The sequence below is a fragment of the Collinsella sp. SGI.178 genome (assembly GCF_050313495.1).
In the GTDB taxonomy this organism is placed as follows: Bacteria; Actinomycetota; Coriobacteriia; order Coriobacteriales; family Coriobacteriaceae; genus Collinsella.
This window is the reverse complement of the sequence record NZ_JBNPLM010000004.1, coordinates 57,672-115,342: the sequence shown is the minus strand read 5'-3', so window position 1 is coordinate 115,342 and position 57,671 is coordinate 57,672. Positions and strand designations below refer to the sequence as shown.

Annotated in this window: 49 protein-coding genes and 1 tRNA gene (2 of these 50 cut by a window edge); 38 read left to right on the top strand and 12 right to left on the bottom strand. The window is 59.7% G+C overall.

What is annotated here, in order from left to right:
• Nucleotides 1-1,064 carry part of the coding region annotated (locus ACQRAQ_RS02500) for a putative ABC transporter permease (RefSeq protein WP_427793759.1) on the bottom strand (this coding region is incomplete at its 3' end). The annotated region extends 150 nt beyond the left edge of the window, so 1,064 of the 1,214 annotated nt are shown.
• A 296-nt stretch (nucleotides 1,065-1,360) separates the two neighbouring features.
• On the opposite strand from ACQRAQ_RS02500, the gene purF reads away from it, so the two are divergent.
• From purF to ACQRAQ_RS02435, 13 genes are all read left to right on the top strand, one after another.
• Nucleotides 1,361-3,031 carry an amidophosphoribosyltransferase gene (gene purF, locus ACQRAQ_RS02495; RefSeq protein WP_427793757.1) on the top strand — a complete coding sequence of 557 codons (1,671 nt, stop codon included), beginning with the start codon at nucleotides 1,361-1,363 and terminating at the stop codon, nucleotides 3,029-3,031.
• 156 nt (nucleotides 3,032-3,187) lie between these two features.
• The gene (gene purM / locus ACQRAQ_RS02490) at nucleotides 3,188-4,291 is read left to right on the top strand and encodes a phosphoribosylformylglycinamidine cyclo-ligase (RefSeq protein ID WP_427793755.1); all 1,104 of its coding nucleotides are present in this window, start codon (nucleotides 3,188-3,190) and stop codon (nucleotides 4,289-4,291) included.
• Nucleotides 4,281-4,988, top strand: coding sequence for a phosphoribosylglycinamide formyltransferase (purN, locus tag ACQRAQ_RS02485; protein WP_427793753.1), 708 nt, complete (start codon nucleotides 4,281-4,283; stop codon nucleotides 4,986-4,988). The genes purM and purN overlap by 11 nt, the downstream gene beginning before the upstream one ends.
• 233 nt (nucleotides 4,989-5,221) lie before the next feature.
• On the top strand, nucleotides 5,222-5,566 hold the full coding sequence (locus ACQRAQ_RS02480; RefSeq protein ID WP_427793751.1) for a type II toxin-antitoxin system RelB/DinJ family antitoxin: 345 nt from the start codon (nucleotides 5,222-5,224) through the stop codon (nucleotides 5,564-5,566).
• A complete protein-coding gene (locus tag ACQRAQ_RS02475; protein WP_427793750.1) occupies nucleotides 5,563-6,030 on the top strand; it encodes a PIN domain-containing protein in 468 nt (155 codons plus the stop codon). Before ACQRAQ_RS02480 ends, ACQRAQ_RS02475 begins: the two co-directional genes overlap by 4 nt.
• Before the next feature lie 65 nt (nucleotides 6,031-6,095).
• Nucleotides 6,096-6,563, top strand: coding sequence for a PTS sugar transporter subunit IIA (locus ACQRAQ_RS02470; protein ID WP_427793748.1), 468 nt, complete (start codon nucleotides 6,096-6,098; stop codon nucleotides 6,561-6,563).
• Between the two features lie 119 nt (nucleotides 6,564-6,682).
• Nucleotides 6,683-7,906, top strand: a complete 1,224-nt coding sequence (locus ACQRAQ_RS02465; RefSeq protein ID WP_427793747.1) for a peptidylprolyl isomerase — start codon at nucleotides 6,683-6,685, stop codon at nucleotides 7,904-7,906.
• Nucleotides 7,907-7,960: 54 nt separating this feature from the next.
• A complete protein-coding gene (locus ACQRAQ_RS02460; RefSeq protein WP_117862823.1) occupies nucleotides 7,961-8,404 on the top strand; it encodes a GatB/YqeY domain-containing protein in 444 nt (147 codons plus the stop codon).
• Between the two features lie 347 nt (nucleotides 8,405-8,751).
• Complete coding sequence (locus ACQRAQ_RS02455; protein WP_055251548.1) at nucleotides 8,752-9,483, top strand: amino acid ABC transporter ATP-binding protein; 732 nt, start codon at nucleotides 8,752-8,754, stop codon at nucleotides 9,481-9,483.
• An 8-nt stretch (nucleotides 9,484-9,491) separates the two neighbouring features.
• Nucleotides 9,492-10,367 (top strand): transporter substrate-binding domain-containing protein, encoded by an 876-nt coding sequence (locus ACQRAQ_RS02450; protein WP_427793746.1) that lies wholly within the window; start codon nucleotides 9,492-9,494, stop codon nucleotides 10,365-10,367.
• A gap of 25 nt (nucleotides 10,368-10,392) precedes the next feature.
• Nucleotides 10,393-11,139, top strand: coding sequence for an amino acid ABC transporter permease (locus ACQRAQ_RS02445; protein WP_427793744.1), 747 nt, complete (start codon nucleotides 10,393-10,395; stop codon nucleotides 11,137-11,139).
• Nucleotides 11,140-11,142: 3 nt separating this feature from the next.
• The gene (locus ACQRAQ_RS02440) at nucleotides 11,143-11,781 is read left to right on the top strand and encodes an amino acid ABC transporter permease (RefSeq protein ID WP_427793742.1); all 639 of its coding nucleotides are present in this window, start codon (nucleotides 11,143-11,145) and stop codon (nucleotides 11,779-11,781) included.
• Nucleotides 11,782-11,954: 173 nt separating this feature from the next.
• Complete coding sequence (locus ACQRAQ_RS02435; protein ID WP_427717988.1) at nucleotides 11,955-12,578, top strand: AAA family ATPase; 624 nt, start codon at nucleotides 11,955-11,957, stop codon at nucleotides 12,576-12,578.
• A gap of 127 nt (nucleotides 12,579-12,705) precedes the next feature.
• Here ACQRAQ_RS02435 and gltA read toward each other — a convergent pair whose 3' ends face one another.
• The 6 genes from gltA to glmU form a co-directional block, all read right to left on the bottom strand.
• Nucleotides 12,706-14,115, bottom strand: coding sequence for an NADPH-dependent glutamate synthase (gene gltA / locus ACQRAQ_RS02430; protein WP_427728860.1), 1,410 nt, complete (start codon nucleotides 14,113-14,115; stop codon nucleotides 12,706-12,708).
• Nucleotides 14,106-14,945: a sulfide/dihydroorotate dehydrogenase-like FAD/NAD-binding protein gene (locus ACQRAQ_RS02425; protein WP_006235793.1), complete on the bottom strand. Its 840-nt coding sequence runs from the start codon at nucleotides 14,943-14,945 to the stop codon at nucleotides 14,106-14,108. Before ACQRAQ_RS02425 ends, gltA begins: the two co-directional genes overlap by 10 nt.
• 359 nt (nucleotides 14,946-15,304) lie before the next feature.
• Nucleotides 15,305-15,934, bottom strand: coding sequence for an aminoacyl-tRNA hydrolase (gene pth / locus ACQRAQ_RS02420; RefSeq protein WP_427793740.1), 630 nt, complete (start codon nucleotides 15,932-15,934; stop codon nucleotides 15,305-15,307).
• A gap of 348 nt (nucleotides 15,935-16,282) precedes the next feature.
• On the bottom strand, nucleotides 16,283-17,119 hold the full coding sequence (locus ACQRAQ_RS02415) for a hypothetical protein (protein WP_427793738.1): 837 nt from the start codon (nucleotides 17,117-17,119) through the stop codon (nucleotides 16,283-16,285).
• Between the two features lie 747 nt (nucleotides 17,120-17,866).
• Entirely contained in the window at nucleotides 17,867-18,853 is a 987-nt protein-coding gene (locus ACQRAQ_RS02410) for a ribose-phosphate diphosphokinase (RefSeq protein WP_154516678.1), read from the bottom strand.
• A gap of 193 nt (nucleotides 18,854-19,046) precedes the next feature.
• A complete protein-coding gene (gene glmU, locus ACQRAQ_RS02405; protein ID WP_427793736.1) occupies nucleotides 19,047-20,459 on the bottom strand; it encodes a bifunctional UDP-N-acetylglucosamine diphosphorylase/glucosamine-1-phosphate N-acetyltransferase GlmU in 1,413 nt (470 codons plus the stop codon).
• 96 nt (nucleotides 20,460-20,555) lie between these two features.
• On the opposite strand from glmU, the gene ACQRAQ_RS02400 reads away from it, so the two are divergent.
• The 7 genes from ACQRAQ_RS02400 (at nucleotide 20,556) to ACQRAQ_RS02370 (ending at nucleotide 29,258) form a co-directional block, all read left to right on the top strand.
• Nucleotides 20,556-21,545 (top strand): energy-coupling factor transporter transmembrane component T, encoded by a 990-nt coding sequence (locus ACQRAQ_RS02400; RefSeq protein WP_427793734.1) that lies wholly within the window; start codon nucleotides 20,556-20,558, stop codon nucleotides 21,543-21,545.
• 23 nt (nucleotides 21,546-21,568) lie between these two features.
• Nucleotides 21,569-23,188 (top strand): ABC transporter ATP-binding protein, encoded by a 1,620-nt coding sequence (locus ACQRAQ_RS02395; RefSeq protein ID WP_427793732.1) that lies wholly within the window; start codon nucleotides 21,569-21,571, stop codon nucleotides 23,186-23,188.
• A gap of 361 nt (nucleotides 23,189-23,549) precedes the next feature.
• A complete protein-coding gene (locus ACQRAQ_RS02390; RefSeq protein ID WP_138113637.1) occupies nucleotides 23,550-25,190 on the top strand; it encodes an amidohydrolase in 1,641 nt (546 codons plus the stop codon).
• Nucleotide 25,191: 1 nt separating this feature from the next.
• Nucleotides 25,192-26,604 carry an MATE family efflux transporter gene (locus ACQRAQ_RS02385; protein ID WP_427793729.1) on the top strand — a complete coding sequence of 471 codons (1,413 nt, stop codon included), beginning with the start codon at nucleotides 25,192-25,194 and terminating at the stop codon, nucleotides 26,602-26,604.
• A gap of 242 nt (nucleotides 26,605-26,846) precedes the next feature.
• Nucleotides 26,847-27,794, top strand: coding sequence for a LuxR C-terminal-related transcriptional regulator (locus tag ACQRAQ_RS02380; protein WP_427793727.1), 948 nt, complete (start codon nucleotides 26,847-26,849; stop codon nucleotides 27,792-27,794).
• A gap of 76 nt (nucleotides 27,795-27,870) precedes the next feature.
• Complete coding sequence (locus ACQRAQ_RS02375) at nucleotides 27,871-28,368, top strand: hypothetical protein (RefSeq protein ID WP_427793725.1); 498 nt, start codon at nucleotides 27,871-27,873, stop codon at nucleotides 28,366-28,368.
• Between the two features lie 188 nt (nucleotides 28,369-28,556).
• Entirely contained in the window at nucleotides 28,557-29,258 is a 702-nt protein-coding gene (locus ACQRAQ_RS02370; protein WP_427793723.1) for a DUF6580 family putative transport protein, read from the top strand.
• Nucleotides 29,259-29,792: 534 nt separating this feature from the next.
• On the opposite strand, the gene ACQRAQ_RS02365 is transcribed toward ACQRAQ_RS02370, so the two are convergent.
• Nucleotides 29,793-30,611, bottom strand: a complete 819-nt coding sequence (locus ACQRAQ_RS02365) for an exodeoxyribonuclease III (protein ID WP_154516667.1) — start codon at nucleotides 30,609-30,611, stop codon at nucleotides 29,793-29,795.
• Nucleotides 30,612-30,747: 136 nt separating this feature from the next.
• On the opposite strand from ACQRAQ_RS02365, the gene ACQRAQ_RS02360 reads away from it, so the two are divergent.
• The 6 genes from ACQRAQ_RS02360 (at nucleotide 30,748) to ACQRAQ_RS02335 (ending at nucleotide 37,224) form a co-directional block, all read left to right on the top strand.
• Nucleotides 30,748-31,497, top strand: coding sequence for an NAD-dependent protein deacylase (locus ACQRAQ_RS02360; protein ID WP_427793721.1), 750 nt, complete (start codon nucleotides 30,748-30,750; stop codon nucleotides 31,495-31,497).
• A 94-nt stretch (nucleotides 31,498-31,591) separates the two neighbouring features.
• Nucleotides 31,592-33,319: a dihydropteroate synthase gene (gene folP, locus ACQRAQ_RS02355; RefSeq protein WP_427793719.1), complete on the top strand. Its 1,728-nt coding sequence runs from the start codon at nucleotides 31,592-31,594 to the stop codon at nucleotides 33,317-33,319.
• Nucleotides 33,320-34,021, top strand: coding sequence for a hypothetical protein (locus tag ACQRAQ_RS02350; RefSeq protein WP_427793717.1), 702 nt, complete (start codon nucleotides 33,320-33,322; stop codon nucleotides 34,019-34,021).
• A 263-nt stretch (nucleotides 34,022-34,284) separates the two neighbouring features.
• Nucleotides 34,285-35,481, top strand: a complete 1,197-nt coding sequence (locus ACQRAQ_RS02345) for an ATP-binding protein (protein ID WP_427793715.1) — start codon at nucleotides 34,285-34,287, stop codon at nucleotides 35,479-35,481.
• Between the two features lie 159 nt (nucleotides 35,482-35,640).
• Complete coding sequence (locus ACQRAQ_RS02340) at nucleotides 35,641-36,747, top strand: serpin family protein (RefSeq protein ID WP_427793713.1); 1,107 nt, start codon at nucleotides 35,641-35,643, stop codon at nucleotides 36,745-36,747.
• 246 nt (nucleotides 36,748-36,993) lie between these two features.
• Nucleotides 36,994-37,224 carry a hypothetical protein gene (locus ACQRAQ_RS02335; protein ID WP_427718019.1) on the top strand — a complete coding sequence of 77 codons (231 nt, stop codon included), beginning with the start codon at nucleotides 36,994-36,996 and terminating at the stop codon, nucleotides 37,222-37,224.
• Nucleotides 37,225-37,295: 71 nt separating this feature from the next.
• Here the strand turns inward: ACQRAQ_RS02335 and ACQRAQ_RS02330 are convergent, their stop codons facing one another.
• Nucleotides 37,296-38,069: a type III pantothenate kinase gene (locus ACQRAQ_RS02330; protein ID WP_427718022.1), complete on the bottom strand. Its 774-nt coding sequence runs from the start codon at nucleotides 38,067-38,069 to the stop codon at nucleotides 37,296-37,298.
• Nucleotides 38,070-38,266: 197 nt separating this feature from the next.
• Here ACQRAQ_RS02330 and ACQRAQ_RS02325 point away from each other — a divergent pair.
• From ACQRAQ_RS02325 to ACQRAQ_RS02310, 4 genes are all read left to right on the top strand, one after another.
• A tRNA-Met gene (locus ACQRAQ_RS02325) sits at nucleotides 38,267-38,343 on the top strand.
• Nucleotides 38,344-38,548: 205 nt separating this feature from the next.
• Nucleotides 38,549-41,335 (top strand): class I SAM-dependent DNA methyltransferase, encoded by a 2,787-nt coding sequence (locus ACQRAQ_RS02320; protein WP_427718025.1) that lies wholly within the window; start codon nucleotides 38,549-38,551, stop codon nucleotides 41,333-41,335.
• Between the two features lies 1 nt (nucleotide 41,336).
• A complete protein-coding gene (locus ACQRAQ_RS02315; protein WP_427793711.1) occupies nucleotides 41,337-42,203 on the top strand; it encodes a hypothetical protein in 867 nt (288 codons plus the stop codon).
• 92 nt (nucleotides 42,204-42,295) lie between these two features.
• Complete coding sequence (locus tag ACQRAQ_RS02310) at nucleotides 42,296-43,228, top strand: DUF4268 domain-containing protein (RefSeq protein ID WP_427718029.1); 933 nt, start codon at nucleotides 42,296-42,298, stop codon at nucleotides 43,226-43,228.
• Between the two features lie 240 nt (nucleotides 43,229-43,468).
• Here ACQRAQ_RS02310 and ACQRAQ_RS02305 read toward each other — a convergent pair whose 3' ends face one another.
• Nucleotides 43,469-45,136, bottom strand: a complete 1,668-nt coding sequence (locus ACQRAQ_RS02305; protein ID WP_427718032.1) for an RNA-binding domain-containing protein — start codon at nucleotides 45,134-45,136, stop codon at nucleotides 43,469-43,471.
• 829 nt (nucleotides 45,137-45,965) lie between these two features.
• Here ACQRAQ_RS02305 and bilR point away from each other — a divergent pair.
• From bilR to ACQRAQ_RS02270, 7 genes are all read left to right on the top strand, one after another.
• A complete protein-coding gene (gene bilR, locus ACQRAQ_RS02300) occupies nucleotides 45,966-47,996 on the top strand; it encodes a bilirubin reductase, long form (protein WP_427793709.1) in 2,031 nt (676 codons plus the stop codon).
• Nucleotides 47,997-48,449: 453 nt separating this feature from the next.
• Complete coding sequence (locus ACQRAQ_RS02295; RefSeq protein ID WP_427747654.1) at nucleotides 48,450-48,845, top strand: helix-turn-helix domain-containing protein; 396 nt, start codon at nucleotides 48,450-48,452, stop codon at nucleotides 48,843-48,845.
• Between the two features lie 286 nt (nucleotides 48,846-49,131).
• Nucleotides 49,132-52,014: a proton-conducting transporter membrane subunit gene (locus tag ACQRAQ_RS02290; protein WP_427747607.1), complete on the top strand. Its 2,883-nt coding sequence runs from the start codon at nucleotides 49,132-49,134 to the stop codon at nucleotides 52,012-52,014.
• Nucleotides 52,015-52,026: 12 nt separating this feature from the next.
• Nucleotides 52,027-52,620 (top strand): NADH-quinone oxidoreductase subunit B family protein, encoded by a 594-nt coding sequence (locus ACQRAQ_RS02285; RefSeq protein ID WP_154516632.1) that lies wholly within the window; start codon nucleotides 52,027-52,029, stop codon nucleotides 52,618-52,620.
• Nucleotides 52,620-53,330: an NADH-quinone oxidoreductase subunit C gene (locus ACQRAQ_RS02280; protein ID WP_427793707.1), complete on the top strand. Its 711-nt coding sequence runs from the start codon at nucleotides 52,620-52,622 to the stop codon at nucleotides 53,328-53,330. The genes ACQRAQ_RS02285 and ACQRAQ_RS02280 overlap by 1 nt, the downstream gene beginning before the upstream one ends.
• 5 nt (nucleotides 53,331-53,335) lie before the next feature.
• Nucleotides 53,336-54,424 (top strand): nickel-dependent hydrogenase large subunit, encoded by a 1,089-nt coding sequence (locus ACQRAQ_RS02275; RefSeq protein ID WP_427793705.1) that lies wholly within the window; start codon nucleotides 53,336-53,338, stop codon nucleotides 54,422-54,424.
• A gap of 7 nt (nucleotides 54,425-54,431) precedes the next feature.
• Nucleotides 54,432-54,773 (top strand): 4Fe-4S dicluster domain-containing protein, encoded by a 342-nt coding sequence (locus tag ACQRAQ_RS02270; protein ID WP_427793703.1) that lies wholly within the window; start codon nucleotides 54,432-54,434, stop codon nucleotides 54,771-54,773.
• Between the two features lie 799 nt (nucleotides 54,774-55,572).
• Here the strand turns inward: ACQRAQ_RS02270 and ACQRAQ_RS02265 are convergent.
• Nucleotides 55,573-56,202 carry a response regulator gene (locus ACQRAQ_RS02265; protein ID WP_427793701.1) on the bottom strand — a complete coding sequence of 210 codons (630 nt, stop codon included), beginning with the start codon at nucleotides 56,200-56,202 and terminating at the stop codon, nucleotides 55,573-55,575.
• Nucleotides 56,199-57,344 (bottom strand): sensor histidine kinase, encoded by a 1,146-nt coding sequence (locus ACQRAQ_RS02260; protein WP_427793700.1) that lies wholly within the window; start codon nucleotides 57,342-57,344, stop codon nucleotides 56,199-56,201. The genes ACQRAQ_RS02265 and ACQRAQ_RS02260 overlap by 4 nt, the downstream gene beginning before the upstream one ends.
• 166 nt (nucleotides 57,345-57,510) lie before the next feature.
• On the opposite strand from ACQRAQ_RS02260, the gene ACQRAQ_RS02255 reads away from it, so the two are divergent.
• Nucleotides 57,511-57,671, top strand: partial view of an ATP-binding cassette domain-containing protein gene (locus tag ACQRAQ_RS02255; RefSeq protein ID WP_427793698.1) — the 5' end (the start) only. 778 nt of this gene lie beyond the right edge of the window; the window shows 161 of its 939 coding nt (coding positions 1-161); its start codon is at nucleotides 57,511-57,513; its stop codon lies off the right edge, out of view.

Below are 57,671 nucleotides of genomic sequence, written 5' to 3'. Positions count from 1 at the left end.
TCGATCAACATGATGATGGTAAAGATGACGGTAGCAGAGTAGCGGCGTTTCCATGGAATCATATTGATGAGCTTAAGCAGGCGCGGCAGCAAGACCTTGATCCAGATGAGGCCACCCAGGCCCCACATGCAGGCAAACGGCGTGCATGTGCGTCCCCCGGTCAATACCGCGATGGGATCGGGCATGCCGAATAGCCTAATGTGTGAATAGCTCCACGACACCACGCCAAATGAGGTCTGCATAAACCAGCCTACAAACACCTCGAAAGCGCCGCCGATCAGGGCACTTACCAGGAAAATGATCAGAGGATTCTTTTTATAGAAGCGGTTGAGCGCCATGGTCATGAGCACCGCGCCAAATCCGTAGATGGGGCTAAAGGGGCCAAATAGCATACCGGCACGGTCCTGATAGACGCCGGGATCGACGACGACCATATGCCAGACTTCCTCGAGAATGAGACCTAACACGCTGCAGACGAAGAATACCCAGAACAGGTTGAAGTAGTTGAGCTTGATGTAGCCCTCGCCGGTTTCGTCGCGGCCGAGCATCCCCTCGGCGGCGGCATCGCGGTCGAGCATCTCTTGCAGACGGCGCTGCAGTTCGCGCTCCTGGCGTAGCGTGGGGTCGACGGTGGCCGACAGCGCAATGAGGATGACAAGCTGGACGGCGGGGCGTAGCAGGAAGGGTCCGATACCCTGGAGCATCACGTCAACTAAAAGCTCCACGACGGTAAATGCGATGAGGACGTAAGACAGGCGGGCGGCATTGCGCCGCTGGTCCTTGATGAGGTCCAGGCCAAAGACGATCAAGATGATCGCGCTTGCCGCCGAGAGCATAATGCCGGCGACGATAAGGCCAACCGCGACCAGGGTGTTATCACCGAGCTTAGCGGCGACGTTGCCGTTAATGAGTGCGGTGATGACCTGCCACATAAAGACGGCGACTGACGGGAGCGTGCCCACGCCAGATAGGGTGCACAGGACTGCGTAGACCTTGATGATAAGGGGGATCTTCTTGGCCTCCGTGGTGCTGGGGACACTGGGGTCGAGTTGATTTTGATCCATACGCTGCCTTTCTCGTCTTGTAGTAGCCTACAAGGATACGCCGACGACCAGCTAAAAGACAGGACGAACGTCCCAATTGCAACAATGTAGCCCCTAGCGCGGGCGAGACACGGCGCACGGGAAGTCTTCGAGGCCGTTGCCCCTGAGAGTGGACTACCCAATAAAATGTTTGGTCGCAAAACGGATAATAAGCTCGGTGGGCTTTTAAAAACCGCTGTTCATGCGCGGGAGTGCTTGTCTTGCCGTGCGTATAATAAGGCAGGTAACGCCAAATAACGAGGCTCTGAGGGGATGCCATGTCTCAAGAAACCATCCGCGCGGCCGAGCGTGCCACGGGACAGGTGACGACCATGTCGACGTACGATCCGGACTCCGACCAGCTGCATGAGGAATGCGGCATCTTTGGTGTGTGGGCACCCGATCGCGACGTGGCTCGACTGACGTACTTTGGTCTGCGTGCGCTGCAGCATCGCGGCCAGGAATCGGCGGGAATCGCCGTGGGCGATGGCGGCACGGTTATGGTTCGCAAAGACCTGGGACTGCTCGATCGCGTGTTCTCCAACGCCGACCTGTCGACGCTCTCCGGCCAGTTGGCTGTGGGCCACGTGCGCTATGGCACCGCCGGCGCCAAGAGCTGGGAAGCCTCGCAGCCGCATCTTTCCACCATCAACAGCGTCATCATCGCCCTTGCGCACAACGGCACCCTGGTTAACACTGACGAGCTGCGCCGCCAGCTGATCGAGCTCGGCGTGCCGTTCCTCTCCAATTCGGATTCCGAGGTCGCGACCAAGCTCATCGGCTACTTTACGCAGCGCACAGGCCATTTGCGCGAGGGCATTCGCAAGACGATGGAACTCGTGCGCGGTGGCTATGCCATGACGCTCATCAACGAGCAGGCGCTCTATGCTTTCCGCGACCCGCACGGCATTCGTCCGCTGGTGCTGGGCAAGCTTGTGGACGAGGGCTTGGACCAGGCCGACGCCGCATCCGTTTCGCGGCTGCCGTCGCAAGACGACGCCGCGACGGTCGACGCTGCCACTCATGTCACTCGCGCTGGTGGCTGGGTCGTTGCGTCCGAGACCTGCGCGCTCGACATTGTGGGTGCCGAGTACGTCCGCGACGTCCGTCCCGGCGAGATCTTGCGCATCAGCGCCGAGGGCCTGGTATCCGAGCAGGGTGTGCCCGCTGCCGAAGAGCCCGCCAACTGTATCTTTGAGCAGGTCTACTTTGCCCGTCCCGATTCCATCATGAATGGCAAGAGCGTTTACGCCTGCCGCTATGACATGGGTCGCCAGCTGGCACACGAGGAGCCCGTCGAGGCCGACCTGGTCATTGGCGTGCCCGACTCCGGTCTGCCGCCTGCGGAGGGCTATTCGCACGAGAGCGGCATTCCCTTTGGCGAGGGCCTCATCAAGAACCGCTATGTGGGCCGTACGTTTATCGAACCTACGCAGGAGCTGCGCGCCATGGGCGTGCGTATGAAGCTCAACCCGCTGCGCGATAACATCGAGGGCAAGCGCCTGGTCGTCATCGATGACTCCATCGTGCGCGGCACCACCATGGTGCAGCTCGTCAAGATGCTGCGTAACGCCGGCGCCAAGGAGATTCACATCCGCATCAACTCGCCCGAGGTCATCTGGCCGTGCTTCTACGGCATCGATACCGACGTGCAGTCGCAGCTCATCAGCGCTAACAAGACGGTCGATGAGATCTGCGAGTACATTGGCGCCGATTCGCTGGCCTTCCTTTCGGTCGAGGGCCTGCTGAAGGTCATGCCCAAGGGCGGCTACTGCGATGCGTGCTTTACCGGCCGTTATCCCGTGGCTATTCCCGAGAGCTTTGGCCGCGACAAGTTTATGGAGGGCTTTAAGCCCCGCAACCTGGATAAGCCGCTGCACTTTGGCGACGACGCCGTGGTCGAGAAATACGATGACCGCAGCTGGGAAGAGAAGCACGGCGAGGCCTAGAACCTGCCATTTAGGGACAGGTTCATTTTGGTAGGTTTTACCTGCTGTTTTGTTGATATGACGGCGCGCACCGCTGCGGTGTGCGCCGATATGAACGCAACTATGAGCACTGTTTGGCGTCTGTGTGTCAAACGGTAGTGGGAGAGGAAGGCTCAGATGAGCGACAGCAAGCATGTGACGTATGAGGATGCCGGCGTCGATACCGCCGAGGGCGGCCGCGCCGTCGACGCTATTAAGCAAATGGTTAAGGATACCAACCGTCCCGAGGTTATCGGCGGCATCGGTGGCTTTGGCGGCCTGTTCTCGGCCGCCGCGCTTAAGGATATGGAAGACCCGATCCTGATCAGCGGTACCGACGGCGTGGGCACCAAGCTCGTCCTCGCCCAGATCATGGACCGCCACGAGACGGTGGGCCAGGACCTGGTCGCCATGTGCGTCAACGACATTTTGGCTTCGGGCGCCGAGCCGCTCTTCTTTTTGGACTATGTTGCCATCGGCCACATCGAGGCCGAGCACATGGCAAAGATCATCAAGGGCGTGGCCGATGGCTGCAAGCTCGCGGGCTGCGCGCTCGTGGGCGGCGAGATGGCCGAGCACCCGGGCGTCATGGCTCCCGCCGACTACGACCTCGCCGGCTTTACCGTGGGTGTCGTCGACCGTCCCAAGATGCTCGACCCCGCCAACGTCCGCCCCGGCGACGTGATTCTGGGCCTTCCCTCCACCGGCGTGCACTCCAACGGCTACTCGCTCGTGCGTAAGGTCATCGGCGTTGACGGCATCAAGCCGGGTACGCCCGAGGCCGCCGCTAAGGCCGAGGAGCTGAGCCGTCCGCTCGAGGAGCTCGGCGGCGCATCACTGGCAGACGCTCTGCTGGCCCCCACGCGCATCTACGTCAAGCCGATTCTTGAGCTGCTCCGCGGCGGCGCTCCGGTGCACGCCATCGCCCATATCACCGGCGGTGGCATCACCGAGAACCTTAACCGTGCGCTGGCCGACGACGTCGACGCCGTGGTCACCCGCAATGGCGCCGAGATGGGCTGGGACATTCCGCCCGTCATCACCTATGTTTCGCGCCAGGCCGAGCTTACGCCCAACGAGGCATGCAAGACCTTCAACATGGGCGTCGGCCTGTGCCTGATTGTCGCTCCCGAAGATGAGGCCGCGGTAACCGATGCCCTGGTCGCGCTGGGCGAGAAGCCGTTCCGCGTGGGCGAATGCGTCGAGGGCTCCGGTAAGGTCGTGTACTCCGATGAGCGCTAACGAGCAGATGGCTACCGCCGAGGGCTTGGACTTTGTGCCCTACACCCGTCCGACCGGCACCGATACCACCGAGCCGCTCAAGATCGGCGTGCTCATCAGCGGTTCGGGCACCAACCTACAGGCGCTCATCGACCTGATCGCCGCCGGCAAGCTCAATGCTTCGATTGAGCTTGTGGTGTCGAGCCGTCCTTCGGCCAAGGGCCTGCAGCGTGCAGAGCGTGCGGGTATCCAGACGCTGACGCTCTCCAAGGATGTCTACGCCGACCCTATCGCCGCCGACGAGATTATTGCGCACGAGCTTCTCGAGCGCGGCTGCGAGTATGTGGTCATGGCTGGTTACATGCGCATGGTGCATACGCCGCTGCTGGCGGCGTTCCCCAACCGCGTTGTCAATCTGCATCCGGCGCTGCTGCCGAGCTTTACCGGTGCGCATGCGATCGACGATGCCTTTACGCGCGGCGTCAAGGTGACCGGTGTGACTGTGCATTTTGCCAACGAGATCTACGACAACGGTCCCATCATCGCCCAGCGCGCGCTGGCTGTTGAGGAAGGCTGGGATGTCGACACACTCGAGGAGCACATTCACGCGATCGAGCACGTGCTGTATCCCGAAGTCGTGCAGATGCTCGCTGACGGCCGCGTCCACGTGCTGGAGAGCGGTAAGGTGGCAATTGATCCGGCGCGCCATCGTGCGTAAAAGGATTCGCCTGGTTTTCCTTGCAATGTAAACTATCAAAAAGCTGATTGGGGCATATGGAATCACATGTGCCCCAATCAGCTTAATACCTCTTTGATTTTGGGCTTTGGATAACGTGACGGGCACCATTCCCATTCCAAGAAATCCGATAGGGCCTCGTCCGTGTGTGGGCGGGGCCCTTTTGCGTGGCCTTTTATGTTTGCTATACTGCTAGCAAGTAGAGAGGAGCCGCTATGGGTGCAGCAACGGTGCAGCTCAACACACGAATTGATCCCATGCTCAAGGCTGGTGGCGATGCGGTCCTGACACGCAATGGATTAGGGCCGAGCGATGCCGTTCGTGCGCTTTGGGCCTATCTTGTCGAGCATCAAGCGTTGCCGGGATTTATGGTGGCGGATAAGCGTGAGGCACCCCGCGCGGAGAGCCTGGCTGAGCAGGGGTGTGGCCTAGCTTTTTCATCGCTGGGGCTAAATGCTTCGGATTTTGCGCCAGTTGGATCATCTGCGGAAGATTGGGATGCCGTACGAGATGATATGTATGACACGATAATTGCCGATATAGAGGCGAATTGTCGATGATCGAGGCAAAGCATCTCTTGGTAGATACGAACGTTTGGCTCGATTATTACCTGCAAGAGGGGGCGTTCGACGAAGCGAAGAGATTAGTTGAACTGGCCGAAGCGGGAAAGATTGACCTTCTGTACGCGCCCACGACGGTAAAGGATGTGTTCTATATCCTGCCTCGGCGTCTGGCCCGGCGGAATGCGAATGGGATTAACGTTTCGTTTGCCTCGGCGTCATGGGCCTGCATCGAGCACATGATGCAGGTGGCAACTGCCTCTCCGCTTTCGTTGGCAGAGTGCGAGATGGCGCGCATGCTTGGCAAGCGCATGCCGGATCTCGAAGACAACCTCATCATCGCTTCGGGCGAGACGGCAGATGTTGACTACGTGGTCACGAGCGACCGGCGCATGCTGGAGGCGATGCCCGAGGTGTGCTTGACGCCTGCCCGCGCACTCGAGATGATTGGGATCCTCGGCTAACCTTGCCTGTCTGGTTTCGCTATCATATGGGGCATTGTGAACCTCATGCAACTTTGGAGGACGGTATGGCGGATAACGCCGAGATGCTATTCGCGCCTGAGCTGGTGTTTTTTGATTGGGAGTGCGCGACGCCGGATGAGGTGTTTGCGCGACTCGAGGGCGAGCTTGCTCCGCGCGGCTACATTGCGTCCGGTTGGCTCGATGCCGTCCGTACGCGTGAGGACATCTATCCCACGGGCCTCGCCATGCCGGCGGCCAATATTGCCATTCCGCATACCGATCCGGGGTTTGTGGCTAAGCCCTATATCGCGGTGATGAAGCCCTCCGCGCCCGTGACATTCAATGCTATGGCGGGCATGGGTGCCCCCGTGCCGGCGCAGATCATCATCAATCTGGGTATTGCCGAGCCGGGCGGCCAGGTCGAGGCCCTGCAAGCGCTTATGAATATCTTTATGGATGCCGACGCCGCAGCCGACGTGCTCGGCCAGACTTCGTCCCAGGGCATGGTCGACGCCATCCGCCGCCACTTCTAAGACTGGCACCTTTGCACCAAAATGGTGCAGATTGACCTGTCTCCCATGCACCAGGTGTGCCGCGGGGCTGCGTTGTGACACAATGACGTTTGTTCGATTCGTGATGCGAAAGGCCCACTATGGCAAACAAGAAAAAGAACCCAGAGGCCGCACCGACGCCCGAGCAACGGTCCCGCGCTGCCTCCAGCTCTCGCAAGAAGCAGCGCAAGACCTATGTGTCCAAGACCGTCAAGATCGTCCTGGTGGTTATCGGCGTGCTGGCGATGCTGCTTTCCGTCTCGGCCATGGCGTGCTCCGGTTTGATGTCGCAGACCGAGAACAATAACTCGGGTTACAAACTGACCGGCGGTGTGGCTGCTACCGTCAACGGAACCAATCTCACCGAGGACACCGTAACCAAGCAGATCATGAGCATGCGCACGTCTTACGGCTACACCAAGGATGAGGATTGGGCGCAGTATCTGGTTGACAACGACCTGACGCCCAAGAAGTACCGCAAACAGCTCATCGATTCCTATACGCAGCAGATTCTGCTCCAGCAGGCGCAGAAGGAGAACGGCGTGACGGTTTCGGACGAGGAAGTAGAGAAGGCTTGGAAGGACGCCTGCAAGAGCGCGGGCGGCGCCAAGACCTTTAAGGAGACCCTTAAGACCTACGGCTATACCGAGGACACCTACAAGGACTCGCTCAAGGAGAGCCTGGCGCAGCAGAAGCTTAAGGATGCCGTTGCTCCCACCAGCAAGCCCAAGGACAGCGAGATTGTCGATTACATTAACGAGAACCTGTCTAACTACAACGATGCCCGCCGCTCGTCGAACATCCTGATCAAGGTTGATTCCGACGCTTCCGACGAGGACAAGGCCGCCGCCAAGGCCAAGGCGCAGGAGTGCCTGGATAAGATCAACTCCGGCGAGCTGAGCTTTGAGGATGCCGTGAAGCAGTATTCCGACGACACCGGTTCCAAGGAGAAGAAGGGTGACGTGGGCTGGGATAAGCTCACTACCTTTGTCGACAGCTACCAGACGGCGCTCGAGGGCCTTAACAAGGGCGATGTGAGCGATGTGGTCGAGTCGACGTATGGCTACCACATCATCAAGTGCACCGACTACTTCCATGTCGATGGCCAGGTCGATGACATCAATCAGGTGCCCAAGGCTATTAAGAAGTACGTTTCCAATGTGGTGAAGACCCAGGCATCGGGCACGGCATACAACGAGTGGCTGGAGAAGTACACGAAGGATGCCGACATTACCGTCAACCCCATGCCCAAGGACGTGCCCTATAACGTGAGCCTGAAGGGCGTCACCAAGAGCTCGACCGACGATTCGTCGACGACTGAGTAATCAAGGGGCGGTGCTCGTGCGAGTGCCGCCCACACTATTGAGGAGGATTTGCAGATGACCAACGAAGAGCTGCAGCAGGAAATGATTGCCGCCATGAAGGCCAAGGACAAGGTGCGCCTGTCTATCATTCGCCAGGTAAAGGCCGAGGTTAAGAACATCGAGGTCAACGAGCGCCGCGACGTGACCGAGGAAGACGTCAACAGCATGATCAAGCGTCTGATTAAGCAGACAAGCGAGACGTTGGAGATGTCCATCAAGGCCGGTACCGATCAAGATCGTACCGACAACCTGACCGAGCAGGTCAAGATTCTGGAGAGCCTACTGCCCGCGCAGGTTTCGGGCGAGGAGCTCGAGGCGCTGATTGAGCAGGTCATCGCCGAGCTGGGCGCCACGTCCAAGAAGCAGATGGGCCAGGTTATGGGGGCGCTCGGCAAGGCCACCGGCGGCAACTTCGATAAGCCTGCAGCTGCCAAGATTGTCGGCGCAAAGCTTGCGTAATTGCTCGACGCTGCAAACCCGTACACGCGGCAATCTGACGTTCAATTTCAAGGGCGCGACCATAAGGTCTGCGCCCTTTCATTTCACGTCACCTTGCTCGCGTGTACGGGTTTTCGCTGACGTTTGCTCAAAAATTAGCTGCCCCATTACGGCACTCATTGGGGACAGACTTAAATGAGTGCCCAATGAGCGGGTACTCATTTAAGCCTGTCCCCAATGAGTGCAATGAGCGCTCAATGAGTGGGTTAAAGGTTGCGGGTTCTTTACGGGAATGCAGTGTGGGCTGCGGAAACGTGGTTCTTTCCGTAAAATAGAGCAATTCGTGTAAGCACAGGGAAGGGATATTCATGGCAGACATGATCGAGATCAAGCATCTCAACAAGTACTTTGGCGACCTGCATGTGCTCAAAGATATCAACCTCACCGTCAAGCGCGGCGAGAAGCTCGTAATGATCGGGCCTTCCGGCTCGGGTAAGTCGACGCTCATCCGTTGCGTCGATTATCTGGAGGAGCCCACGTCGGGCGAGGTCATCATCGACGGTACGCCGCTCACCAAGAAGAATCATCTGGAGATGGCTCGCAAGTACAGCTCCATGGTGTTTCAGCAGTTCAACCTATATCCCAACATGACGGTGCTGGGCAACCTGACGCTCGCGCCCATCAAGCTGCAAAAGAAGAGTAAGGAGGAGGCGACCGAGATTGCCATCGCCGCGCTCAAGCGCGTCGGCATGGCGCATAAGGCCGGCGAGTATCCGCAGAACCTCTCGGGCGGTCAGCAGCAGCGCATAGCCATTGCCCGTGCCCTGTGCACCAAGCAGCCCATCATCTTGTTTGACGAGCCGACCTCGGCGCTCGACCCCGAGATGGTCCAGGAAGTCCTGGACGTTATGATTGAGCTCGCGCAGGAGGATATCACCATGATCTGCGTGACGCACGAGATGGGCTTTGCGCGCCAGGTGGCCGACCGCGTCATCTTTATGGAGGATGGCCGTATCCTGGAGGAGGGCACACCCGAGCACTTCTTCGATAACCCCGAGAACCCGCGCTGCCGCGAGTTTCTGTCCAAGATTCTGCACTAGGCGCGGTGATGGACATGACGGATATGACGAGGGCGGCCGTGTCGCGCCGCCACTTTTTGCAGCTGGCGGGCGCCGGTATGCTCGCGCTGACGGGGACAGCGCTTGCCGGTTGCGGCAACTCCACCGTCGGCGAGGGCTCCGACAAGGGGTCTAAGCTTGCGGCCATTAAGTCGCGTGGCCATCTGAACGCCGGTGTTAAGAAGGACGTTCCTGGCTACGGCTATTACGACACCGCCAAGGGCCGCTTTGAGGGCATGGAGGTCGATTTGTGCTACCAGATCGCCGCTGCCGTCTTTGGCGTGAGCTACAAGGATGCCCGCGCCCAGGAGCTTGTCGAGTTTACCGACGTAACGCCCAAGACGCGCGGCCCGCTGATCGATAACGGCCAGCTCGACGTGGTCGCGGCGACCTACACCATCACCGACGAGCGCAAGAAGAGCTGGGATTTCTCGACGCCGTACCGCACCGACTACGTGGGACTCATGGTCAAGAAGCGTTCGGGCTTTACCTCGATTGAGGACCTGGACGGCAAGGTCATTGGCGTGAGCCAGGGTGCCACCACGCAGGGCCTGATCGAGCAGATGATCAAGGACAACGGCTTTAGCTGCGAGCCCGAGTTTAGGGCCTTTAGCGGCTACCCCATCATTAAGAGTTCGCTCGATGCCGGCAATATCGACGTCTTTGCCATGGACCGCTCCACGCTGGCCGGTTACATGAACGAGACCGTTGAGCTGCTGCAACCCGAGGTCAAGTTTGGCGAGCAGGGCTACGGCGTGGCGACCAAGAAGGGCTGCGATCTTTCGGCCGTGGTCGATCAGGTGATATGCGATCGCCTGGCCGACGGCTGGCTCGACCAAGAGGTCAAGACCTGGGGTCTTGTATAGGCGCATCGTCCAAGGAAGGAATCAAATGCTCGAAGGATTGTTTGACGCCGACCGCTGGTCGACGACATTCCAAAACATGGGGCCCTTCTGGGAGGGCTTTGGCGTGACGATGCAGGTGGTCGTTGCCGGTCTGCTGCTGTCGCTGGTGTTGGGCACGCTGCTGGGCGTGTTCTCTACCACTCGTTCTCGCGTTCTGCGCGCCATAAGCCGCGTGTACGTGGAGTTTTACCAGAACACCCCGCTGCCCGTGCAGGTGCTCTTTATGTACATGGCCGGTCCGCAGTTTTTGCAGGCCATAACCGGTGCCGACCAGCCGGTGCGTATCGCGCCGTTTGTGCTGGGCTTCTTGGGCGTGGGCCTGTATCACGCTGCCTACATTTCGGAGGTCATCCGCACCGGTATCGAGGCCGTTCCACGTGGCCAGATGGAGGCGGCCCAGAGCCAGGGCTTCACTCGTGCGCAGGCATACTGCTACATCGTGCTGCCCCAGACGTTCAAGATCATTCTGCCGCCGCTGTGTAACCAGGCACTCAACCTGGTCAAAAACACGTCGGTGCTGGCGCTTGTGGCCGGCGGCGACCTTATGTACCGTTCCGACAACTTTGTGAGTCTGTACGGTTACCTGCAGGGATACATCGTCTGCTGCCTTATGTATTTCATCATCTGCTTTCCGCTCGCCATGCTGGTGCAGTGGCTCGAGCGCCGCTCCAAGGAGCGCCCGCTCGGCATGAGCCTGGCCGAGCTGGGGCTCGACAACGTAGAGGAGGCCTAGCGCATGGAAATCTTCAACGCGACCAACCTGCTCTACATTTGGGGCGGCTTTGTTAAGACGATCGAGATCTCGGCGCTGTCGATCTTTTTCTCGCTCATCTTTGGCACGGTGCTGGCGCTCGTTAAAAGCTACGCGCCCCGTCCATTCCGTATTTTGGTGAGCGCCTATATCGAGCTGTTCCGTTGCACGCCAAACTTGCTGTGGATCCTGTTTATCTACTTTACGGTGCAGGGTTTGGACATTGTGATTTCGACCATCGCCTTTACGCTGTTTACCAGCGCTGTTATGGCCGAGATTGTGCGTGGCGGCCTCAACTCGATTCCGCGCGGCCAGTTTGAGGCGGCGCAGAGCCAGGGCTTTGGCTTTTTTGCCACCATGCGCTACATCATTCTGCCGCAGACGTTTAAGACGATCATTCCGGCGCTGTTTAGCCAGTGCACGACTGTCATCAAGGACAGCTCGTATCTTTCGGGCATTAACGTGTCCGAGCTCATGTACACGGCAAACGTCGTGATGGCCCACGCGATCGACCTGTCGCAGGTGCTTATGCTCTACGGCCTGGTGTTTGCGATGTACTTTGTGCTCAACTTTGGTATCTCGCTGCTGGTGAGGGCATATCAACGTCGCATTGTGGCCGCATAGTCCTGCTTCCCCAAGCACGGCACCTTGCCCCTCAATCGTCGCTTGCGTACATTTAGTACGCGGCGCTCCTCTTTCGGGGCAATCTGCCGCACTTGGGAAACCAGGACGAAGGTGGGGGCAAAATGAATGTGACAAAGGGACTGTCCCTTTGTCACATAGAGAAAGGAATCGCGATGAGCGATCTGGAGAACAAGAAGAATCCTGTGGTCATTACCATCGCGCGCGACTTTGGCGCCGAGGGCCACGAGATTGGCCGCATGCTTGCCAACGAGTTGGGAATTCCGCTGTACGACAACGAGCTGCTGGTGCGTGCGTCGATGCGCGCGGGTGAGTCGCTCGATAAGATGGCCGCCTATGACGAGCGTCTGGCCGTGGAGAACATGGCGTTTCTGCCCGACCGCTACGATGCGCGTTCGTACTCGGACAAGTTGTTCCAAAAGATGAGCCAGGTGATTTTGGACCTGGGCGAGACCGAGAGCTGCATTATCGAGGGTCGCCTGTCCGATTACCTGCTGCGTAACAACCCTAATCACATTGCCGTGTTGGTGACCGCACCCTTTGAGGACCGCGTCGAGATCGTGCGCAAGAAGCGTGGGCTCAACAAAAAGAAGGGCGCCAAGCTGGTCAAGCAGCAGCAGAAGGCACGCGAGGCGTTCTATAAGCGCTACAGCGCCGGAAAGTGGAAAATGACGAGCGGCAAGGATATCGTCGTCAACCGCGCCAAGCTGGGCCGCGAGGGCTGCAAAGACGTCATAGCCGCTGCCTACCGCTACAAGGTGGCGCAGCTCGAAGGCTAGCCGACCAAAAGCCATCACAAAGGTGCCCGTTCCCTTTATGGTGATCGGGCGGCCGGCATAGAAAAAGTCCCCGCCGGGCGTGTGCCCGACGGGGACTTTGCCGTTTGGTGGTTAGCGCTGCAGGTGATTACTCACCCAGCAGGCTCTTGGTGATGGAAGCGGCGGCCTTCTTGCCGGCGCCCATCGCCAGAATGACCGTAGCGGCACCGGTAACGATGTCGCCGCCGGCCCAGATGCGGGGATCGGTGGTCTGGCCGGTCTCCTCGTCGGCGACGATGTAGCCCCACTTGTTGAGCTCCATCTTGCCGCCGATCTTGGCAGCGAAGGGGTTGGCGTTGGTACCGATAGCCGAGATCGCGACATCGCAGGGGATCTCCTCGATGGCGCCCTCGATGGGCACCGGGCGACGACGGCCGGACTCGTCGGGCTCGCCGAGCTCCATCTTCTGGACCTTGACGGCGCACACGGAGCCGTCCTCGCCAGCGACAAACTCGAGCGGGGAGACGAGCGGCAGAACCTCGACGCCCTCGGCCTTGGCATGGTGCAGCTCAGCGCGACGGCAGGGCATCTCGTCCTCGGTACGACGGTAGGCGATGATGGCGTGCTCGGCGCCCAGGCGCTTGGCGGTACGGACAGCGTCCATAGCCACGTTGCCGCCGCCAAAGACGACGACGTTCTTGCCGTGCTTGGTGGGGGTGTCGTACTCGGGGAACTTGTTGGCCTTCATCAGGTTCACGCGGGTGAGGTACTCGTTAGCGAAGAAGACGTTGGGCAGGTTCTCGCCGGGGACGTTGAGGAACTTGGGCAGGCCAGCGCCGGTCGCCACGTAGATGGCGTCGAAGCCCTGCTCGAACAGCTCATCGGCCGTGGCCATGTTGCCCACGACGGAGTTGTACTCAAACTTGACGCCCATGTCCTCAAGGCCGTCAATCTCGCGCTTGACGACCGCCTTGGGCAGACGGAACTCGGGGATGCCGTAGACCAGCACGCCGCCGCCGGTAAAGAAGGCCTCAAAGACGGTGACGTCAAAGCCGTTACGGGCGAGCTCGCCGGCGCAGGTGATGCCGGACGGGCCGGAGCCGACGACGGCGACCTTCTTGCCGTTCTTGGGAGCCATCTTGGGCGTGGAAGCGAGCTCGGGGCGGTCACCCAGGAAGCGCTCGAGCTGGCCGATGGCCACGGGCTCGGACTTCTTACCACGGATGCACTTGCCCTCGCACTGGTTCTCCTGCGGGCAGACGCGACCGCAGATGGCGGGAAGCATGGAGTCCTCGCGGATGGTATCGAGGGCGCCGCCAAAGTCCTTCTCGCGGATCTGCTCGATAAAGCGGGGGATGTTGATGTTGACGGGGCAGCCCTCAACACAGAACGGCTTCTTGCAGTTGAGGCAGCGCTCGGCCTCAGCCAGCGCCATCTCCTCGGTGAAGCCCTTGTCGACGGGGCGGAAGTCGCAGGCGCGCTCGGCGGCCGGCTCCTCGTTATCGGGGGTGCGGGGCGACTTCATATCGGCAACGAAACGACCGTTAACTAGTGGCATGCGCAGCTCTTTTCCTCATAGGCCTTGAGGGACTCGCCCTCTTCGGAACGGTAAGCGGCCTGGCGGGCACGAAGGTCATCCCAGTCGACCAGGGTGGCATCGAAGTCGGGGCCGTCGACGCAAGCAAACTTGGTCACGCCGCCCACCTCGACGCGGCAGCAGCCGCACATACCGGTGCCGTCAACCATGATGGGGTTGAGCGACGCGGTGATGGGGGTGTCGTACTTCTGGGCGGTGAGGGTCGAGAACTTCATCATCGGAACGGGGCCGACGCAGAAGACCTGGCTCACGGCCTTGTCCTGCAGCAGGCGCTCCAGCGGAGCGGTGACAACGCCCTGCTCGCCGTAGGAACCGTCGTCGGTGGTGATGTGGATGTGGTCCTCGTCGAGGAGCTCGCGGAACTGGTCCTCCATGAGCAGGAGGTCCTTGGTGCGAGCGCCCATGATGGCGTGCACCTCGTGGCCGGTCTCGACCAGGTGCTTGGCGACCGGGAAGGCAATTGCCAGGCCGACGCCGCCGCCAATGACGGCGCAGGGGCCCTCGGCCATCTCGGTGGGAACGCCCAGCGGGCCCACGACGTCGCGCAGCGACTCGCCGGCCTCGTAGGTGGAAAGCATCTCGGTGGTCTTGCCGATCACCATGAAGATGAACTCGACCCAGCCCTCGTCACCGTTCCAGCCGGCCAGGGTAAACGGGACACGCTCGCCCGTCTCGTTGGCGCGAACCATGAGGAACTGTCCAGCGTGCGCATGCTTGGCGATTGCAGGCGCCTCGATGCGGAACTTGAACACCTTCTCCGAGAACTGCGTCTTCTCCAGGATCTTATACATAGAACCCCTCTCTTGTTAGGGCAACCGAACCGTGCCTCCACGGAAATGGACGGCAGCCCGAATAAAACCGTACGCGCACAGGCGTTGTGCAGACATACGGTGTAAATTATACCCTCATGGACATGTTGCTTACGTGTATCTTTGGCAGGCGGGAAAAGTGATCTAGCACAAAGAGGCAGGTTTATTTTGGCGGGCTTTACCAGATAAAACGACAAAAGGGGCCGGCCTTGCATATCGGTGAGGCCGGCCCCTTTTGAGGTGTTGGGTATGTATGGCGGCACAGGGTTTATTGCGATGCGGCCGCTGCGGCGTTTTCGCATATAAAACCTGCCAAAATAAACATCCCTTTTTGGTAGGTTTTAGTGCTTGCCGTTGGCAGAGGCGGAGCCGTTGACGTGGTCGCGGGCATAGATTACGCCGTGCACAATCGCCAGGCCGGCGGCGTCGGCGGCGCGGACGCAGGTGTCCTGGAAGTCCTCGGCCTCGCGGGCGCGCAGCTGCTTGAGCACGTAGTCGGCGACAGCCATCTTGCCGGGAGGGTTGCCGATGCCGGTGCGGATGCGGCTAAAGTCGCGGCTGCCCATCTTGTCGATGATGGAACGCAGGCCGTTGTGGCCGGCGTGGCCGCCGCCCACCTTGACGCGCACGTCGCCGGCGGGAATGTCGAGCTCATCGTGGATTACGAGCAGCTCTTCGGCCTTGATTTTGTACTCGCGGCAAAGCTTGGAGATGGGGCCGCCCGAGGTGTTCATGTACGACTGCGGCTTGACCAGCACAATCTGGCGCTTGCCGCCCTCTTCCTCTGGATCGTTGATGTTGATGAGCGCGACCTCGGCGCCGGCCTGGTTTTTCCAGTACGTGACGCCGGCCTGACGCGCCAGCTCGTCGATCGCCTTAAAGCCTGCGTTGTGGCGGGTCTCGGCATACTCATCGCCAGGGTTGCCAAGTCCGGCAACCATGCGAATCTTAAGCGGCTGTGCAGCTGCCATGTGCTTCCTTTCATCGATTTGTCGCCTGCTATGGTGAGCGACCCCGTTGCTGCTGTCAAATGGAGGGTGATTGAGGCTGCATGAGGGCGTTTGGACAGTCGTCGGAAGCCGGGATGGACAGTTAGTTCAGATTTGTATAAACCAAGAGATCTTTGACTGCCAAAATCGGGGCCACGGAACTGGCACGGCGCTTTGGGGAGCACAATTTGTGCTATTTCAGATCTTTTGAGTCTTCAAATGAGGTGATTGGCGCCGGGATGGCGGCAAACCACCTCGACATTAGCCGTCTGTTTATACAAATCTGAACTAACTGTCCAGCCATGCTCGGTAACACTGGGTAAAAGTCTTTTAGACCGGCGCGAGGCCGATTCCGGCCCGCAGGGTGTTGAGCCAGGCGGCCTGACGCTTGCGATATCCCTTGATGCGGTAGCGGAATCGAACTCCCGCAAGTCGATGCATCGTCTGGGCGAAGGCTTCGAGTGCAACAAGGTCCTTCATTTGGTCGCGATTGATAACCAGGACGTGGATACCCATGGCCTTAAGGCCATTGTTGCGATTGCCATCGTGGATGCGAGCGTTTTGAAGCTCATGTCCAATTCCGTTGTATTCGTTGTCGACTCCGGCGGCTGGACAATATAAGTCGCAGATGGCGTAAGGGATGCCCGAGGACATGTTGATCGCAAGGGTGTCGAAATCGACTCGATAGTTGAGCAGCAGGCCTCCCATGGGCAGGCTGCAACACCCGAATCCGCCAAAGCGCATGGGTGCGCCCAGGACGGCGAACATCAATGATTCCGCTGGGGATGCGGATCCGGCCCGGGCGAGTTTGATAGCTGTGCGAAACGAGGCGTAGGAACTACTTTTGGCAAACCGTGCGACCGCCTCGAGCTCTTCGATGGTTGTGGCGGGCTCGCATTTGTAGTGTGCCTGTTCGTAGCGGGTTTCGGATTGCTTTTCGGGTGTCGGTTGATCGCCCTGGCAATCGAGATCGTCCATCGTTTCGAAGCTGTTGGCCTCGGGCCACGTGTCGTCGTAGGCGATGGGGTAAGTTGCTTCGGGCGGAAGTGAGTAGGTTCCGAGCAGTTCCATGAGAAGCATCAAGGTTTTGGCAACCGATTCATTTTTGGAACAAAGCATGGCCGTCATGGCGGGAGACGTTGCGTAGATGTCGGCTTCGATGTGCATGATCGCGCCCTGGGGGAGAGGGGCGGTGATGGTGTGCTGGAGGAGCCGTCCGTCGGGCCGTCTGTTGCTGCCGCTCGCAACAAAGAGGTCTAGACGCTCGGAGTCGTCTTCGCTCCAGGCGTCAAGTATTGCAAGGGCCGCAAAGTCTATGGCGTCCTTGTTGGGAACGCAATCTACGAGGGCTTGTGTCTGTTGCTCGTCATCGATGGCGTCCCAGGGAAGGGCGGAGTACGCCCGTCGAGCGCGGCGAATTGCGCGAAGGGCGGAGAGGTGTGAAATTACGGTTGTCATAGCTATAAGGTACTAAGCCGTTGGCGAAATGATATGGCCGTGCCGTTGTTTTCGCTCAAAGGGGCGTCGCGCGCCGCGGGCGGTAACGACATCATACGGAATGCCTTGGAAAAGTGGAGAATGGAGTGATGGGTTGGCCTTGGAGGCATCTACTGAGATGGATGCTGGACAGTTAGTTCAGATTTGTACAAGGCGACCGGGGTGTATTGCCGTTGTTGAAGGACTCGGTGGGCAAAATGGGGCCAATGGCACGGTGAGGAGATCCATAGGTGGAGGAATCGAGCGGAATTATGCCGGCAAGAGAGCTTTCGACGCATTAAATGGCCCAAAAGAATGCCCAAATTAATACAAATCTGAACTAACTGTCCAAGGCGGGTTGTCGAGGGGCAGAAAAAAGGGTCGGAAGCGAGCTTCCGACCCTTTAAAAACACCAAAGATGATGCGATGCGCGCTGGATTACAGCGCGAAGTCGCCGCCGACGAGCGTGGAGACGGGCTCCTCGTGGTAAACGGCAGAGATGGCCTCGGCGAACTCCTCGGCGACCGAGATGGTCTTGATCTTGCCGCCAACCTCAACGGGGATGGCATCGGTGACGAGGCACTCGACGATGGGGGCGTCGTTCAGGCGCTCGATGGCCGGGCCCGAGAAGATGCCGTGGGTGGCGCACACGTAGATGTCGCCGGCACCCATGGCCTTGAGCTCCTTGACGTTGGCGCACAGGGTGCCAGCGGTGTCGATCATGTCGTCATTGATGATGCAGGTCTTGCCCTTGATGTCACCGATGATACCCATGACCTCGGCGGCGTTGTGGCGCGGACGGCCCTTGTGGGCGATGGCGAGGCTGCAGCCGAGCATGTCGGAGAGCTTCTTGGCAGCTTTGGCGCGACCCACGTCGGGGGAGACGACAACCAGGTTGTCGGTGTCGAAGTGCATGTCGTTGTAGTACTGGCCAAACAGCGGCAGTGCAGACAGGTGGTTAACCGGGATATCGAAGAAACCCTGAATCTGGCCCTGATGCAGGTCGAGGGTGATGATGCGGTTGACGCCAGCGCGCTCGAGCAGGTTGGCGACGAGGCGGGCGGTGATGGGCTCGCGCGGGCCGGCCTTGCGGTCCTGGCGGGCATAGCCGTAGTGGGTGATGACGGCGGTGATGGAGCGGGCGGATGCGCGCTTGGCAGCGTCGGTGGCGATGAGCAGCTCCATGAGCATATCGTTGACGTTGCCGCCGGCCACGGACTGAATCAGGAAGACGTCGGCGCCGCGGACGGTCTCGTCGTAGCGGGCGTAAATCTCACCGTTGGCGAACTGCTTTAGCGTAAGGCCCGAAAGCTCGACCCCAAGGTACTCAGCGATCTTCTGAGCGAGGGGACGGTTGGAGGAACCGGAATACACGCGGATGGACTTGCGCATATTCTCCGACTTCTCGGGATCATTAATCGGCATTACCCTTCTCCTTTATATATCGAATGCCATATAGATGCCTTGTTGCATTGTAACCGTGCGGCGGGGTTTATCGGGTCTTGATAACGTCTTTACCGTCAACGGACACGAACCGACCACTCATCCGGTCGCGCAGGTCAGCATAGAAAAAGGAGCCATTCCCATGGGAACAGCTCCTTAGATGCTTGGTAAAACGTTATACCTCGTCGTCCTCGTGCAGACGGCGGCGATAATCGGCGGCCCAGCCCTCAATATTTACCTGACAGGCGCGGCCCAGGCCGAGTGCGTCAGCCGGGACCGGCTCGGTGATGACGGAGCCGGCGGCCACGAGCGCGCCGTCGCCGATTTGGGCGGGCGCGACCATCATGGTATCGGAACCGATGAAGGCATCCTTGCCGATGACGGTCTTGTGCTTGTGCACGCCGTCGTAGTTGCAGGTGATGGAGCCCGCGCCCACGTTGACGCCGGAACCCATGGTGGTGTCGCCGATGTAGGACAGGTGCGGTACCTTGGAGCCCTCGCCGATCGTGGACTTCTTGATCTCCACGTGTGTGCCGGCCTTGGAGCCATCGAGCATGTGGGTGCCCGGGCGCAGGTAGGCGCGCGGGCCGCAGTCGACGCCGTTCTCGATGACAGCCTCGATGGCGATGGTCTCATCGATGGTGCAGCCGCTGCCAACGGTGGTGTCGGTGAGGCGGCTGTTGGGGCCGAGCTGGCACTCCTCGCCCACGGTGACGTGGCCGATCAGGTGCGTCTGCGGCCACACGACGGTGTCGCGGCCGATGACGGCGTCGGGGCCGATCCAGGCCTGCGTGGGGTCGATGAAGGTAACGCCCTCGGCCATCCAGTGCTCGTTGATGCGGTCGCGCGCGATAGCGGTGAGTTGCGCGAGCTGGATCCGGCTGTTGACGCCCAGGCCGTCGCGGTAGTCGTCGCAGTGGAAGATGGAGACTGCCTGGCCGTGGCCCTTGAGAATCTCGAGCATGTCGGGCAGGTAGTACTCGGACTGCGCGTTGTCGTTGCCGATCTCGCTGATGTGGGCGGCGAGCTGCGCGCCGTCGAAGGCGTAGCAGCCGGCGTTGCACTCGAGCAGCGTGGCGGCCTGCTCGGGCGTGCAGTCCTTCTGCTCGATGATGCGCTCGATCTGGCCGTCGGCGCCCAGCTTGATGCGGCCGTAGCCAAAGGGATCGGGCGGGGTCATGGTCATGACGGTGCAGGCGAGCTCGCCGCCGGCGACGGTCTGCGCGAACTTGGCGACGGTGTCGGCGGTGATGAGCGGCAGGTCGCCGTTGAGCACGACGACGGGGCCTTGCGTGATGCCGCATGCCTCGAGCGCGACCTTTACGGCGTGGCCGGTGCCCAGGCGCTCGGTCTGTTCGACGCACTCGACCTTGGTGGTGCTGTTGGCGTAGGCGCCGTCGATAAGGGCGCGCATCTCGTCGGCGTGGCTGCCGATGACGACCACGACGCGGCTGCAGCCGGCCTTGATGGTGGCGTCGACGATCCACTGGACCATGGGCTTGCCCAGGATCTTGTGCGAAACCTTGCAGTGGTTCGACTTCATGCGGGTGCCCTCGCCGGCGGCGAGGATAATTGCGGTTGCGTCCATGTGATCTCCTGTTACGTTATAGAGACGTGTGTTTGGAAACGATACACGGCGCAATATGATACCGCAGGCATATGATGAGCGCGTAACGATTGGCGCATGGCGGCCGATGTCGGTGCCGCCGGCGTGCCGTTTGCGCTGGTTGTGCATGGCGGCGGCACTGCGGCGTTGGCGTTTTGCGCGAGGGGATGGGAGGTGCCCATGGATATCATGCGAGAGGAATCGGGCAACGAACCCGTCGCGGCATTCTCGATGTCGCATCCGGCGGTGCCGGCGCTCTACATGGTGCTGACGCTGGGGCTCACCATGTTCTCGATGCAACCGGTGCTGCTTGCGCTGTCGCTTGCGGGCGGGCTGGCGTATGGGTTTGCGACGCGCGGCGTCGCACGCACGTTGGGGGCGCTTCGATGGCAGCTGCCGGTGATTTTGATTATCGCGGTGCTCAACCCGTTATTTAGCGCTTCGGGCTCGACGGAACTGTTCCGTATTGGCATGCGTGCGGTGTATCTGGAGAGTATGGTATACGGCCTGTGCATGGGCGGGCTGTTTGTGGCGAGCGTGCTGTGGTTTGAGGCCGCGGCGTCGATGCTTAGCTACGACAGGGTGCTTGCGCTTTTGGGTAACACCGCGCCGGTGATCGCGCTCATGATCTCGATGTGTATGCGGCTTATCCCGCAGTTTTTGCGTCGCGGTCGCACGGTGCTGGCGGTGCAGGATGCGATTGATGTGCCGGGCCGCGCGCAGGCCGACCCCGTGCGTTCGCGCCTACGGGCATCGAGCGTGTTGATGGGCTGGGGCATGGAAGATTCGCTGGAGCGTGCGGACGCCATGCGCTCCCGTGGGTGGGGCGCCGCGGCGCGTCGCACGACGTACGCGCGGTATCGGCTGGCGCGCGGCGACGTTGCCGCGCTGGTTGGGCTTGCGCTGTTTGGCGTGGCCACGGCGGCAGTGGCGTGGACCGCGACGATGCAGTATTCGTTTTACCCGCAGCTTTCGGTGCCAGCGCCGTGGCCTGGCTATGTTGTATACGCGACCTGGATGGCGCTGCCCTGCGTGGTGCATGCGATTGACGAGAAGAGGTTTGGCTGATGGCTCGGTTGGACGGGAGCATCATGGCGGACGCGGTGTGCGGCTCGGATATGCCGGCGATTGAAGTGCGGGGCCTGCGCTTTGCCTACCCCGGGGCCGAAGTGCCGGTGTTCGAGGGGCTCGATTGGCGTGTTCCCCAAGGGACGTTTGCGTTGCTTGTCGGTGGTACCGGGTCGGGCAAGTCGACATTGCTCTCGTTGCTCAAGCCCGAGATTTCGCCGGCGGGCGAATGCTCCGGCGAGCTGCGCATGCTGGGCGAAAGCGTTGCCGACATGGACGTTCGCGCGTCCGCGGAGCGCGTGGGCTATGTGTTTCAGGACCCCGAGAACCAGATTGTGTGCGAAACCGTGTGGCACGAGATGGCGTTTGGCCTGGAAAACTTAGGCATGTCGCGCGACGAGATGCGTCGTCGCGTGGCCGAGACCAGTTATTTCTTTGGGGTGGAGGATTGGCTCCACCGCGATACCGATACGCTTTCGGGCGGACGCAAGCAGCTGCTGTCGCTGGCAGCCGTGCTGGCGTTGCGCCCTCGCGTGCTGCTGCTCGACGAGCCCACGTCCCAACTGGATCCCGTTGCCGAGAAAAATTTTCTGCATGCGCTGTTTCGCGTGAATCGCGAGCTGGGCTGCACGGTTGTTGTGGCAACGCACCAGCCGCGCCCGATGCTTGAATACGCGACGTGCGCGTATCGGATTGAGGGCGGGCGCGTATGCGAGGTCGCTGACATCGCCTCCTTGGGGCATCGCGAAGAGCTGTTTTCTGGCGAGGTGCCAGGGTGGGGTGGCTCGCGGCGTGCAAAAAACGGAGTTTTCAGCAGCGCCAGTGGCCGGCCGGGCTATTTGGACCCGCGCGTGGGCGCTCCGGGCGTAAAAAAAAGACCGAAATCGGACAAATCGGCTGAATTTGAGGCGCCAATCCTGTCGCAAGACGACTCGGGGGCGCCGTCGTGCGCCGGTGGATGCCGAATACTCCCAAAAATGCACGCTGGGTCGGCTACCACCCTGGCAGGGGGCTGGTTTCGCTACGATCGAGCGTCCGGCTGGGTGCTGCGCGGGCTCGATGCGTCGTTTTCGGCAGGCGCGGTGCATGCTGTTGTGGGCGGTAACGGCTGCGGTAAGTCGACAATGCTTTCGGTGCTGGCCAAGACGGTCAAGTTGCAGCGTGGGCATATGGAGCGCGGGGCGGCCTCGGCGGCACTGCTGCCTCAGAATCCCAAGGCGCTGCTGGTTGCCGAGACGGTGCGCGAGGAGCTGATGGAATGGGCTTCGACCTGCGGATATGACGAGGCTATGGCTCGAGAGCGCGCGACGAGTCTGGGATTGTCCGGCTTGGATGGGCGCCATCCGTACGATCTTTCGGGCGGGCAGCGCCAGCTGCTTGCGTTGGCAAAGCTGCTGTTGATCGGCCCCGAGCTGCTATTGCTCGATGAGCCCACCAAGGGTCTGGACCTGGCCAGCCGTCGCATCATCGCCCGCGCCCTGCGCGACCATGCGGAGGCCGGCGGTACCGTCATCATGGCAACGCACGATCTGGATTTTGCCGAGCAGGTTGCCGATGACATTGCCATGATGTTCGACGGTGAGATTGCCTGCATGGAGCCCCCGGCCGACTTCTTTGCCGACAACGTGTTCTATAGGGCGTAGACGGCCTCGTGGCGGCAGGCGCGGGCTTGCCGTTTGGGCATCGGGCGCCGCCGAGGGGCGCCATGGGCCCAATACGGCTATCGACAACGGATAGACGGAGGGTAAACCCTAGGGGTATAAGCGCGCCAAAACGCGTCCTATGTGAGCCATGAGCGGTCGTTCTCCTCGCGCGAACGGGACGTGGTGTTATGGCGCCGAAGAATGAAATAGGCCGTTTTGCCTGCCAAAATAATCTGTTTGTACAACTAAGGTTGAGTGAAATTGACCGTTTGGCGCATAGAATAAACCTCCTTTCCGACCGTAGTCTTTCCAGCGAAATCCGTTTTGGACTGAGAAGCGGATCGCAGGAAAGGAGTTTGCGATGCAAGCGGATACCGTACTTAAGGGGAAGGTGTTCACGTCCAATCGCGCAGAGTTTACGGCTCAGGCAGTAGCGATTAAGGATGGCGTCTTCGTCTATGTGGGTGACGAGGCGGGGGTGAGCGAGTACGTCGGTCCCGACACCAAGGTGATCGAGGCGGGCGACGGCATGTTCATGCCGGGCTTCTGCGATGCTCATATGCACTTCTCGTCTGGTGCTGGCCAGTTTGCCTACGAGATCGACATTTTGGGTCTCGAGACCGTGGACGAGTACGTGGATACCATCCGCAAATATGTGGAAGAGCATCCCGGACGCGAGTTCTATAAGGGCATGGGTTGGGACAACGCCGTGTTCGAGAACGAGGGCAAGATTCAGGCCAAGGAGCTGCTGGACGCAGTGTGCCCGGACGTGCCGATGCTTATCGGTTCCTACGACGGCCACTCCTATTGGGTCAACAGCAAGTGCCTCGAGAAGGCCGGCATCGGTCGCGGCTTTGTGAGCCAGGAGGCTGGAACCATCGTTTTGGATCCCGAGACGCAGGAGCCTACGGGTCTTGTGCGCGATTGGGCCATGAACGATGTCTTCAAGGCGATTCGTTCCTATACGGTCGAAGAGTTCAAGAGCGCCATTCTTACGTTGCAGGAGGACTTGCTTGCGGTCGGTATTACCAATATTTACGAGCCGATTCTTCGCGATGAGGTCAATGCTCAAATTGCTCTCGAGGAGCTCGACATCGAGGGTAAGCTCAAGCTCAAGGTAACCTCCGGCTTCTATTGCAAGCCCGAGCACGAGGGCCTCGACAAGATCGATCGCTGCGCCAAGGTTCGCGATTCCTATCGCGGCGAGCACTATCAGTGCAACAACATCAAGTTCGTGCTCGATGGTGTCATCGAATCTGGTACGGCTTACCTGCTGGATGACTACACCGACAAGCCTGGTTTCCGCGGCGTTCCCAACTGCGAGCCCGACGATTACAACGCCATGGTTCGCTATGCCAAGGAAAAGGGCTTCCAGGTGCATGTGCACGCTATCGGCGACGCGGCCATCTCCATGGCGCTCGACGGTTTTGAGTATGCCCAGGCAACCGATCCGAAAGATGACTGGCGCCCGACCATTACGCACCTGCAGGTCATGCGCGACGAGGACATCGATCGTTTTGCCGCGCTCAAGGGTATCGCTTGCGCCAATCCCACATGGCACTTCAAGGACCCCGTGTGCTATGAGTCCCTGGAGCACGCTCAGCTTGGTGAGCGTGCCGAGTCCGAGTATCCGCTCAAGAAGTTCTGGGACCGCGGCATGGTCGTCACTTCGGCGACCGACTTCCCCGTGTCAAACCCCGATCCCATGGAGGGCTTGGAGGTCGGCGTGACTCGCTGCGCGCCCGGCGACGCTTCGGAAGAGACCGTGCTCGACCCGAACCAGCGTGTATCCGTCGAGGACATGATCTGCGCCGGCACCATCAATGGTGCGTATCAGAACTTCCTCGAGAAGCGCATCGGTTCCATCGAAGTGGGCAAGGAAGCCGACTTCGTGCTCATGGACCGCGACATCACGTCCATCGATCCCCACACCATCCACGAGGCCAAGTGCCTCATGACCGTCATCGACGGCAAGACCATGTACGAGAAGGAAGGCGAGTAATATGGCAGAAACCAGCCCTAACAAGCTCGCGCGTAACTACACGCTTATCGGTCTGTTCCTCTTTGCAGCTCCCTCGATCCTGCTGCAGCTCTGGACCGGTATCTATCAGATTTTCGACACCGCTATCGCCACCAACTTCAACAGCACGGCGACGCTTTCGGCCATTAACATCGTCTATCCTGCTCAGGCAGTGGTAGAGGCCATCGCCTTCCTGTTCTCCGGCGGTTCCGCCGCCCTTCTGGGCAAGCTTCTGGGCGAGAAGAAGACGACCGAGGCAAACAAGACCTTCACTTGCGTGCTTCTCATCTCGACCATTATCGCTACCGTTTGGGGCTTTGCCATCAGCTTTGCTGGCGACCAGGTGTGGTACTTCATGGGCGCTGACGCAGACCTCGCTCCCGTCTGCACCACCTATTGGAACGTGCACCGCTTCTTCATGCCGCTCTACACCATCCAGCTTGGTTTCCAGATGTGGCTGCTCACTGCTGGTAAGCCCACGCATTGCATGGTGATCACCATCCTTGGTGGTCTGGTCACGCTGGGCATGGACGTTGTCTACCAGGGTACGCTTGGTCTGGGCACCACGGGTGCAGCTCTTGGCTTTGGTACCGGCTCTGCCTTTGGCGCCATCGCTTCTGCAGTCGTCATCTTCTCCAAGAGCAGTGCCCTGCATTATGACTCGCCGGCCTGTCCCGCGAAGAATGTCGCCGAGAGCTGCAAGATCGGCCTTGCCGACTTTATCTACAGTGCCGCCACCGGCTTCATGACCGCTATCTACAACATCCAGGCCATGAAGTACTTTGGGGCCGACGGCGTCGCCGTTGCCGCAATCTTCCTGTACGTGCAGTTCCTCTTTGTTGGCCCGTTCATTGGCTTTGGTAAGGGCGCTACGCCGATCATTAGCTATCAGATCGGCGAAAACAATCCCAAGAAGATTCACAGCACGTACCAGAAGTACCGTCGTCTGAGCGCTATCCTCATCGTCGTTATTGCTGTCCTGGGTATCGTTATGATGAAGCCGATCCTGTTGGTCTATGGTCAGGTCCCCGGCGACCCCGTATATACCCTCGCCTCCCAGAAGTGGATTCTCTTCGCCTCTTGCGCTGGCCTCGTCGGCATCAATATCTGCATTCAGAACATGCTCACGGCCTTCAACGACACGATGATGCCTCTCATCATCTCTATCCTGCGTTCGCTCGTTCTTCCCATCGCTTTGCTGCTGGTGCTTCCCATGGTCATGGGCGGCGACGGCGTGTGGCTGGCTCTGACCGTTGCCGAGGCCTTTACCGCTGTGGTTTCGCTCTTCTTCCTCAAAAAGGGTGCCCAGAAGTACGGCTACAACACCGATGAGGGCGTCGAGCTTCCCGAAGAGGTTCTCGAGGCTGCTCGCGCTGCGGCTGCCGAAGAGATGTAAATCAAACAATCGGATTCTGCAATAAATTGCGGGCGGTAGGGTTACTCGAGCCTTGCCGCCCGTCTCTTGCGGGTTGCGGTCGGTTCGAATATCCGCGGGGTACCGTTGCGCTATCATGAGTCATGCGTCTCGTTGCGGCAAAAGGGGAGGACAAGCTCGTGGGGTTTTATATCTATCTTTACAACGTGTTCTTCCTTTGCCTCTTTGCCTGCGCCGCTTTTTTCTGCGGTGTGACAAAAGGCATGACGGAGAGCAAGCGCTTTGCGTACCTCTCTATGCTCATGGCCCTGCTGGCCCTCGAAGGAGTGGCCGATATGGGATCGTCCCTTGTGTCGGGGACGTTCTCTTCGGGAGGCAGCTTTGGCCCCCATGGTGCTTTGACCCTTTTTGGAATAGCGAAGACGCTCTCTCAGATGGGCGAGGAGATCCTCTTCTATTTGCTGGCATGTGATGTGACCAAGCGTACCGCACGATCGGCTTTGTTCCTTCTCTTCCCGGTGCTCGCTCTGGTTCGTTGCTTGGCGGGGACAGTTTATCTGGGCATCGTATCCGACATTGTATTTCTCCTTATCGATCCCTTGGTCATGATTTCGCTTTGCGCCTGGAGCCTGATGGGCTTGGCGCATTCCGCCCCCGTGGAGGATGCTGATTCACGCGCGCTGCATCTTTTGCGTTCGCTGCTTCTTTTGTGCCTTTGCGCCTACGCCGCCTCGATTGGCGAGGACCTTATCTACGCAGCCATGTATATGCGTTCTGGCTCGGTTCCGTTTTACGTCGGCAAGATTGTTATTATGGAAGACACTCTGTGGGCCGGTCTTGCGGTTTCCTGCATTATCTACGCACGCCACTATCAAGATGAGTTCCACGTGCGGCGAACCGAGCAGCTTGTGCGCGATCGTCTGGATTTGTATCGCTTGGAGACGGAGCGGCGCGCGGCGGAGCAGGGCGCCAGCAATATTGCCGATTTCTGTGCGCTCTACGATCTCACGCCGCGCGAGCAAGAAGTATTGTCTCGAGTTCTGACGGGACAGGGGAACCAGCAGATAGCAAACGATTTAGTTATCTCGTTGGGAACGGTCAAGGCTCACGTCCATAGCATCTATCGAAAACTGTCTGTCTCGCGTCGTAGCGAACTCATGGGCATGTTTTACGAGCGCTCGCGTGGTGCTGCCGCTCCTGCGGAAAAGTAATTAAAACTGGCTTTCCAGTAGAGGCGCGGTTTCTCCACGTACCGTATCACTACGAAAACTAAAGGAATATATGAATATGAATACTCGAGAAACGAGGGTCGCTGGCATAATCAATGCCCTGGTGAATCCGCTCCTGATGTGCTCCTTTTTGCCTATTATCGAAGGCAAAGCGGCACTCGATATGTCGAGTCCTACCGGTTTTTGGGGGCAGCTTGCGCTCGCTGTCGTCATCGCAGAGGCGGTGAGCTCACTACCGCAGTTTGGAAGGGTCGTTGGGGACTGGGTTGATTTCTTCGGATTCAAACCGGGTGGCCCTGCGTCAAAGATCGCGGGCACGGTGTTCGCCGCCACGCTGCTCTTTTTGATTATCGGTTTGGCCGAGATAGCGTTCCAGACCGGCTTTGGTCTCGTGGGCGAAACGACCTATTTCTCTCGTTGGGTAAAGCTTGCAACCGGCGGTTGGTCCTTTGTCGTGGTTGGCGGCTTGCTGTTCGATCCGGTTGCAGCAAAGGCCGCCCATGTTCTCGTGGGCGAAAAGGCCCCGCAGACCGAGGAAATGCTCGAGGTGGAATAGCCTGAAGGACAGGCTCGTCTAACGAATCATTCGCGATAGCTTGCCTCTCCTTTTGCGCGCATGCGATTGGCTTCAGTCGCATGCGCGTTGTTTTGTTTAACGAGTGGAATGTATCGTCGATAAACCTGTGCTGCGCGTGTGCCACAATGGGGCGCGAACGATAGAGAAAGATCGCAAGAGGAGCTCGCGTGCTTGCTCGTATATGGCGCTACATAGAGGGGCCAGTGCTTTTGTTCGTGCCGCCAGGCATGGGCATCATGCTGTATCTGGGCATTGCCCAGGCTGCTTTGTTGATGCTCGCTATGGTGGCGCTTGTGCTTGCGCTGTTCTTTGCGGGTTACGAGGCGTCGCGACCGGGCCTACGCCAGATTATGCCCACGCTGGTTCTGGCGGCGTTGGCCGCGGCGGGGCGTATCTTGTTTGGCCCCATTCCCGACTTTAAACCCGTGAGCGCCATCGCCATTATCGCCGGGACGACGCTTGGTCGCCGCAATGGTTTTATGGTTGGCGCGCTGGCGGCGCTGACCAGCAATTTCTTTTTTGGGCAGGGCATGTGGACACCGTGGCAGATGTATGCCTGGGGGCTCGTGGGATACGTTGGCGGTGCGCTGGCGCATGCGGGTGCGTTCGACCGTGCCGATGGAACCGTGCGCATGCCGGCGCTGATGGCGTACGGCTTTGCGTCGGGCCTGCTCTATGGCGCCGTGATTAACGCCTACGACATCATCGGTTTTGTGCAACCGCTCACGTGGGCGGGCGCCGTGGCGCGTCTTGCCACGGCGGTACCGTTCGATATCACACACGGCCTTGCGACCTGCGTGTTCTTGGCCGCTCTCTACAAACCTTGGTGTCGTCGCATTAACCGTGTCGTCGTGAAATACGGGCTGTAGTGGCGGCTGCGCCGGGGCGAGAATCAATACTGTCGAAGTGCCATTTTAAAACTATGCCGGTTTACGGGGCTAGATTGGCACAGGCAGACCATGCCGGCTTTTCCGAAAATAGACGATCCGTCTACCTGCGGTTTTATTTTGCTTGAATTGCGTTTGGTTGGGGATTTGCGATTCAGCCCCGTAAACCGGCATAGTTTTAAAATGGCCGGCTGATATGACGGGCGTCGTGGCCCTCAGAGAGCCAAATCGATCCGTTTTCTTCCGCCCCCAGACGTCCCCAGGGAATCAGTTGACGGCGCTTGCCACGAAACTGGCCCATCTACTACGTTTAGCTTGATACCCTCGACCATGACCGCGTTTTATGAAAAACCGCAGGCTTTCTACCTGCGGTTTTCTTTTTGCGTTGTTCGCCGTGGTTGAGGGTAGTGGCTTAAACGTAGTAGATGGGGCAGTTTCGTGGCGGGTGTGCCGCGTGGATTCCCTCGCGAGGTGAAAATGATCCGTTTTGCTTCGTCCCCGAGGGGTCGGCTGGTGCTAGAGCTCTAGGGTGAGGGTGACGGGGCAGTGGTCGCTGCCAAAGATGTCGCCGCGGATGCCGGTGTCGCGCACGTTGCCGGCGATGGCGTCGCTCACCAGGAAGTAATCGATGCGCCAGCCCGCGTTGTTCTTGCGGGCATTAAAGCGGTAGCTCCACCAGCTGTAGACGCCCTCGACGTCGGGATTTGCCGCGCGCCAGGTATCGGTAAACCCGGCGTCGAGCAGCTCGGTAAACTTACCGCGCTCCTCGTCCGAAAAGCCTGCGTTGCCGCGGTTGGACTTGGGGTTCTTAAGGTCGATCTCCTCGTGCGCGACGTTAAAGTCGCCGCAGGTCACCACGGGCTTGCCGGTCTCGCGCTCGAGTCCCGCCAAAAAGCCGCGATAGGCATCGTCCCAGGCCATGCGCACATCGATGCGCGCGAGCTCATTTTGGGCGTTGGGCGTATAGACGTCCACAAACCAAAACTTGTCGAACTCGAGCGCGCAGACGCGGCCCTCGGTCGCGGCCTGCGCCACGAGCTCGGCTGCCGCGCCCTCGCCGGCGTAAGGCAGCAGCGCATCGGCGCGCAGCACGCGTAGCGGTTCCTGGCGGCTAAAGACCGCAGTGCCCGAATAGCCTTTACGCTCGGCGTAGCTCCAGGTTTGGTGATAACCGGGCAGGTCGATATCGGCCTGGCCCTCCTGCAGCTTGGTCTCTTGCAGCGCCAGGATATCGACATTGAGCTCCTGTGCGATCTGGATAAAGCTCGGGTCCTTTTTGAGCACGGCGCGCAGACCGTTGACGTTCCACGAGGCGAAAGTGTAAGTCTGAGGCATGGTGTCCTTTCGACGGGGTTTGCAGGCTTAAGATTAGCGCAAAAGGGGCGGTGGTGGGCTCCGCGCGTGCTGACTCAAAGGCCGCATGCTGGGATGTCGCCCGACGCTGCCCGACCAACAAGGACGGAGGACTCATATGACGCAGGCGATATCGGATCCCAAGCGGGCCTCCGCCGCACTGGCGGAGCTGTTTGGTACCCACAAGCGTGTGGTCTTCTTTGGCGGCGCCGGTGTTTCCACGGCGAGTGGCATTCCCGATTTCCGCAGCGTGGACGGCCTATATCACCAACAGTTTGCCTACCCGCCCGAGACCATGCTCTCGCATAGCTTTTACGAGGCGCATCCGGCCGAGTTCTTCGACTTCTACCGCACCAAGATGATCTCGCTTGGCGCCAAGCCCAACCGCTGCCACACCAAGCTGGCCGAGCTGGAGCGTGCCGGCAAGCTTGGTGCCGTGGTGACGCAAAATATCGACGGTCTGCATCAGATGGCGGGCTCGCAGCGCGTGTTCGAGCTGCACGGATCGGTCCATCGCAACATTTGCCAGTCGTGCGGCGCGGTCTATAGCGCCGAGTGGATTTGCGCCCGCGGGCACGAGGACGCCGCGGGTGTGCCCGTGCCCGCGGGCGGCGGGCGCATTAAGCCCGATGTGGTGCTCTACGAGGAGCCGCTCGACGAGCATGTGCTGACCGACGCCGTTGCCGCCATTGCCGCGGCCGATGCCCTCATTGTGGGCGGGACCTCGCTCGTGGTGTATCCGGCGGCGGGCCTTACGCGATACTTTACCGGCGATACGCTGGCCATATGCAATCTTGCTCCCACCGATCAGGATGCAAATGCCGACCTGCTGATTTCTTGCGACATCGCTGCCGCGTTTGCGTTCTAGCCCGCGCGCGCGGATACAATAGAAAGACTAATTGCAAAGCGACCCCGCCGCCTGCGCCCGAGCGTGGCGGCGCGGGCATTTTAGGAGGATGTTCATGGCGAACGACAGCAAGACATGGCGGTGCGGAAAGTACGAGCTCAGCTTTGACCGTCCGCGCATCATGGGCGTCCTCAACGTGACGCCCGATTCGTTTAGCGACGGCGGGGAGCATTTCGACCCGGATGCCGCCATCGAGTACGGCCTGGCGATGCTCGACGCCGGCGCCGACATCATCGACGTGGGCGGCGAGTCCACGCGCCCCGGTTTTACCCCGGTCAACCCCGATGAGGAGGCTCGCCGCGTGCTGCCCGTTGTGCGTGCGTTGGCCAAAGAGGGCGCCATCGTCTCGATCGACACACGTCACGTGGCGGTTGCCAAGGCGGCCGTGCGCTGCGGCGCCTCGATCGTCAACGACGTGACGGGCTTCACCGACCCCAAGATGGTCGAGTTTGTCGCGACGAGCACCTGCGGCGTCATCGTGATGCACGCCGGCGAGGTCGCCGCGCCCGCTCGCACGCATGCAACGGTGCAGCTCGATACCTCTGCCGCGGCGTTTGTTGCCGAGAAGGCGCGTGAGGCGGCTGCCGAGGCCGCGCGCGAGGCCGAGAAGCCCGCCCGCCGTCGTCGTGGCAAGCTGCTGGGCGAGCCCAAGACGGAGGCCAAACTGCCGGGTGGCGTGGTGCAGCCCTCGCTGCCGTTTGGCGATCCGGAGCCAGCGCCCGAGCCAACGGGCGAGCAGAAGCAGGAGACGCCCGCCGCCGAGCAGGCTGCCCCTGCCGCCGAGGCCGCCGCGACCCCTGAGCCCGCGCCGGAGCCCAGCGATCACTTGGCCGCCATGATGCGCCGCAGCGCCCGCCGCGAGGAGGCTTATGTGCCCACCTCGCAGCTCCGCCGCTTTACCCTGCCCGATTCGGCGCCCATCATGCGCCGCGTCATGGGCTTTCTGTCCGATCAGGCCCGCGCGCTCATCCATGCTGGCGTGTCACGCGACCGTATCTGCATCGATCCGGGTCCGGGTTTTGGCAAGACGGCCAACGAAGACATCGTCATCCAGCGCGAGACCGCCAAGATGGCGTCGCTGGGCTATCCGCTCATGTGCGCCGTGTCGCGCAAGCGCTTTGTGGGCGCCGTCTCGGGCGTGAGCGAGGCCGCCGAGCGCGATGCCGCCACATTTGGCGTGTGCCTGGGCGCTATCCAGGCCGGTGCCAACATCGTGCGCGTGCACGATGTCACCGGCTTTGCGCAGTTCCTGAACGGCTACTGGGCTGTTGCCAAGCCGCAGCCGCGTCGCGCGTTTGTGGCCGTGGGCTCCAACCTGGGGCATCGTTGCGACAACATCCGCGCCGCGCGCGACATGATCGCCGAGATTCCGCTCACCTGTGTGTCCAACTGCTCGCGCATCTACGAGAGCGAGCCGGCCTACGAGACGCGCCAGGACGCGTTTGCCAACGCTGTCATCGAGATCAAGACCGAGCTGGCGCCGCTGGTGCTGCTCGACGAGCTTATGAAGATCGAGGCCGAGCTGGGGCGCGACCGATCCAAGAAGGCCAAGGTCAACGGCCCACGCACCATCGATCTGGACCTGCTGTGGATGGATGGCGAGACCCATGGCGGCAAAAAGCTGCGCCTGCCGCATCCGCTCATTGGCGAACGCGACTTTGTGCTGGTGCCGCTCGAGGACCTGATGCACGACCCGGCGCGGTTCTTCCGCTACAACGGCGTCGAGGTCAAGGAGCCCGAGGATCGCGTGGGCCATATCGTGGGCGAATTGGGGCGTATGTAGATGATTGAGATGAACGCTGTAGCCGCCGGTACCGAGCTTGACGCGGCACGTGACGCGGGCCGCGAGGGTGTGCCCGCGGGTTGGTGCGCCTGGAGTGCCGGCGACACATCGTTGGCATTTTCGCTGGTCGTGCGCCCGGATGTGAATATGCACGCCTTCCATGGCCTGCCGTTTGTGGCGGCGATGGGCATGATGGACGCGCTCGCGGGAACGGCATCGACGCCGGGGCTGGGTCTTGCCGGTAAGGTGGGCATTCGGTTGCCGAGCGATATCGTGTACGGCGCGCCCGCGTTTGAGACGTCGTTTGCACGCGTCGCCGTCAACGGTGGCGCCGGTGCTGCGGGTATGTTCGGTGCCGTGACGGTGGATATTGAGCGCGCGGCGCTGGGCGAACTTGGCGTGGATGTGACCGATGAAGCGCTGGTCGAAGCGCTGACTACCGCCGTGCTGGCCCGCGTGGACGCCTGGGCGGTTGTCGCCAACACGCCGCAGGGCGCCGCCGGCCCGCTGGCTCCCGTGCTGGGCGAGTACTTCGACATGGTGCCGCTGCTGGGCCGCCAGGTTGCGGCGGTGTCGCCCAACGGCTTGCCGCTTGCGGTCGGTGTGTTTGCGGGCCTGGACATCTGGGGTCGTGCGACCATCAAGACCGATGCCGGCGAGCAGGAGTTTCCGCCCGAGGCTGTACGGATTCGCGGACTGTAACGCGAGATGTTCGCGCTCAAAGATAACGATGACTACAAGACCCTCCTCGGCAGAGCGAACTGCCTCTGCCGGGGAGGGTCTTTGCGCGACTACAGGGTGGCATCGCGGCCCTATTCCTCAAAACTGAAAATTTTTCGTTTTTGAGGAATAGGATTAAGGCAGCTCGGCCTTTCGCGAGGTATATTCGCTATAGAGCCTATTCCTCAAAACTGAAAAATTTTCAGTTTTGAGGAATAGAGATAAAAGACCGCGAGGAGGCCCCGATGAAACTCATCAATAGAGCGTCATATATGGACACGTTGACGAGTCTTATTGGCGTGCCGGATATCAAGGTCATCACGGGCATCCGCCGCAGCGGTAAATCAAAATTGCTCGAGGCCCTCCGCGATTACGTGGAGGCAAATCTGCCTAATTCGAATGTCATCCATATCAACTACAACCTCGATGAGTTCGAGAACCTGCTCGAGTATCACGCGTTGCTCGCTTATGTAAAAGATCATCGGGTGCCCGGCAAACAAAACTTTCTGCTTATCGATGAGGTTCAGATGTGCGACGGTTTTGAGCGTGCGATCAACAGCCTTCACGCATCCGAGCATTATGACATCTTCATTACCGGATCGAATGCCTTTTTGCTGTCGAGCGATCTGTCGACGCTCTTTACGGGGCGCACGTTCGAGATCGAGGTTTTCCCATTCTCGTTTGAGGAGTATCGTCTCTATGGCGACGAGGGCGAGGTCGACCGTGGCTTCGATGAGTATGCGCGAACCGGCGGTATGTCTGGCTCTTACCCTTATCCACTGCAGGAGCAGCGCTATCAATATCTCTCCAACGTCTTTAAGACGCTCATTGTGAGAGATATCGTGCAACGGCATAACGTGAGAAACGAATCGGCGCTGCTGCGCATTGCCGATTACATGATGGACAACGTTTCCAACATTACGTCGGCACGCAACATTACCGATACATTAAATGCGGATGGGCTAAAGATTACGAACAAGACGGTCGGTGCGTACATGGGGTACCTGTGCGATGCGTTTGCCTTCTATAAAGTTCGTCGATATGACATTCGCGGCAAGAAATACCTTAAGAGCGGCGAGAAGTATTACCTGGCAGACCACGCGTTCAAATACGCGCTGCTCGGTACACGCGATATGGACTGGGGTCGCGTGTACGAGAACATGGTGGCCATCGAGCTGCTGCGCCGTGGATATGAGGTATACGTCGGCGTACTCTATAAAAAGGAAATTGACTTTGTAGCAATCAAGCGAAGCGAGAAGCTCTACATTCAGGTGAGCGACGACATCAGCTCGGATAAGACATTTGAACGCGAGATTTCGCATCTGCTGAGCATTGGCGATGCGTATCCCAAGATGATTCTCGCCCGCACGCATCACGAGGCCACGGATCGCGACGGAGTGCAGATCGTGGACCTGGCGAGGTGGCTGTGCGGCGAGGCTTAGCGTGCTTCGAGCCTATTCCTCAAAACTGAAAATTTTTCGTTTTTGAGGAATAGAAAGGCTTTGAGCCTCTTAGAAAACCATTGGGCTGCCTTTCCGGTGCGAGATTTGTGTCCGCGCCGTGCGAAATAATAGTTTATGTCCTAACGATGGGAGCAGACTATGACTGACAAAGCAAATTCGGCGTGTCCACAGGCATGGAGGGTTGCAAAATCCCTATCCGAGAAAATACTCGCTCAAGGCAAGAACGGGGTTTGGTCGCCTGCGTGCGTCGCGAGCTTGTTGACGATTGTACGAAAGGGTGCCTCGGGCGCCACATGTCGGGAGCTCGACATGCTCCTGGGCGATGGCGACATGTTTAGCGAGCGTGATCCCTTCGGCATCGAGCTGGAGCGGAACTGGGGCTATGACGGTTATGATGCGAGCTCGGCAACGGCAGCTTGGCTTTCCAGGTCCGCGAGCCCATCGGAGGCGTTTCTGCACGAGTGCGACAAATGCAGCGTGCATGTGTCAATCGATGACTTGGCCGATCCGCGCGTTAGCCAACGGGTGACCGATTGGATAGCCGAACAAACTCACGGCCTGCTGTCGCCAAGCATCGAGTTATCACCAGTGGCTCTTGCCTGTCTTGTGAGCGCGCTTTACATGAAGGATGCATGGGCGGATCCGTTTGATGGCGAATCGACCAAAGTTGAGACCTTCCATGCAAAGAACGGCGATGTTCAGGCAGCGTTTATGCGTGGCGAGCGCGATTGTGCGGTGATCGTCGAGAACGGCAGGGTTGCCTTCTTGTTGCCGCTCAGCTCCGATGCCGGCGTGTGTTTTGTTCTTCCGAGCGGCGAGGATGATCATGTTGATGACGCGCTTGGGCTATTCGAGCGTCTGTCCCAAGGCGAGGGAGAATGGGAGCCCGTCGACCTGGGGGTTCCTCGCTTTGAATGCGAGTCGACGCTCTCGGACGTCTGCTCGCTGCTAAAGGCCGCCGGCGTCTCTACGGCAACTGCGATGGAGCTTACACCTATGGTGGGGGTAGGGGGGACTTCAACGCAGATTGTCCATGGCGCGAAGTTCGCTGTCGATGAGAACGGCGTAGAGGCCGGCGCGTACACGGTGATGGTCGCTGTCGCGGGCCTTCCGCCGGAGAACCCGCCAGAGCCGCGCAAGATAACGCTTGACAGGCCTTTCTATGCAGCGCTCGTGTCTCGCACCGGCGTACCGCTCTTTGTGGCAAGCGTCGCGCTGCCGTCGGTGGACGTGCAAGAAAGGTGAGGTTGAGGTTTGCGAAGGGGGGCTGCTATGCCAAGGGTTGCCAACGTACTCTTTCCAGCTGACTATTTTGAAAAGATAGCTCCAGATGGGTCGATGCGCATCGAATATGAGTCTGCGTGTGCTGAGGGGCGTCTTGACGTGGGGCTTTTCGATCTGGAACTGTTCGAGGAGCGTGGAGAGCTTGCGCTCTGCTTTTCTGGGCCATCGGACTGATGCGGGGTAATCAACCGCATGTTCACGGAGTTTATGGTCAAGGACTATGTAAAGTCGGTCAAAGGGACGAGGTTTCCCGTTAGCTTTCACACTCCCGTGAGCCAAGAGCGCATGGACGGGATTGTTAAAGAGTTCGTCAAGCTCCGCGGGGACCTTTTCACGGTCGGTATTGTCTGCAAAGAGTACGTTGATCTGGCCCGCTACCTTTCTGTTTTGATGAAACGTAGTCCCTTGATCTGGCTCACGGAGGGGTTGGAGAACTAGAGTTACCTAGTCCGCGCGTCAGAGAAACCGAGGGGATAAGACAATGCTCACGCTTGGCTCCGGTCCCTGTCTTACCCCAGCTCCTGCATGCGGCGGTAGATTTCGCAGATACCCTTAATGGTGAGCTGTCCATCGACCACGTCGAAGGCATCGGTCGAATCGGCGACGATGCCGGCGAGGCCTCCCGTGGCGATAACGGTGGCATCCTCGCGGCCCAGCTCGCGCTTCATGCGCGCGACCAGGCCTTCGGCCATAGCGGCGGTGCCCACCACGGCGCCGACCTTGATGCACTCCTCGGTATCGCGGCCGATGGCGTGCTCGGGCGCCTCGAGCGGCACGCTGGCGAGCTTGGCGGCGCGGGCGGCAAGTGCATCCATGGAGATGCGGATGCCCGGCGCGATCGCTCCGCCAATGTAATAACCGTCCTCATCGATGACGTCGATATTGGTTGCGGTGCCAAAGTCCACCACGATCGCCGGTGCGCCGTAGAAGGTCTCGGCCGCAACGGCGTTGGCGACGCGATCGGCACCTACGGCCTGGGGACGCGCCGCGCGCAGCTTGGTCACGGCGGCCGTCTGCGGCCCAATGACGATGGCGTCTGCGGCAATGCGGTCGGCCACGGCATGCCATTCGCGCGAGAGCTGCGGCACCACGCCCGCAAAGGCGATAGCGTCGACCGCGTCGAGCGAAAGGCCGTACATCTTAAAAAAACCCATCAGGCGCACATGGATCTCATCTGCGGTATAGGAGCGGTCGGTGGGCATGCGCCACGACTGCACCAGCTCGTCTCCGTCAAACAGGCCCATGGCCGTCTGCGTGTTTCCCATATCGATAGCGAGCAGCATGTCTACTCCCGGTTTCGGCATAAAAGGACGCGCACCATTGTATACGTGCTGTCGACGGCGCTCGGCTGCGATTCGTTTACGGTGATATGGGCTGAGAGGTTTTAAATATGAAGGAATTATGCTCTACGAGATTTTTCTTGCCGTCCACCGAACTCCCGAGTAATATTCTTTCTTGCGCATATGAGGCGCCCAGACATTGCGGGGTGGAGCAGTCTGGTAGCTCGCCGGGCTCATAACCCGGAGGTCGTAGGTTCAAATCCTGCCCCCGCGACCAAGACTTTTAGCAGCTCAGAGGCCTTGTTCCTCTGGGCTGTTTTCTTTTATCTTGACAATGCAGCGAGGACTCCTGAGCGGAATATGAGCAGATTGCAACGACCGCCAAGGCAAAACGGATGCCAATAAAACTAAAACCAGCTAAATAGAAGTGAAGAACCCGTAGAATCTTTCTCAGTGGAAAAGGCTATCAAGTGAGGGTCCGTATGCCAGGAAAGAAAGCCGATGCAGAAGCTTTTGCAAGCAGGTGGGCGAAAAAGGGAAATGAGAACCAGGACACCCAGCGGTTCTGGATTGACTTTTACCAGAACGTCCTCGGCGTAGAGGACGCGGTGTCACGGCTTGAGTTCGAAAAGCCCGTTTCCACCGATGCGAGCACACATGAAGGGTACATCGACGTCTTCATCCCGTCGGCAAAAACCCTCGTCGAGCAGAAGTCGCTTGGAATCGATCTCGCCAAGGAGGAGACGCACCAGGGACGCAAGGTGACACCAGCGAAGCAGGGTAACGCCTATGCTCAGGGCATGCCCCTCTCCCAACAGCCGCGCTACATTATCGCTTGCAATTTTGCCGAGTTTTGGGTCTTCGACCGCGAACGGGACTCGCTATGCCGGGAGCCTCTTTTCAAGTTGCCACTCGCCGAGCTCCCCAAGAATCTCGCGGCCATTCAGTTCCTCAAGGGCGGGGCGGAGGCCCCGGCCACGATCTCCCGTGCCGTCTCCGTAGAGGCCGGCAAGATCATGTCGAAACTTCATGACCAGGTTGCCGAGGCGTTCGACGACCCCGACGCGCCCGAGAACCACCATGCGCTCTCCGTGCTCATGACGCGCCTCATGTTCCTTATGTTCTGCGAGGACGCTGGTCTCATGGAGCCAAATGCCTTCCGAGACTACGTCGCACACTTCCAGGCGGGTGATCTCAGGCGAGGCCTCAAGGACCTGTTCGTCTGGCTCGATACCAAAGATGAAGATCGTGACAAGTACGCCGAGGACTGGTTGAAGAAGCTACCCTATATGAATGGCGGCCTCTTTCGTGAGAGGACGGAAATCCCGCCATTGTCCGAGAGTTTCCGACATACGCTCATTGTCGAGGGCTGTCAGGAATTCGATTGGACTGGCGTGAGCCCCACGGTCTTCGGTTCCATCTTTGAGGGGGCGCTGTCGCATGACCATCGGCGTGCGAACGGCCAACACTTCACGAGCCCCGAGAACATCCATAAAGTGATTGACCCGCTTTTTCTCGACGATCTCAAGGTGGAGTTTGATGAGGCCTGTGCAAAGCCCGTCGCGGGCGGCGCGAGGACCCGTGCTCTCAAGGAGCTCCATGAGAAGATCGGTAGCATCTCTATCCTCGATCCGGCGGCAGGTTCGGGTAATTTCCTTACGGAGAGCTATCTCTGCCTGCGACAGTTAGAAAACCGTATTCTTTTTGAACTCCAAGGAGAACAAACGTCTTTCCGCTTTGAGGAGGTCGAGGCCGCCGACGTCCTTGTCAGTCTGAAGAATTTCCATGGCATCGAGCTTGAGGATTTCGCCTGCTGCGTTGCCCGCACTGCGCTCTGGATTGCCGAGAAGCAGGCGGATGCCGATACGGCAAAGGTGACGCAGCGCGTCTATCAGGAACTGCCGCTCACGGACTACGAGGGCATCGTCAACGCAAACGCGCTTCGCATCGACTGGAACGACGTGGTCCCAAGTGATGAGGTCAACTACGTTCTCGGCAATCCGCCGTTTATCGGGCAGTCCCAAAGGACCGATGAGCAGGTGGACGACCTCAAGTATGTTTGGGGCCGGGGCTACGACGGCTATCTCGACTATGCGACATGCTGGTATAGGAAAGCGGCCGATTATTTGGTTAATACTGACGCGGAGTTTTCGTTTGTCTCGACGAACTCGATTTGCCAGGGCCAGCCGGTTCCATCCCTTTTCAGGCCCCTATTCGACGCGGGATGGAGGGTCAGTTTCGCACACCGTTCTTTCGTATGGGATTCGGCGGCTGACGACGAGGCCCATGTGCACGTAGTCATCGTTGGATTCTCCCAGGGTCCCGTGGAGCCTGTTGCCTTCTCGTATCATCGGGGCAAAAGGACGATTGAGCATCCGAACAATTTGAACGGTTACTTGCTTGACGCTCCGAACGTCTTTGTTGAGAAGAAAATGAGACCACTGTTTGAGGATGTATCTCCTATGGTCATCGGAGGTAAACCGGCGGATGGGGGATACTTCCAGATTAAGACAAGAGAAGAATACGAGGACGTTATTTCCGACAGCGTCGCCGCAAAATATGTAGTCCCGTGTGTGGGAGCCCAGGAGTTGATTAACAACAAGGAAAGATGGTCTTTGTGGCTTGCGGACGCGCCTAGATCGGATATCGCGAAATCCCCGATCTTGAGGGAGAGGGTCCAGGGAGTCCGAGATTTCCGTTTGGCTTCGAAGAAAGCATCGACGAGGCGGCTTGCTGATGAGCCCTGGCGCTATGCTGAGGTGAGGAAGGCCGACGGGCCGTTCCTCTGCGTCCCGCGTCATTTTTCCGGTGGGCGAAAGTACTTCACGGTCAAACGGTGTGAATCCGGGGAAATCGCTACGGACGCCTGTTTCTTCGCCGACGACCCCGATGGTCTCCTGTTCGGAATCATCTCATCAGGGGTCTTCATGGCGTGGCAGAAGGCGGTCGGAGGCGAGCTCAAGAGCGACTGCCGTTTCTCGAACACCATCGTGTGGAACAATTTCCCCCTGCCGAAATTAACCGATGAGGGACGGCGGGCCATCATCGATGCCGGTCAGGCGGTGCTTTCTGCAAGGGGGCTGTATCACGGCGCGTCCCTGGCCGACCTCTATAAACCGGCGGACGAGTTCCTGTATCCAGAGCTGTTCGAAGCCCACGGCAAGCTCGACGAGGCAATCGAATCGGCCTACGGTGTCGATTTCAATGGAGACGAGAACAAGATCGTCTCCCATCTATTTAATCTCTATGCCGAAAAGGTCGGTGAGTAGCGTGAAGGGGAGTGCCGTAAAGCCAAAAGAGGGGGCGGAGCTATCCGAGTCCGATTCTGTGAAAGAAGGTATTGGGGGCCTAAAGGCCGAGGCTGATCGGGAGGAGGAAGAAGCCCAGAGATATGCCGTCGCCTTCCTCCAGAAGGTGATGAGACTGAAGGGCGTGGCGATCGAGCGCGACCATTTCCTCCGTTCTGAGCTCCGGAAACGAGGCGTCTCGGACGAGCGAGTGGAGCTCGCTATTTCAACGAGCCCGGCAGCCGCCGGGATGGATTCCGGCCTTGTCGACTCCATCGCCATGGACGTCATTGATTTCGAGACGAAGAAATCGAGCGTCCTTTCGTTTTCCGCGGGATTGCCCGGAGGACTCGCGATGCTCGGAACGATCCCGGCGGACGTGACGCAGTACTATGTCCACGCCTTTCGAATCATGCAGAAACTGGCGTATCTTTACGGCTGGCGGTCCTTCATCGACGATTGCGACGAGATGGACGATGAGACCTTGGCGGCTTTTGCCCTTCTCCTGGCTGTGATGGTCGGAGTGAGCGGGGCCAACTCCGCGTTGACGGCGTTTTCCAAAACGGTTCAGTCGAATATCGCCAAGAAGGTCGCCAGCAAGGCGCTTACGCAGACGAGCTACTACCCGATCATCAAAAAGGTTCTTGCCGGAATCGGCGTCAAGATCACCAAAAGCAGTTTCGGCGACGCGGTGAGCAAAGTCGTTCCGGTCGTCGGCGGCTTCATCTCGGGCGGCCTCACGTTCGTTAGCCTCAAAGGCGGGTCCAGGAGACTTGCAGGGGAGCTCAGGTTGTTGCCACAGGCGGCAGGCCCCGCAACTGCGGAACGGTCGGGCCCCGTTGGGCTATAAGCCGATTCGGTAAACTAGAACAAAAAGAGGAGCCAGATATGGCAGTTAACTTGAAGACTGCGAAAGGCACGCATCGGGCGAAAGGGTGACGGATGAAGACTTATAACCTGGACACCATCCAGAAGGTTCCCCTGCGCGAGGTGTGGCCGCATGAGGCCCACGACTTCACCAAGTGGCTGGCCGAGGAGCAGAACCTCGCAACCCTCGGGATGGCGGTCGGAATCGAGCTCGAGCTCATAGAGACTGAGTCCTCGGTCGGATCGTTCAACGTGGACATCTACGCGCAGGAGTCCGGTACGGGCCGCAAGGTGATCATCGAGAACCAGCTCGAGGACACCAACCACGACCACCTCGGCAAGGTGATCACGTACGCCGCCGGCAAGGGCGCCGAGGTCGTCATCTGGGTCGTGGCGCGCGCCCGCGACGAGCACCGCCAGGCCATCGAGTGGCTCAACCAGCACACCGACAGCGACTTCGGGTTCTTCCTGGTCGAGGTCGAGCTCTGGAAGATCGGGGACTCCCTGCCCGCCCCGCGCTTCGGCGTGGTCGAGCAACCGAACGAGTGGACCAAGGCCGTGAAGCTTTCCGAAGGGCTCAGCGAAACCGAAAAGGTCAAGCTGGCGTACTGGACGGCCTACCGCGAGGTGGCGGGCGGCCATCCGGAGTTCCTCAAGGAGTTCAGCCCGCAGAAGCCCAGCAAGGACCATTGGTCGACGCTTCGCCTGGGGGTCTCGGCATACCATCTCGCCCTGCTCATCGATACGCACAAGGGCCGCACGGGTATCGAGCTGTACGTGGACGACGACAAGGAGATCGGGCACCGCGCCATCGCCAACAGCGGAATCTTCGAGGAGCGCCTCGGGCTGACGGCGGCACCCTTCGATGCGAAAAAGGCCTCGGGACTGCGCTTCTACAAGGCGGGCCACCCCATCAAGGGCCACCAGGACGCATGGCCGGGGTACATCGAGGAACAGCTCGGATGGGCCCTCGAGATGAAAAAAATAATCGCGGAGATCGGACTTTAAAAGCGCTTCGGCAATTACTGGGCTTATTGGACACACTTTTTGTCCTATAAGCCGACTGTTTTCTGACTACAAAATGCGGGGATGTCATCGAAAACAACGCTTGATGTATCCAGATTCTGGTGGGGATAGATATCGCGAGCAAGGATTCCGATGCTAGACGATGCGCCCGGTAAGGTGCCCGGACGCATCGCGGTCGGTCTGTTGGGGGCCGTGCATCTGACGGTAAGATCTATCACGATGTTACAGGGCATGCCATCTTGCGGTCTTTCCCGTTCCGTCGCTATCGATGGTCTTGTCCACCTTCTTCATTTTCGCTAGAAGGTTCGATACCTTCTTGGCCTTTTGCGCGTCGGTAAGGCCCGAGGGGAGAAGATCGTTGATGAGGGCGGTGATTTTCGCACGTGGTGCGGGCCCCGTTTCTGAGAGCATCTGAATGACAAGCGCCTTGCAGGCCTCTTCATTGAGGCCTTTGCTGCGCGTGTAAGACACCTCCTGTCCCGTCTTCGAGGCAAGGGCGTTCGTGATGGAGATATGGGGGTACCTGCCTTCGATAAGCTTGAGTCGATGCAGCTCTGAGGCCTCCTCGTTCGTGATTTCCTCGCCTTTTTGAACCTTGTCCAAAAGGTAGACGACGTCCATCGGAAGGTCCGGCTTAGCATAGAGTAGCCTGCTGTAGCTCTCATTGATGGTCTTACCGTAGACACTTACGCGCACGCGGGTTGGATCCGAAAGGTCGTAGGTGGGTAGGGGGAAGTATCGCTTTCTCTGCATCTGGAATACTTTGGGGATTCCCATGGCGATGGTGTCGATCATGTCCATCTGCACCATCGCCTCGGAAAGGAAGGGGTTGCGGTAGTAGCTTGGCTTAAAACCCGGCCGCATCGCATTTTCGATTGTCTCCGGAATGAAGGACCCTTCGTTTAGGAAAACGAGGTGATCCTCGAATTCCTCGACGTTGATTCGCCCCTGCATGGAATAGTCTTGATGGGCGATACAGTTGTTCAGGAGCTCTCTGATGATCTCGGGTTCGTACTGGTCAGCCTCAAAGGGAAACAGACTCGCGCCATTTGCGTTGAACCGGTACTTCTCGTTGCGGATTTTCCCGAGTACCTGGTCAATCGCGAGAAGGAAGGGTGGTTTGAAGTGCTCGTAAGAGGTTACCGATCCATTGGAGGCATAGAGAGTCCAGGTGATGCGCGGGCTCATCCCATCGAGCAAGCGGGTGGATTCCGGCCTTCCGAGCAGGATGAGTGTCGTCGGGGTGATCTTGCCGTTTCTGGTTAGGTTTGCCATGTCGAGAATCGTGCGGTCATCCATGTCCGCGAACGCCCCGGAATGCCGTCGGTGCTTGGAGAGAAAGAGCCCCACCGCTTTCTTCACGGCTTCGGGGTCGAGGTCCTCGAAGGTTGCTTCTTCGATTTCGAGGGCACTCCAGTCCGGCCTCCGCATTTGGCGTATCTGCTCGTACTTATCGATGGGGAGTGGCCCGAGTGATTCGCCCTCGCGCGCCCATGCCGCATTGTTGAACGCCGTTGGCATGCCCGGCGTTGCGGCGGGGATTTGAAACGCGAGGACGCGTTTGCCGTCAATCCTGAGTTCATGGATCTCTCTCAGGGTGAGGTGGTTGTTCGCGCGGTCCGCAATCTCCTTTTTAAGGGATCTAAGGTTGGCCGGATTTCCTTCTCGGTAAGCGGTTCCGCATGCGACCTTGTCGTTGTCCATACCGAAGATGAGCCAGGCGTCTTGTTTCCCGCGCAGGACCGCTTCGTTACTCAGGGCGGAGAAGTACTTCCCGAGGTTCTTGAAACTGAAGTCGTTTTTCGCTTCCTTGAGCTCGATAACCTCGCTCTCGTAGGGCTTCTCGATACGGGCGATGAGTTCAAGGACGTCGTGATCGCTGTAGTACAAGATCGCTCCTAACGGTCTCGTGGCTGGTATTTAGTCGTAAGATACGACTAAATACCGAAATCAAAGTCATTTTAGTCCAATCTAACGACTAGAAATAAAGATGTTGGACTGTTTATAGGACTAAACACTGTGGAAGGCCCGGCTTTAGTCCAATCGCTGTTTGACGGCCCGCCATATCCGTAACCCGGAGGTCGTAGGTTCAAATCCTGCCCCCGCGACCAAGAACTTGCAGCTCGTCGGCCTAGCCGACGAGCTTTTTTGTTATTCCGGGATCGTGTTTTCGGTACGGTCCGCAGCTTCTCAAACAATATCTTGATCTGTAACAGATGGACCCGATTTGGACGTCTGGCCGTTACAAATCGAGACAAACCAGCACGCCAGCCTCCGTTTGTCTAAATCTGTAACACGAGGAGCGATTTTTGTCGTCTAATTGTTACAGATCAAGATTATTCGGAAGCCCGGTTTGGTTTGTCTCAATCTGTAATGCCTAGGGCCGGTTTTGGTCGATAGATGTTACAGATCGAGACGTTTTGTTGGGATGGTTTCTATTGTCTCGATCTGTAACAGGTAGGGGTCAAAAGTGGGTCTAGCTGTTACAGATTTAGATTGTTGAGGATGGGTCGAGAGGAATATCTCGATCTGTAACAGTAAGACCCGGTTTTGCTGGGTAGCTGTTACAGATTGAGACAAACCGACGGGCCGCCCCGCCCCATCCGCCTGCCTCCACCTGATATTCGCCGATTTTCGTTGTGCCGCTGTACCCCCATGCCATATCCTCTAAACAACTACGCGGCACCATCGCCGCCGCGTCTACAAGAGAGGAATGTCCATGACCGCACCTGCGTCCAAGCTGCTCCAGCCCATTACGGTTGGCCCCCTTGAGCTCAAGAACCGCATTATGTTCCCGCCGCTGACCACCGGCTATGAGGAGCGCGACGGTTCCATCGGCGAGCGCAGCCTGGCTTTTTACGAGCGCCTGGCTCGTGGCGGCGTGGGCTACATCGTCATCGGCGACGTCGCTCCCGTCATGACCGCAAGCCCCACGCCCAAGCTGGCGACCGACGCCCAGATCCCCACGTTTAAGGCACTGGCCGACGCCGTCCACAAGCACGGTGCCAAGGTCGCGCTGCAGCTGTTCCACCCCGAGTACGACGTGCCCGGTGTCGGCCGCATGGTCATGGGCTCCATGGCTGCAGCCAAAGCCGCGCAGGAGGCCAAGGCCGCCGGCGACGAGGAGACCTTTGCCGCCAAGATGGCCGAGTCCAACGAGATCCGCAAGCAGGCATACGCCAAGCTGCACCACGACATGCAGCACTTTGTGAACGAGGCGAGTGTAGAGCAGCTCACCCAGATCAAGGAGGCCATCGCTGCCTCGGCCGCTCGCGCGCAGCAGGCCGGCATCGACGCCATCGAGGTCCACGGCGACCGCCTGGTGGGTTCGCTGTGCTCCGCGATCCTCAACAAGCGCACCGACGAGTACGGTGGCTCGTTTGAGAACCGCGTTCGCTACGCGCTGGAGGTCGTCGCTGCCATCAAGGAAGCCGCGCCGCAGCTGATGGTGGAGTATAAGCTCCCCGTGATCATGGAGAACCCCGACGGCACGCCGCGTGGCAAGGGCGGCCTGCAGCCCGATGAGGCCTGCGAGTTCGCCAAGCTGCTCGAGGGCGCGGGCATCGATATGATCCAGGTTGCACAGGCCAACCACACCGGCAATATGGGCGACACCATTCCGTCCATGGGCGCCATGCCCTACAACTGGACGCTGCCCGTGGCCGAGCGCGTCAAGGCCCTGGTCTCCGTGCCGGTGGCAACTGTGGGCCGTGTTGTCTCGGTCGAGGCCGGCGAGAAGATTCTGGAAGACGGCGCCGCCGACATCATCGCCTACGGCCGCTCGCTCATGTGCGACCCCGACATTGCGCTAAAGGCCGCCACGGGCGAGCCCATCCGCGAGTGCCTCAACTGCAACAAGGGCTGCGTCGATGCGATTCAAAACCGCAAGTACATCTCGTGTGTGCTCAATGCCGAGAACGGCGACGAGGCTACCATCGCCATTAAGCCGGGCGTGGGCGACAAGAAGATCGCCGTTGTAGGCGGCGGTATTGCCGGTCTGGAGGCCGCGCGCGTGGCGGCCAAGCGCGGCTACGACGTGACCGTCTACGAGGCGAGCGATCATCTGGGCGGCCAGATTGTGCTGGCGGCCGCGCCTCCGCGCAAGGACGAGATCATGCGCTCGGTCGAGTATTACGAGAAGATTCTGCCCGGCCTGGGCGTGAAGGTTGAGCTCAACCATGCCGCTACCACTGAGGACCTCAACGCCGCCGACGCCGCGATTGTGGCTGTGGGCGCGCACGACGTGGTCATCCCTGTTCCGGGTGCCGATTCTAAGAAGGTCGTCTCGAGCTGGGACGTGCTGGCCGGCAAGGTGGAGCTTACGGGCCGCGTCGCCGTCATTGGCGGTGGCCTGGTGGGTACCGAGACTGCCGAGTACCTGCTGCAGCACGGCTGCGAAGTGGCGATCGTGGAGATGCTCGACAAGATTGCCGCGGGCGAGTCCGAGACCATTCTGCCGCTGATTATGAGCGACTTTGCAGAGCACAACGTGGAGCAGCATGTTAAGACCCGTCTGACCGCCATTACCGACGAGGGCGTGGAGGCCGTGCGCACTGCCGATGACGGCGCCGAGGAGTCGGTGAAGATCGCCTGCGATTACGTGGTGATGGCCGTCGGTTCCAAGGCCAACGTGTTTGACTTGGATGGCGTTACGGTGCCCGTGACCTGTGTGGGCGACTGCTCGGGCGAGCGCACCGCCGACATTGCGAACGCCATTCGCACGGCATATCACGCGGCCAACGAGCTGTAGTTGAACATCGCGGCCAGGCGGGGCGGTAGCACGGATCTGTCTCGTCCGGCCGCGTCCCATCGGGTGTCAATCGGGGCGGGCCTGCAAGCGCAGCAGGTCCCGCCCTTTTTGTTTTGCCCCGGTGGACGGCAATGCGCGCTAATCATGGGGAGTGAGGCGTCTACTGCCTTGCAGGCTGCTCAAAATTATTGGAGGAGGGGTTAATAATCATATCCTCTATTCCAAAGGATATAAAGAGATGCCAATTTTGCTGGCAAGCGAATGACGATTAGCTGCGAGCTAGTTACCAGCGTAAATAATCAATAAAGAAATGTCGTAAATTGGTGTCAAATTCCCAGATAGCGCCGCGTCTATTTTAATTAACTGCTTTGAGCAAACAGTAAAATGCTACTATCTAACTTGCACGTAAGAAAGCAATTTAACGTTTAAGGCTAAGAAGTAGAAGTGGCAGGTATGTCAGAAACAACAAGGACTCGCACGCATGCGCCCGAGATTAGGCAGCGCGCTGTCGAGATCCTCCAAGAAGGGGTTGGCCATCGCGCGCTCGCCGCAGAGCTTGGCATCCCCCAGGCCACAGCCCGTCAGTGGGCCCGTGCGTATGCCGTGGGCGGCGTCGACGCCGTTCTCAATGCGGGCTCTCATCACCACACATATTCGTTTGACGTTAAGCTTGCCGTGGTTAAGGACCGCTTGGAACATGGTCTGACGGTGCGTGAGGTCATGGTCAAGCACAAGGTCCCCAGCGAGTCTTCGGTTAAAGCTTGGTGCCGACAGTATCGCGACGGTGGCGAGGCCGCCTTGGTCGATAAGCCGCGGGGTCGTAAACCGCGCGTTAAAAAGGCGGAATAGCGAACGGGATGGTGCGTCCGCAGGGGCGCATTTTTCTTGCCGCGCCAACTTTTTGGACCGCCGCGAGTCTATCGGGACATCCTTCAAAGTGGTCAATAAACCGCGCGCAGTGGCCCGTGCGCCCGCCGCTACGATAGGGGGAGCGTCGCCTCTCTGCTCCAAAGCGGACGTGCCCTTACCCCATACGCCTAAAACTCCCCAGTTGACCGAAAACCTGCCGCCTGAACTCCCAATTTGAGCTATAACGTTAAATAATTGCAGCGTTTTTGCATGGGGGAGTGATGGTATGACGCTACTGTATTTCCTTACCCTGTTTCCGCTGGTACCGGCGATGGGCATGCTGCTCGCGCGCAGTGACCGAGCCCGCGATGCGGTAGGGCTTGTAGGCTCCGGCATTATTATGGCGGTGACCGTTGTAGTTGCCGTCTTATTTTTTGGCACGGGTCCGCAGGGCTTTGAGGTTGCCCCCGGCACCTCGCATGTGCTCTCGATCATCAGCTCCGTCGTCGACGTAATTCTGTGCGCCGTCATCCTGTACAACGCGTTCAAATATAGGAACGCGCTTACCGGTGTGCTCGGCGTGGTGCAGCTGGTTGGTTCGGTTGCCTTCGCTGCCATGACGCTGCCCACGGCCGAGGTCGTCACCGCCACGCCGCTCTACCTGGACTATATGAGCGTGATCATGGTGCTCGCCGTTGGCATTGTCGGCAGCCTGATCTGCGTGTATGCCCTGGGCTACATGAAGGACTTCCAGGCGCACGATGAGCACGAGGCCGCGCTGCGTGGGCAGACCGCGCCCGACCGACGCCCGCAGTTCCTGGCGCTTATGTTCCTGTTCCTTTCGGCCATGTTCGTCATCGTGACGAGCGACAACCTGGAGTGGCTGTTCTGCGGCTGGGAAATCACCACCGTGTGCTCGTTTCTTATGATTGGCTATACGCGCACGCCCGAGGCCATCAAAAACGCCTTTACCCAGATCATCCTCAACATGCTGGGCGGCATCGCGTTTTTGGCGGGCCTTATGTTCCTGCACGTCAACGGCGTGCCGCTGACCATCTCGGGCATGATCGAGCTTTCCGGCGCCGGAACCGCGCAATCCGCGCTGCTGGTGCTGCCGGTCGTCTTGCTGTCGATCGCCGCGCTTACCAAGGCCGCACAGATGCCGTTCCACACCTGGCTGCTCGGCGCCATGGTCGCCCCCACGCCCACGAGCGCCCTGCTGCACTCGTCCACCATGGTCAAGGCCGGCGTGTTTTTGATGGTCAAGCTGAGCCCGCTGTACGCCACCTATCCCGTGACCGGCTTTATGGTCACGAGCGTGGGCGCCATCACGTTTTTGCTCGCCGCCCTCATGGCCATCTCGCAGAGCAATGCCAAGCGCGTGCTCGCGTACTCCACCATTTCCAACCTGGGCCTCATCAGTGCCTGCCTGGGTGTCGGCGCGCCCGAGGCCGTGTGGGCCGCCATCTTCTTGATCTTGTTCCATACGGTGGCAAAGTCGCTGCTGTTCCTGTGCGTGGGCACGGCCGAGCATCATATCGGCAGCCGCAATATCGAGGACATGGACGGCATGTTCAGCCGCATGCCGCACCTGACGCGCCTGATGATGCTGGGCATCATGGGCATGTTCGTGGCGCCGTTTGGCATGCTCGTGTCTAAGTGGGGCGCCCTGGTGGCGTTTGCGCAGACCGGCAATGTGCTCATGATCATGGTGCTGGCCTTTGGCTCGGCCGCGACGTTCTTCTTCTGGGGCAAGTGGCTCGCCAAGCTCTCGGGCGTGGATTCTACGGCCGAAAACGTGGAGGGCAATGTCCATAAGACCGAATGGATAGCGCTCAACACTATCGCCGCGCTGCTGATTCTGTGCTGTGTAGCGTTCCCGATTATCTCGAGCGGTCTGGTGTCGCCTTACTTGGCCATGGTGTTTGGCCGCGTGCCGTATGTTATTGGCAAGGATGCCATGTATCTAATGGTGGTTATCGTGGCTTTTATCGCCGTGGTGCTGCTAACTTCATTCCGCGTGAGCAACAAACCGCACGTAAACGTATATCTTTCGGGCGTGGGAACCGACAATTACCGTCATTTCCGCGGCTCGATGGGACACGAGGTGAAGGCCGAAAAGCGCAATTGGTACCTGGAGGACGCCCTTGGCGAGAAGCGTATTGGCCCCGCGGGCAGCATCGTGTGCTGCAGCATCATTCTGTTCGCGCTGCTATGCTGCGTATGGATTGGTCCCGATACGCTCGCCATGGGCGAGCCCTCGGTGCTGCGCGGCAAGTATTTCGAAGGCTCGGGCGTCGTGGGCATCTTTATAGGCACCGTGGCGTTTGCCCTGCTGGCGCCTTTGGTTGGTGGCCTGATCGACGGCATCGATCGCAAGCTGTCCGCCCGCATGCAGGGCCGCGTGGGACCGCGTCTGCTGCAACCGTTCTACGATGTAGCCAAGCTCCTGCGCAAAGCCCCTGCCAGCGTAAACACCGTGGACGATACCTACATGGCGTGCGCGCTCATCTTTACCGTGGTGGGCGGCGGCATCTTTGTGTCGGGTTCCAACACACTGTTATGCGCCTTTATGGTTACCCTCGCTGCGATCTTTGTGGTGCTGGCGTCCGCCTCGACGCAAAGCCCGTTTGCCCAGGTCGGAGCCGACCGCGAGCTGCTGCAGGTCATGAGTTACGAGCCCGCCGTTTTGCTGATGAGTGTGGGCCTGTACCTTGCCACCGACAGCTTCGATTCCATCGCCGTGACGGGGCAGTCGGCCCCCATCATCGTGTACAGCGCGCCCATTTTCCTCGCGCTGCTCGCAGTGCTTACCATCAAACTGCGCAAGTCGCCGTTTGACCTTTCGTACTCGCATCACGCGCATCAGGAGATCGTCCAGGGCGTCGCCACCGAGATGAGCGGCGGCACGCTGGCCAAGATGACCCTTATGCACTGGTGCGAGACCGTGCTGTTTTTGATGTGGGTGGGCATGTTCTTTGTTTGGGACAACCCGGTGAGCTGGGTCGTCGCCCTGGTCGTTATGGTCATGACGTATTTTGTCGAGGTACTGATCGATAACACCTTCGCCCGTAGCACCTGGCGCAGCTGCTTTAAGCTCGGCTGGGGTGTGGCGCTGGTGTTTGGCCTGCTCAACCTTATGCCCATCCTCGTCGACGTGTTTATTTAGGAGGCGGCATCCATGGATCATAAAATGTCGCGCTCGCCGTGGGTTATTCATTACGACGGCTCGAGCTGCAACGGATGCGATATCGAGGTGCTGGCCTCGCTCACGCCGCTGTTCGATGCGGAGCGCTTTGGCGTGGTCAACACCGGCAACCCCAAACATGCGGACATCTTTTTGGTGACGGGGTCGGTCAACGCCCAGAACTTGCCCGTCGTGCGCCAGATTTACAACCAGATGCTCGAGCCCAAGTGCGTGGTGGCGTGCGGCATCTGCGCGTGCTCGGGCGGCGTGTTCCGCGATGCGTACAACGTGATCGGTGGCGTGGACCGCGCAATTCCCGTGGATGTGTACGCGCCCGGATGCGCCATTCGCCCCGAGACGGTGATCGACGCCATTGTGGAGGCGTGCGGCATCCTGGACCAGAAGGAGGCCGTGATGCGCGCCGGCGGCGACCCGCTTACCGTGGGCGGTGCCGCTACCTGGGATGGTGGTGTTGAGCTGGGCGAGGACGGATTTGTGGCCCCGGCTGAGGCCGGCGACGCGCCCGCCGCTGGCGACGCACCTGCTGGGACGCCCGCCGCGTCCGCCGCTGCAAGGGGGGCCGAGTAATGCAAAAGGCAATCTATACCACCGTCGAGCTCGATGCGCTGCTGTCGCATGTCCAGGCGCTCAAGGGTGCCGGTGCTCGCTTTGTACAGATGCACGCCGAGCGCAATGTGGACGACGGCACGTATCGCTTGGTCTATACGTTCATCAACGTTCGCGCTGCCCAGGAGCAGATCGCGCAGGACGGCAGTTATGCGATTGAGAACCTGGTAGTCGATGGTATCGACCAGTACCAGGAGATTCCATCCATCAGCTCGTACTACCCTGCGGTGTTCCCGTTTGAAAATGAGGCACACGACCTGTTTGGGCTTGCCATTACCGACATGCAGATTGACTTTAAGGGCTTTTTCTACCAGGTCTCGACTGCCGAGCCCATGAGCGTCATCACGCCCGAGGTTAAGGCTGCGCGCGAGAAGGCCATGAAGGTCCGTGCCGCTGCCGAGGCCAAGGCGCGCAAAGCCGCGGCCGAGAAGGCCGCCGCTGCCGCGGCCGCTGCGGGGGAGGGCGCTGGCGATGCTGCGGGCGCTGCCGTCGCTCAGCCCACTGCGGCTGCCGGCGGCGATGCTCAGCATGACGAGGCTGCCGCCAAGGCCGCGCTCAAGGCCGCCGAGATGGAGGCAAAGCTCGCCGCCATGGATCCAGAGAAAGCGGCCAAGGTTCGCGCGGCGCTTGCCGCCAAAGCCGCCCGCGATAAGCAGAAAAAGGAGGCGTAAGGTCCATGGCACATCGCTCCGTTATTCCGTTTGGCCCGCAGCACCCGGTGCTGCCCGAGCCGCTTCACCTGGACCTGGTGCTCGAGGACGACCGCGTTATCGAGGCTATTCCTCAGATCGGCTTTGTGCACCGCGGACTCGAGAAGCTCACCGAAAAGCGTGACATGCACCAGTTTGGCTACATCGCCGAGCGCATCTGCGGCATTTGCGCCGTGGGTCACAGCTGCGGCTATGCCAGCGCCTGCGAGCGCATGCTCGATATCGAGGTGCCTGGCCGCGTGCAGTATATTCGCACCATTTTGCACGAGCTTTCGCGCATTCACTCGCACCTGCTGTGGCTGGGCCTGCTCGCCGATGCCTTTGGCTTCGAGGCGCTGTTCTATCGTTCGTGGACCCTGCGCGAGCAGATTCTCAAGATCTTTGAGAGCACGTGTGGCGGTCGCGTGATTCTGTCGATTAACGAGATCGGCGGCCTTAAGCACGATATCGAGGACTCCGAGCTGGCGGGCATTGTCCAGACGCTCGATGCCATGCGCCCCGACTACGAGGCCCTGGTGCATACGTTTTTGGACGACAACAGCTGCGGCGAGCGCCTGCATGGCGTGGGCGTGATCAGCAAGAAAGACGCGCTGGACCTGTCGATGGTCGGTCCGTTTGGGCGCGCCTCGGGCGTGGATTACGACGTGCGCATGTTTGGCGACGGTGCCTATGCGGACCTGGCTGCGTTTGAGCCCGTCGTTGCTACCGATGGCGACTGCTATGCCCGCTGCCAGGTGCGTTGCGCCGAGGTCACGCAGGCCATGGACATCATTAAGGAGCTTGTGGGCAAGATTCCGCACGACGGCATCGGCGGGCGCACCAAGCTTACGCCGGCCGACGGCGCACGCGGCGAGGTTGTGATTGAGCAACCGCGCGGCGAGGCGTACTACTATGTGCGCGGTAACGGCACCAAGAATTTGGACCGTTTCCGTGTGCGCACGCCGACGTCGCAAAACCTGGCGGGCCTGACGCATGCACTGCAGGGCGTGCTCATTGCCAACGTGCCCATGATTATCCTGACCATCGACCCCTGCATTAGTTGCACGGAAAGGTAGGCGCGGCATGAGTTTGATGACATTTGCCAAGACGGCCTTGGGCTCTATGGTCAAGCAGCCGGTCACGGTGTGCTATCCGCAGGAGAAGCTGGCGGCGCCCGAGCGCCTCCGCGGGCATATCGTCAACGATATGGACGTGTGCATCTGCTGCGGTATGTGCGCGCGTCGCTGCCCGGCGGGCGCGCTTGCGGTCGATCGCAAGGGTGGTACCTGGTCGATCGACCCGTACGCCTGCGTGGTGTGTGGCGAGTGCATCGAGAGCTGCCCCAAGCACTGCCTGACTATGGACACCGCGCGCACTCCAGTCGCGGCGGACAAGACTCCCACGGTAGAAACCAAGCCGGAGTAGCACTGGAATAGAGCTGGAATAGGGGCCGGTGGGGCAAAAATGCCCCGCCGGCCCCGCGCGTGAACGCGCGGCTAAGCCTCTGCGAACAAAAACTATGCCGGATTACGGGGCTGGATAGCGAACCTCCGACCATGCAGATAATTGCAAAAACAAAACCGCGGGTAGACAGCCTACCGTTTTCCAAAAAATGAAGGTATGGATGAGGGTCCCTACTTTAGCTCCGTAATCCGGCATGGTTTTGAAATGGCACCATATCCGTAACAGCCTTTGATCTCCCGTGGACGGAGGAAAACGGGCCCTTTTGGCCTTGCGAGGGCTGCCTCGTGACCCGTCTGCCACGAAATGGGCCTATCTACTACGTTTAAGCCGTCGCCCTCAACCATGGCAAATAATGCGAAATAAAAACCGCAGGTAAAACTCCTGTGGTTTTTCATGAAACGCGGTTATGGTCGGGGGTGCAGGACTAAACGTAGTAGATGGGCCGATTTCGTGGCGGGCGCCGTCAGCCGATCTCCGCGGGCGGAAGAAAACGGATCACTTTGGTCCTGCGAGGCTTGCGGAGGCATTCGTGCAGGGGCGCCCGAACAAAACTATGTCGGTTTACTACGATAAATTCGACATCCCCGACCATGACTGCATTTTTCCAAATATTGCAAGCGTTCTACCTGCGGTTTTGCAAGCTCGCAATTTGCTGTGGTTGAAGGTGGGCGATTCATCGTAGTAAACTGGCATCGTTTTGAAATGGCATTAAACCGGTAGCAGACATTTTGTTATGTCGGGGCGGTCGGTCTTCGGGCAACTACCCTCGCAGGTAGGCGATGGCGATTTGGGTGCGGTTGCGCAGGCCCATTTTGGCCAGGATTGAGCTGATGTGGTTTCGCACGGTGCCTTCGCCCATATAGGCGGTGGCGGCAATCTCCTTGTTATCGAGGCCGCGGGCAATGAGCTCGGCGACCTCGAACTCGCGGTCGGTCAGGCTGACGAAGGCCGCGGGCCGGCGGGTCGTGCCCACCTCGACGCCCGCCCCATCAAAGTCGACATCCTCGATTGCCTTACCCTCGAGCACGCGTTTACCGTCCATGACCTGGGCCAACGCCGGCGGGATGGCAGCGACATCGGTTTTGATCAGGTAGCCGCGGGCACCCAGTTTGAGCGCCGACACAATGTACTCGTCATCCGAGAATGTCGTCAGAAACACCACCCGCGCTGCAGGGTCGTGCTCAAGGATCTCGCGTGCCGCCGAAAGCCCGTCGCGCCCCGGCATCTGAATGTCGAGCAGCGCAATATCGGGTGCGTGTTCGGCATAAAGAGCCACTGCGTCGTTGCCGTCGGCGCCGGTACCCACCACCTCGATCTGCGGCTGGGCGCCCAGGATTATCTTGAGCGAATCGACCACCAAGCGGTCGTCGTCGACAACGATGAGCCTCATCGGCCCTCATCTCCTTGCTGTTTGGGAACGGTGGCAAACACACGCCAGCCGCCGGCGCCGGCGCGCGGGCCGGCGGTGAAGGTGCCGCCAAGCGCCTCGACGCGCTCGCGCATGGAGCCGAGCCCCATGCCTCCTGTGACGTTGCGGCCGCTTGATTGAGCCCCGCCCGCGCCATCGTCGGTAACGATGAGCTGGTAAAACGACGGATGCTCCATGCATCGTACGGTGACGGTCTGGGCGCAAGCGTGGCGCATGGTGTTGGAGAGCGCCTCGCGCAGGACCGCCGTAAAGCAGTTGGCGACATTTGCGGGCGCATGCTCGGCCAAAACCTCAAGTTCAATCTGCGGCCCGCCATCTGAGCGCGCGCCCTCCACGATGCGCTCGAGCTGTACGGAGAGATTCGCCGCGTTGTCGTTGAGCGCGTGGACGCTCGAGCGCACGAGCTGAAGCGCTTCGTCCACGGTGCGCTTGACGTCAGCGAAGTCGGCGGCGACGCCGGGCTCGTTGGCGTGGACCACGCGTAGGGCCTCGGTTTGCAGCGAGGCGCGCGTGAGCTGGTGCCCCACGTTATCGTGGATCTCGCGTGCGATGCGGGCGCGCTCGGCGAGCGTTGCGAGCTCGACCTCGTAGTCCTGGCGGTCGGCAAGGTCGCGGTTGCGCGCCTCGAGCGCGAGGGCTCGCTCCTGCAGCTCGTCGCGGGTGCGACGCATGCGCTCTTGCTCGCGCTCCAGCTGAGCGGTGCGCAGAGACAGCAAGGTGGCGGCGACTGAAAGGATGGCGGTCAACAGCAGCGCACGGGTGGGAAGCGCGCCGGCGTGGGCATATGCGACGAGTGCGCAGACAAAGATGGCGCCGGCGCCCAGCGCGACCCAAACGTGTTCACGGCGCACGCGTCGCGCGATGTCATAGAGGGCGAGGGGCGCAAACGGCACAAACGACGGCACAAAGACGGCCACCATAATGTAAGCGTAGCTCGCGGCCTCACCGGCGCGGCGGGCACGTTCGCCTTGCGCAATTTCCGTAAGCGAGGCGACTACGACGCCAAGACAAAACGCCGCGACCAAGCAAGCATCCACAGCAAGGCCCAGAGCGGCCGCGATACAGCACGCCAGCACGATCGATTTGTCGAATAGCCTGTTCATACGGGTATTGTACGCGATGGTGCGCGCGACGATTGCTCAGGTGCCGCAACCGTGACATTCCTCCCGCCCGCCCCCGCCGCACTCGTGACAAAGCTCACTGGTGCGCGCCGGCGGCTCCTGCGATGATGCAATCGTACCGGGCCGAAATCAACGGAAGGGCCGACTCATGACAGACATCGTCCACGTCGAAAACCTCGTCAAGCGCTACGACGATCTTATCGCGCTCGACCACTTTAACCTGAGCATAGCCCCCGGCGAGATCTTTGGCCTGCTGGGCCCCAACGGCTCGGGCAAGACCACGTCCATCAACTGCATCCTGCAGCTGCT

Bases quoted from the DNA above. Each gene is read 5' to 3' on its own strand.
- purF (WP_427793757.1), top strand. From the start codon at position 1,361: ATGTCTCAAGAAACCATCCGCGCGGCCGAGCGTGCCACGGGACAGGTG.
- purM (WP_427793755.1), top strand. From the start codon at position 3,188: ATGAGCGACAGCAAGCATGTGACGTATGAGGATGCCGGCGTCGATACC.
- purN (WP_427793753.1), top strand. From the start codon at position 4,281: ATGAGCGCTAACGAGCAGATGGCTACCGCCGAGGGCTTGGACTTTGTG.
- ACQRAQ_RS02480 (WP_427793751.1), top strand. From the start codon at position 5,222: ATGGGTGCAGCAACGGTGCAGCTCAACACACGAATTGATCCCATGCTC.
- ACQRAQ_RS02475 (WP_427793750.1), top strand. From the start codon at position 5,563: ATGATCGAGGCAAAGCATCTCTTGGTAGATACGAACGTTTGGCTCGAT.
- ACQRAQ_RS02470 (WP_427793748.1), top strand. From the start codon at position 6,096: ATGGCGGATAACGCCGAGATGCTATTCGCGCCTGAGCTGGTGTTTTTT.
- ACQRAQ_RS02465 (WP_427793747.1), top strand. From the start codon at position 6,683: ATGGCAAACAAGAAAAAGAACCCAGAGGCCGCACCGACGCCCGAGCAA.
- ACQRAQ_RS02460 (WP_117862823.1), top strand. From the start codon at position 7,961: ATGACCAACGAAGAGCTGCAGCAGGAAATGATTGCCGCCATGAAGGCC.
- ACQRAQ_RS02455 (WP_055251548.1), top strand. From the start codon at position 8,752: ATGGCAGACATGATCGAGATCAAGCATCTCAACAAGTACTTTGGCGAC.
- ACQRAQ_RS02450 (WP_427793746.1), top strand. From the start codon at position 9,492: ATGGACATGACGGATATGACGAGGGCGGCCGTGTCGCGCCGCCACTTT.
- ACQRAQ_RS02445 (WP_427793744.1), top strand. From the start codon at position 10,393: ATGCTCGAAGGATTGTTTGACGCCGACCGCTGGTCGACGACATTCCAA.
- ACQRAQ_RS02440 (WP_427793742.1), top strand. From the start codon at position 11,143: ATGGAAATCTTCAACGCGACCAACCTGCTCTACATTTGGGGCGGCTTT.
- ACQRAQ_RS02435 (WP_427717988.1), top strand. From the start codon at position 11,955: ATGAGCGATCTGGAGAACAAGAAGAATCCTGTGGTCATTACCATCGCG.
- gltA (WP_427728860.1), bottom strand. From the start codon at position 14,115: ATGCCACTAGTTAACGGTCGTTTCGTTGCCGATATGAAGTCGCCCCGC.
- ACQRAQ_RS02425 (WP_006235793.1), bottom strand. From the start codon at position 14,945: ATGTATAAGATCCTGGAGAAGACGCAGTTCTCGGAGAAGGTGTTCAAG.
- pth (WP_427793740.1), bottom strand. From the start codon at position 15,934: ATGGCAGCTGCACAGCCGCTTAAGATTCGCATGGTTGCCGGACTTGGC.
- ACQRAQ_RS02415 (WP_427793738.1), bottom strand. From the start codon at position 17,119: ATGCACATCGAAGCCGACATCTACGCAACGTCTCCCGCCATGACGGCC.
- ACQRAQ_RS02410 (WP_154516678.1), bottom strand. From the start codon at position 18,853: ATGCCGATTAATGATCCCGAGAAGTCGGAGAATATGCGCAAGTCCATC.
- glmU (WP_427793736.1), bottom strand. From the start codon at position 20,459: ATGGACGCAACCGCAATTATCCTCGCCGCCGGCGAGGGCACCCGCATG.
- ACQRAQ_RS02400 (WP_427793734.1), top strand. From the start codon at position 20,556: ATGGCGGCCGATGTCGGTGCCGCCGGCGTGCCGTTTGCGCTGGTTGTG.
- ACQRAQ_RS02395 (WP_427793732.1), top strand. From the start codon at position 21,569: ATGGCGGACGCGGTGTGCGGCTCGGATATGCCGGCGATTGAAGTGCGG.
- ACQRAQ_RS02390 (WP_138113637.1), top strand. From the start codon at position 23,550: ATGCAAGCGGATACCGTACTTAAGGGGAAGGTGTTCACGTCCAATCGC.
- ACQRAQ_RS02385 (WP_427793729.1), top strand. From the start codon at position 25,192: ATGGCAGAAACCAGCCCTAACAAGCTCGCGCGTAACTACACGCTTATC.
- ACQRAQ_RS02380 (WP_427793727.1), top strand. From the start codon at position 26,847: ATGACGGAGAGCAAGCGCTTTGCGTACCTCTCTATGCTCATGGCCCTG.
- ACQRAQ_RS02375 (WP_427793725.1), top strand. From the start codon at position 27,871: ATGAATACTCGAGAAACGAGGGTCGCTGGCATAATCAATGCCCTGGTG.
- ACQRAQ_RS02365 (WP_154516667.1), bottom strand. From the start codon at position 30,611: ATGCCTCAGACTTACACTTTCGCCTCGTGGAACGTCAACGGTCTGCGC.
- ACQRAQ_RS02360 (WP_427793721.1), top strand. From the start codon at position 30,748: ATGACGCAGGCGATATCGGATCCCAAGCGGGCCTCCGCCGCACTGGCG.
- folP (WP_427793719.1), top strand. From the start codon at position 31,592: ATGGCGAACGACAGCAAGACATGGCGGTGCGGAAAGTACGAGCTCAGC.
- ACQRAQ_RS02350 (WP_427793717.1), top strand. From the start codon at position 33,320: ATGATTGAGATGAACGCTGTAGCCGCCGGTACCGAGCTTGACGCGGCA.
- ACQRAQ_RS02345 (WP_427793715.1), top strand. From the start codon at position 34,285: ATGAAACTCATCAATAGAGCGTCATATATGGACACGTTGACGAGTCTT.
- ACQRAQ_RS02340 (WP_427793713.1), top strand. From the start codon at position 35,641: ATGACTGACAAAGCAAATTCGGCGTGTCCACAGGCATGGAGGGTTGCA.
- ACQRAQ_RS02335 (WP_427718019.1), top strand. From the start codon at position 36,994: ATGGTCAAGGACTATGTAAAGTCGGTCAAAGGGACGAGGTTTCCCGTT.
- ACQRAQ_RS02330 (WP_427718022.1), bottom strand. From the start codon at position 38,069: ATGCTGCTCGCTATCGATATGGGAAACACGCAGACGGCCATGGGCCTG.
- ACQRAQ_RS02320 (WP_427718025.1), top strand. From the start codon at position 38,549: ATGCCAGGAAAGAAAGCCGATGCAGAAGCTTTTGCAAGCAGGTGGGCG.
- ACQRAQ_RS02310 (WP_427718029.1), top strand. From the start codon at position 42,296: ATGAAGACTTATAACCTGGACACCATCCAGAAGGTTCCCCTGCGCGAG.
- bilR (WP_427793709.1), top strand. From the start codon at position 45,966: ATGACCGCACCTGCGTCCAAGCTGCTCCAGCCCATTACGGTTGGCCCC.
- ACQRAQ_RS02295 (WP_427747654.1), top strand. From the start codon at position 48,450: ATGTCAGAAACAACAAGGACTCGCACGCATGCGCCCGAGATTAGGCAG.
- ACQRAQ_RS02290 (WP_427747607.1), top strand. From the start codon at position 49,132: ATGACGCTACTGTATTTCCTTACCCTGTTTCCGCTGGTACCGGCGATG.
- ACQRAQ_RS02285 (WP_154516632.1), top strand. From the start codon at position 52,027: ATGGATCATAAAATGTCGCGCTCGCCGTGGGTTATTCATTACGACGGC.
- ACQRAQ_RS02280 (WP_427793707.1), top strand. From the start codon at position 52,620: ATGCAAAAGGCAATCTATACCACCGTCGAGCTCGATGCGCTGCTGTCG.
- ACQRAQ_RS02275 (WP_427793705.1), top strand. From the start codon at position 53,336: ATGGCACATCGCTCCGTTATTCCGTTTGGCCCGCAGCACCCGGTGCTG.
- ACQRAQ_RS02270 (WP_427793703.1), top strand. From the start codon at position 54,432: ATGAGTTTGATGACATTTGCCAAGACGGCCTTGGGCTCTATGGTCAAG.
- ACQRAQ_RS02265 (WP_427793701.1), bottom strand. From the start codon at position 56,202: ATGAGGCTCATCGTTGTCGACGACGACCGCTTGGTGGTCGATTCGCTC.
- ACQRAQ_RS02260 (WP_427793700.1), bottom strand. From the start codon at position 57,344: ATGAACAGGCTATTCGACAAATCGATCGTGCTGGCGTGCTGTATCGCG.